Annotated in this window: 50 protein-coding genes, 3 rRNA genes and 1 riboswitch (2 of these 54 running past the window's edge); of the genes, 11 read left to right on the top strand and 42 right to left on the bottom strand. The window is 70.8% G+C overall.

The genetic code is table 11. The features are described from left to right. The 6 genes in view from ACZ5UI_RS05990 to hisF are tightly spaced (at most 23 nt apart) and all read right to left on the bottom strand, a layout consistent with a single transcriptional unit that may run on beyond the window. A protein-coding gene (locus ACZ5UI_RS05990) for a purine nucleoside phosphorylase YfiH/LACC1 family protein (protein WP_464195231.1) crosses the window boundary here: on the bottom strand, positions 1-568 show its 5' portion. Its footprint begins 152 nt before the window's first position; 568 of the gene's 720 nt are visible here — the first part of the coding sequence; the start codon lies at positions 566-568; its stop codon lies beyond the left edge, outside the window. Further along, positions 568-1,563, bottom strand: coding sequence for a hypothetical protein (locus ACZ5UI_RS05985; protein WP_464195229.1), 996 nt, complete (start codon positions 1,561-1,563; stop codon positions 568-570). The genes ACZ5UI_RS05990 and ACZ5UI_RS05985 overlap by 1 nt, the downstream gene beginning before the upstream one ends. A gap of 12 nt (positions 1,564-1,575) precedes the next feature. Continuing rightward, positions 1,576-2,730 (bottom strand): tRNA nucleotidyltransferase/poly(A) polymerase family protein, encoded by a 1,155-nt coding sequence (locus ACZ5UI_RS05980; protein WP_464195227.1) that lies wholly within the window; start codon positions 2,728-2,730, stop codon positions 1,576-1,578. A 23-nt stretch (positions 2,731-2,753) separates the two neighbouring features. Beyond that, positions 2,754-3,158 carry a hypothetical protein gene (locus ACZ5UI_RS05975; protein ID WP_464195225.1) on the bottom strand — a complete coding sequence of 135 codons (405 nt, stop codon included), beginning with the start codon at positions 3,156-3,158 and terminating at the stop codon, positions 2,754-2,756. After that, positions 3,155-3,595, bottom strand: a complete 441-nt coding sequence (locus tag ACZ5UI_RS05970; protein ID WP_464195223.1) for a hypothetical protein — start codon at positions 3,593-3,595, stop codon at positions 3,155-3,157. Before ACZ5UI_RS05970 ends, ACZ5UI_RS05975 begins: the two co-directional genes overlap by 4 nt. A 10-nt stretch (positions 3,596-3,605) precedes the next feature. Next, positions 3,606-4,379, bottom strand: coding sequence for an imidazole glycerol phosphate synthase subunit HisF (hisF, locus tag ACZ5UI_RS05965; protein WP_464195221.1), 774 nt, complete (start codon positions 4,377-4,379; stop codon positions 3,606-3,608). A 54-nt stretch (positions 4,380-4,433) separates the two neighbouring features. Between hisF and ACZ5UI_RS05960 the strand changes: the two genes are divergently transcribed. Further along, entirely contained in the window at positions 4,434-5,849 is a 1,416-nt protein-coding gene (locus ACZ5UI_RS05960; protein WP_464195219.1) for a hypothetical protein, read from the top strand. On the opposite strand, the gene ACZ5UI_RS05955 is transcribed toward ACZ5UI_RS05960, so the two are convergent. The 8 genes from ACZ5UI_RS05955 to murA all read right to left on the bottom strand — a co-directional run bounded on the left by ACZ5UI_RS05955 (position 5,846) and on the right by murA (position 13,050). Beyond that, positions 5,846-6,787, bottom strand: coding sequence for an N-acetylglucosamine kinase (locus tag ACZ5UI_RS05955; protein ID WP_464195217.1), 942 nt, complete (start codon positions 6,785-6,787; stop codon positions 5,846-5,848). The two genes, ACZ5UI_RS05960 and ACZ5UI_RS05955, sit on opposite strands and share 4 nt — an antisense overlap. Before the next feature lie 20 nt (positions 6,788-6,807). Beyond that, positions 6,808-7,566, bottom strand: coding sequence for a 1-(5-phosphoribosyl)-5-[(5-phosphoribosylamino)methylideneamino]imidazole-4-carboxamide isomerase (hisA, locus tag ACZ5UI_RS05950; RefSeq protein ID WP_464195215.1), 759 nt, complete (start codon positions 7,564-7,566; stop codon positions 6,808-6,810). After that, the gene (gene hisH, locus ACZ5UI_RS05945; RefSeq protein WP_464195213.1) at positions 7,566-8,222 is read right to left on the bottom strand and encodes an imidazole glycerol phosphate synthase subunit HisH; all 657 of its coding nucleotides are present in this window, start codon (positions 8,220-8,222) and stop codon (positions 7,566-7,568) included. Before hisH ends, hisA begins: the two co-directional genes overlap by 1 nt. Then, entirely contained in the window at positions 8,219-8,809 is a 591-nt protein-coding gene (gene hisB / locus ACZ5UI_RS05940) for an imidazoleglycerol-phosphate dehydratase HisB (protein ID WP_464195211.1), read from the bottom strand. Before hisB ends, hisH begins: the two co-directional genes overlap by 4 nt. Next, positions 8,806-10,083, bottom strand: coding sequence for a histidinol dehydrogenase (gene hisD / locus ACZ5UI_RS05935; RefSeq protein WP_464195209.1), 1,278 nt, complete (start codon positions 10,081-10,083; stop codon positions 8,806-8,808). The genes hisB and hisD overlap by 4 nt, the downstream gene beginning before the upstream one ends. Next, positions 10,073-10,708: an ATP phosphoribosyltransferase gene (hisG, locus tag ACZ5UI_RS05930; protein ID WP_464195207.1), complete on the bottom strand. Its 636-nt coding sequence runs from the start codon at positions 10,706-10,708 to the stop codon at positions 10,073-10,075. The genes hisD and hisG overlap by 11 nt, the downstream gene beginning before the upstream one ends. Beyond that, complete coding sequence (locus tag ACZ5UI_RS05925) at positions 10,705-11,634, bottom strand: ATP phosphoribosyltransferase regulatory subunit (RefSeq protein WP_464195205.1); 930 nt, start codon at positions 11,632-11,634, stop codon at positions 10,705-10,707. The genes hisG and ACZ5UI_RS05925 overlap by 4 nt, the downstream gene beginning before the upstream one ends. 108 nt (positions 11,635-11,742) lie before the next feature. After that, positions 11,743-13,050 carry a UDP-N-acetylglucosamine 1-carboxyvinyltransferase gene (gene murA, locus ACZ5UI_RS05920; protein ID WP_464195203.1) on the bottom strand — a complete coding sequence of 436 codons (1,308 nt, stop codon included), beginning with the start codon at positions 13,048-13,050 and terminating at the stop codon, positions 11,743-11,745. A gap of 157 nt (positions 13,051-13,207) precedes the next feature. Between murA and ACZ5UI_RS05915 the strand changes: the two genes are divergently transcribed. From ACZ5UI_RS05915 to ACZ5UI_RS05905, 3 genes are read left to right on the top strand one after another with little or no spacing between them, the layout of a single operon-like run. Continuing rightward, a complete protein-coding gene (locus ACZ5UI_RS05915; protein WP_464195201.1) occupies positions 13,208-14,143 on the top strand; it encodes an HAD family acid phosphatase in 936 nt (311 codons plus the stop codon). A 13-nt stretch (positions 14,144-14,156) separates the two neighbouring features. Next, positions 14,157-14,735, top strand: a complete 579-nt coding sequence (locus ACZ5UI_RS05910) for an HDIG domain-containing metalloprotein (protein ID WP_464195199.1) — start codon at positions 14,157-14,159, stop codon at positions 14,733-14,735. A gap of 10 nt (positions 14,736-14,745) precedes the next feature. Then, the gene (locus ACZ5UI_RS05905; RefSeq protein ID WP_464195197.1) at positions 14,746-15,924 is read left to right on the top strand and encodes an MFS transporter; all 1,179 of its coding nucleotides are present in this window, start codon (positions 14,746-14,748) and stop codon (positions 15,922-15,924) included. Here the strand turns inward: ACZ5UI_RS05905 and ACZ5UI_RS05900 are convergent. Then, positions 15,921-16,253 carry a hypothetical protein gene (locus tag ACZ5UI_RS05900; RefSeq protein WP_464195195.1) on the bottom strand — a complete coding sequence of 111 codons (333 nt, stop codon included), beginning with the start codon at positions 16,251-16,253 and terminating at the stop codon, positions 15,921-15,923. The two genes, ACZ5UI_RS05905 and ACZ5UI_RS05900, sit on opposite strands and share 4 nt — an antisense overlap. Before the next feature lie 44 nt (positions 16,254-16,297). On the opposite strand from ACZ5UI_RS05900, the gene ACZ5UI_RS05895 reads away from it, so the two are divergent. Then, entirely contained in the window at positions 16,298-17,395 is a 1,098-nt protein-coding gene (locus ACZ5UI_RS05895) for an isocitrate/isopropylmalate family dehydrogenase (protein ID WP_464195193.1), read from the top strand. On the opposite strand, the gene ACZ5UI_RS05890 is transcribed toward ACZ5UI_RS05895, so the two are convergent. After that, positions 17,349-18,341, bottom strand: a complete 993-nt coding sequence (locus ACZ5UI_RS05890; protein ID WP_464195191.1) for a DUF389 domain-containing protein — start codon at positions 18,339-18,341, stop codon at positions 17,349-17,351. The two genes, ACZ5UI_RS05895 and ACZ5UI_RS05890, sit on opposite strands and share 47 nt — an antisense overlap. 601 nt (positions 18,342-18,942) lie before the next feature. Between ACZ5UI_RS05890 and ACZ5UI_RS05885 the strand changes: the two genes are divergently transcribed. Then, complete coding sequence (locus ACZ5UI_RS05885; RefSeq protein ID WP_464195189.1) at positions 18,943-19,644, top strand: class I SAM-dependent methyltransferase; 702 nt, start codon at positions 18,943-18,945, stop codon at positions 19,642-19,644. Positions 19,645-19,702: 58 nt separating this feature from the next. Here ACZ5UI_RS05885 and rrf read toward each other — a convergent pair. The 5 genes from rrf to tyrS form a co-directional block, all read right to left on the bottom strand. Next, positions 19,703-19,819, bottom strand: a 5S ribosomal RNA gene (rrf, locus tag ACZ5UI_RS05880). Between the two features lie 82 nt (positions 19,820-19,901). Then, positions 19,902-22,894 (bottom strand): 23S ribosomal RNA (locus ACZ5UI_RS05875). Positions 22,895-23,211: 317 nt separating this feature from the next. Beyond that, positions 23,212-24,744 (bottom strand): 16S ribosomal RNA (locus tag ACZ5UI_RS05870). Together the 16S, 23S and 5S rRNA genes form the textbook arrangement of a ribosomal RNA operon. Before the next feature lie 433 nt (positions 24,745-25,177). Continuing rightward, positions 25,178-25,606: a secondary thiamine-phosphate synthase enzyme YjbQ gene (locus ACZ5UI_RS05865; RefSeq protein ID WP_464195187.1), complete on the bottom strand. Its 429-nt coding sequence runs from the start codon at positions 25,604-25,606 to the stop codon at positions 25,178-25,180. Further along, positions 25,607-26,758 carry a tyrosine--tRNA ligase gene (tyrS, locus tag ACZ5UI_RS05860; protein WP_464195185.1) on the bottom strand — a complete coding sequence of 384 codons (1,152 nt, stop codon included), beginning with the start codon at positions 26,756-26,758 and terminating at the stop codon, positions 25,607-25,609. 103 nt (positions 26,759-26,861) lie between these two features. Between tyrS and ACZ5UI_RS05855 the strand changes: the two genes are divergently transcribed. Next, positions 26,862-29,183, top strand: coding sequence for a transglycosylase domain-containing protein (locus tag ACZ5UI_RS05855; RefSeq protein WP_464195183.1), 2,322 nt, complete (start codon positions 26,862-26,864; stop codon positions 29,181-29,183). On the opposite strand, the gene ACZ5UI_RS05850 is transcribed toward ACZ5UI_RS05855, so the two are convergent. The 9 genes from ACZ5UI_RS05850 to ACZ5UI_RS05810 all read right to left on the bottom strand — a co-directional run bounded on the left by ACZ5UI_RS05850 (position 29,180) and on the right by ACZ5UI_RS05810 (position 38,343). Continuing rightward, entirely contained in the window at positions 29,180-29,776 is a 597-nt protein-coding gene (locus ACZ5UI_RS05850; protein WP_464195181.1) for a DNA-3-methyladenine glycosylase, read from the bottom strand. The genes ACZ5UI_RS05855 and ACZ5UI_RS05850 overlap by 4 nt on opposite strands. After that, positions 29,773-31,125, bottom strand: coding sequence for an argininosuccinate lyase (gene argH, locus ACZ5UI_RS05845; RefSeq protein WP_464195179.1), 1,353 nt, complete (start codon positions 31,123-31,125; stop codon positions 29,773-29,775). The genes ACZ5UI_RS05850 and argH overlap by 4 nt, the downstream gene beginning before the upstream one ends. Continuing rightward, positions 31,122-32,225: a DegT/DnrJ/EryC1/StrS family aminotransferase gene (locus ACZ5UI_RS05840; RefSeq protein WP_464195177.1), complete on the bottom strand. Its 1,104-nt coding sequence runs from the start codon at positions 32,223-32,225 to the stop codon at positions 31,122-31,124. The genes argH and ACZ5UI_RS05840 overlap by 4 nt, the downstream gene beginning before the upstream one ends. Continuing rightward, the gene (gene cimA / locus ACZ5UI_RS05835; RefSeq protein ID WP_464197764.1) at positions 32,222-33,748 is read right to left on the bottom strand and encodes a citramalate synthase; all 1,527 of its coding nucleotides are present in this window, start codon (positions 33,746-33,748) and stop codon (positions 32,222-32,224) included. The genes ACZ5UI_RS05840 and cimA overlap by 4 nt, the downstream gene beginning before the upstream one ends. Before the next feature lie 113 nt (positions 33,749-33,861). Beyond that, on the bottom strand, positions 33,862-34,797 hold the full coding sequence (locus ACZ5UI_RS05830) for a branched-chain amino acid transaminase (RefSeq protein WP_464195175.1): 936 nt from the start codon (positions 34,795-34,797) through the stop codon (positions 33,862-33,864). After that, positions 34,794-35,822, bottom strand: a complete 1,029-nt coding sequence (gene leuB, locus ACZ5UI_RS05825) for a 3-isopropylmalate dehydrogenase (protein WP_464195173.1) — start codon at positions 35,820-35,822, stop codon at positions 34,794-34,796. The genes ACZ5UI_RS05830 and leuB overlap by 4 nt, the downstream gene beginning before the upstream one ends. Before the next feature lie 9 nt (positions 35,823-35,831). After that, entirely contained in the window at positions 35,832-36,395 is a 564-nt protein-coding gene (gene leuD / locus ACZ5UI_RS05820; RefSeq protein WP_464195171.1) for a 3-isopropylmalate dehydratase small subunit, read from the bottom strand. Between the two features lie 11 nt (positions 36,396-36,406). Further along, a complete protein-coding gene (leuC, locus tag ACZ5UI_RS05815) occupies positions 36,407-37,756 on the bottom strand; it encodes a 3-isopropylmalate dehydratase large subunit (protein WP_464195169.1) in 1,350 nt (449 codons plus the stop codon). A 5-nt stretch (positions 37,757-37,761) separates the two neighbouring features. Continuing rightward, entirely contained in the window at positions 37,762-38,343 is a 582-nt protein-coding gene (locus tag ACZ5UI_RS05810) for a helix-turn-helix domain-containing protein (protein WP_464195167.1), read from the bottom strand. A gap of 41 nt (positions 38,344-38,384) precedes the next feature. Here ACZ5UI_RS05810 and ACZ5UI_RS05805 point away from each other — a divergent pair, with 41 nt between their 5' ends. Further along, positions 38,385-39,305 (top strand): patatin-like phospholipase family protein, encoded by a 921-nt coding sequence (locus ACZ5UI_RS05805; RefSeq protein ID WP_464195165.1) that lies wholly within the window; start codon positions 38,385-38,387, stop codon positions 39,303-39,305. 31 nt (positions 39,306-39,336) lie between these two features. Further along, positions 39,337-40,455 (top strand): acyltransferase family protein, encoded by a 1,119-nt coding sequence (locus ACZ5UI_RS05800; protein ID WP_464195163.1) that lies wholly within the window; start codon positions 39,337-39,339, stop codon positions 40,453-40,455. Here the strand turns inward: ACZ5UI_RS05800 and ACZ5UI_RS05795 are convergent. Both ACZ5UI_RS05795 and ACZ5UI_RS05790 read right to left on the bottom strand, forming a co-directional pair. Continuing rightward, the gene (locus ACZ5UI_RS05795; RefSeq protein ID WP_464195161.1) at positions 40,452-42,014 is read right to left on the bottom strand and encodes a 2-isopropylmalate synthase; all 1,563 of its coding nucleotides are present in this window, start codon (positions 42,012-42,014) and stop codon (positions 40,452-40,454) included. The genes ACZ5UI_RS05800 and ACZ5UI_RS05795 overlap by 4 nt on opposite strands. 147 nt (positions 42,015-42,161) lie before the next feature. Then, the gene (locus tag ACZ5UI_RS05790; RefSeq protein ID WP_464195159.1) at positions 42,162-43,694 is read right to left on the bottom strand and encodes an APC family permease; all 1,533 of its coding nucleotides are present in this window, start codon (positions 43,692-43,694) and stop codon (positions 42,162-42,164) included. A 31-nt stretch (positions 43,695-43,725) separates the two neighbouring features. Between ACZ5UI_RS05790 and ACZ5UI_RS05785 the strand changes: the two genes are divergently transcribed. Together ACZ5UI_RS05785 and ACZ5UI_RS05780 are read left to right on the top strand one after the other, a co-directional pair. Beyond that, entirely contained in the window at positions 43,726-44,580 is an 855-nt protein-coding gene (locus tag ACZ5UI_RS05785; protein WP_464195157.1) for a chromosome partitioning protein ParB, read from the top strand. Between the two features lie 62 nt (positions 44,581-44,642). Continuing rightward, complete coding sequence (locus ACZ5UI_RS05780) at positions 44,643-45,248, top strand: class I SAM-dependent methyltransferase (protein WP_464195155.1); 606 nt, start codon at positions 44,643-44,645, stop codon at positions 45,246-45,248. 101 nt (positions 45,249-45,349) lie between these two features. Here ACZ5UI_RS05780 and ACZ5UI_RS05775 read toward each other — a convergent pair whose 3' ends face one another. From ACZ5UI_RS05775 to serC, 10 genes are all read right to left on the bottom strand, one after another. Continuing rightward, positions 45,350-46,402 carry a methyl-accepting chemotaxis protein gene (locus tag ACZ5UI_RS05775; protein ID WP_464195153.1) on the bottom strand — a complete coding sequence of 351 codons (1,053 nt, stop codon included), beginning with the start codon at positions 46,400-46,402 and terminating at the stop codon, positions 45,350-45,352. A gap of 39 nt (positions 46,403-46,441) precedes the next feature. Then, positions 46,442-47,644, bottom strand: a complete 1,203-nt coding sequence (locus ACZ5UI_RS05770) for an ABC transporter ATP-binding protein (RefSeq protein ID WP_464195151.1) — start codon at positions 47,642-47,644, stop codon at positions 46,442-46,444. Positions 47,645-47,653: 9 nt separating this feature from the next. After that, the gene (locus ACZ5UI_RS05765; RefSeq protein ID WP_464195149.1) at positions 47,654-48,493 is read right to left on the bottom strand and encodes a carbohydrate ABC transporter permease; all 840 of its coding nucleotides are present in this window, start codon (positions 48,491-48,493) and stop codon (positions 47,654-47,656) included. Then, positions 48,493-49,392 (bottom strand): carbohydrate ABC transporter permease, encoded by a 900-nt coding sequence (locus ACZ5UI_RS05760; RefSeq protein ID WP_464195147.1) that lies wholly within the window; start codon positions 49,390-49,392, stop codon positions 48,493-48,495. The genes ACZ5UI_RS05765 and ACZ5UI_RS05760 overlap by 1 nt, the downstream gene beginning before the upstream one ends. Next, the gene (locus ACZ5UI_RS05755) at positions 49,392-50,636 is read right to left on the bottom strand and encodes an ABC transporter substrate-binding protein (RefSeq protein WP_464195145.1); all 1,245 of its coding nucleotides are present in this window, start codon (positions 50,634-50,636) and stop codon (positions 49,392-49,394) included. The genes ACZ5UI_RS05760 and ACZ5UI_RS05755 overlap by 1 nt, the downstream gene beginning before the upstream one ends. A 74-nt stretch (positions 50,637-50,710) precedes the next feature. Next, positions 50,711-51,652: an acyl-CoA desaturase gene (locus ACZ5UI_RS05750; protein WP_464195143.1), complete on the bottom strand. Its 942-nt coding sequence runs from the start codon at positions 51,650-51,652 to the stop codon at positions 50,711-50,713. Further along, positions 51,649-51,852, bottom strand: a complete 204-nt coding sequence (locus tag ACZ5UI_RS05745; RefSeq protein ID WP_464195141.1) for a cold-shock protein — start codon at positions 51,850-51,852, stop codon at positions 51,649-51,651. The genes ACZ5UI_RS05750 and ACZ5UI_RS05745 overlap by 4 nt, the downstream gene beginning before the upstream one ends. Before the next feature lie 145 nt (positions 51,853-51,997). Next, positions 51,998-53,434 carry an alpha-amylase family glycosyl hydrolase gene (locus ACZ5UI_RS05740; RefSeq protein ID WP_464195139.1) on the bottom strand — a complete coding sequence of 479 codons (1,437 nt, stop codon included), beginning with the start codon at positions 53,432-53,434 and terminating at the stop codon, positions 51,998-52,000. A gap of 5 nt (positions 53,435-53,439) precedes the next feature. Next, positions 53,440-54,993, bottom strand: coding sequence for a phosphoglycerate dehydrogenase (gene serA, locus ACZ5UI_RS05735; RefSeq protein ID WP_464195137.1), 1,554 nt, complete (start codon positions 54,991-54,993; stop codon positions 53,440-53,442). Then, positions 54,990-56,111: a phosphoserine transaminase gene (serC, locus tag ACZ5UI_RS05730; RefSeq protein WP_464195135.1), complete on the bottom strand. Its 1,122-nt coding sequence runs from the start codon at positions 56,109-56,111 to the stop codon at positions 54,990-54,992. Before serC ends, serA begins: the two co-directional genes overlap by 4 nt. Before the next feature lie 29 nt (positions 56,112-56,140). Continuing rightward, positions 56,141-56,143: riboswitch (ZMP/ZTP riboswitch) on the bottom strand; it runs 81 nt beyond the window's last position.

Raw genomic sequence — 56,143 nt, 5'->3', positions numbered from 1 at the left:
TGAGGTCCAGGTTGCGGCCGTGGCGGGCGTCGGGATACGCGCTGAACGCCTCGCGCACCTCGTCGCCGACCTCGAAGCAGCAGGCACCGATCCCCGGGCCGATCACCGCGACCCGATCCCCACCCACCCCGTCGCCGAGCGCCGCGGCGCCGCGCGAGAGGATCCCGCCGGCCAGGCCGCGCCAGCCCGCGTGCAGCATGGCCACGCCCCGCTCGGAGGCGATCGCCACCGGCAGGCAGTCGGCCACCATCACGGTCACGGCCTGATCGGCGCGCGCGGTCACCTGCCCGTCGGCGTCGGGCAGCGCGACCGCGTCGGTGGCGATCGTCGTGCCGTGCACCTGGTGGGAGATGCGCAGCGGGCGCCCACCGGCCGCGGTGGCCACCCAGGCCCGGTTCTGCGCGACGGCCGCCGGGTCGTCGTCCTCCAGGTCGACGCGCGTGCGGCCCAGGTTCAGCGAGGCGAACGGGCCCCGGGAGACGCCGCCCCGGCGCGTGGTGAACAGGGCGCGCGCGCCATGCCCGAGCGCGGCGGCCAGATGGTCGCCGTCCCACGAGAACAGCGACATCAGACCAGCAGGTCCAGGCCGGGAATCGGCGTGCGTTGGGCGTACTCGAAGTGCGCGGTGTGCTCGCCGATCAGCGTCTGGCGGTGCACCCAGCCATGCCGGGGGCTGCGCACGCGATCGAGGACGGTCAGATGGATCGTGGCCACCTCGCTGTTGTAGCAGTAGGCCAGCTCGCCATCGGGGTCGGTGTAGGTCACGCCGGCCAGGTGATCGCGGTCGACGGCGACCCGTCCCTGCACCCGGCGAGCGCCGCCGATCACCTCGAAGTCCCAGCCGGTCAGCCCGAACTGCGACGCGTTGGCGAACACGCGCACCGGGTTGGTCGAGGCGAAGTCCTCGCCCAGGAACCGCCCGACGAACGGGGTCGACGGGCCGACCTCCCGGCCGAAGCGCGGGACGTAGACCGAGACGCCGTCCAGGAACGTGTCCGGCGCCGTCGCGCCCTCGGCATCGACGAAGTCACCGGCGTGCACCCAGGCCCAGCGCGCCGCGTGCTGGGCGCCGTACAGGTGCGCCTGGCCGCCGCGGGCGCTGTCGATGCGCAGCTCCCGGCCGCCGGGCAGCTGGACCGTTCCGTGCACGAGCACGTCGCCGTGGGGCAAGGTGAGGATCGTCTTGGCGATCTTCGCCCTGGCCAGCACGGGATGCACGTGGTCGTACGGGCGCCCCGGGGCCCAGTGCAGATCCCAGGCCACGTCGTCGAAGCGGCCGGCCATGCCGTCGTCGGCCAGGTGCGCGTCGCCGACGGTCAGCCGGAACGGCTCGTCCACCGCGGTCAACCGGTCGATCGGATAGGTCGCCTTGCGGGCCAGCACCGAGTCGGCGTGCGGGTCCATGGCCAGGAACCACAGCGAGCACGTCGCCGGCCCGTCCACCGGCGCGACCATCGTCTGGCGGATCCACACGCCGACGCCGGATGCGGGGTCGGTGAACGTGAGGTACCAGACCTCGTAATGCCCGGGCGACCCGTCCCACTGCATCGCGTTGCGCTGCACGGCGTGGCGAGCCTACCCCTCCAGCGCGGCTCGTAGCTCCGCTTCGCGTCCGGGGGCGATCGTTCCGTCCAGCCGGGCGGTCAGCGCGCGGTCCAGCGCGTCCCGGATCGCGGGACCCTCCGGGACGCCGGCCGCGATCAGATCGCGACCGTCGATGACCAGCGCGACGTGGCGCAGCTCGTCCAGGAAGCGGCGCGCCTCGTCCTGGGCTCCCAGCGCCCCGGCCAGGGCGACCATCTCCGGCGGACGGTTGCGGGCGGCCGCGACCAGCGCCGACGGACGGTCGGCGGCGCGCAGCTCGCCCGCCAGCGTGTCGGCGCCCGCGGTCTCGGCCGCGCGGCGGCGCGCCGGGCGCGACCCGTCGAACCACTGGATGTTGCGCTGGGCCGCGCGCGCGTCGCCGATCGCGCCCGACGCCACGGCGACCAGGTCCACCCGCGCGTCGGCAAGGAGCGCGATCGCGGCGCGGGCCAGGCCGGGGTCCACCCGCGGGGTCGCGCCGGCGGTCAGCGCGTGCGCGGCCGCCAGCGTCTGCAGCGGATCGGGCTCGGCCAGCGCCAGGCGCAGCTCGCTGGCGATCCGGTCGCGCGTGACCTCCAGCAGCGCGCCGCCGCCGACCGCCTCGGCGGCCAGCCGGGCGGTGGCCGGATCCGGCGTGAGCCCGAGGCGACCGGCGTAGCGGACCATGCGCAGGATGCGGGTGGGGTCATCGAGGAACGACCGCTCGTGCAGCACGCGCAGCGTGCGCGCGGCGATGTCGTCGCGGGCGCCGGGGACCTCGACCTCGCGCCCGTCGTCCAGCGCGACGGCCAGGGCGTTGACCGTGAAGTCGCGCCGGCGCAGGTCGTCCTCGATGCGCGCGCCGAGCGTCACGTCGGGCAGCGCACCCGGTCGCGCGTAGGTCTCGGTGCGGGCGCCGGCCAGGTTGACCTTCGCGCCGCTCTCGGTCAGCCGCACCTCCGCGGTGCCGAAGCGCTCGTGCGCGGAGACCAGCTCGCCCAGCGCGCGGGCCACGGCGAGGGCGTCGCCCTCGACGACGACGTCGAGGTCGCGCACCTGCGCGCCCAGCAGCGCGTCGCGCACCGCCCCGCCGACCAGCCACAGGCCGCCGCCGTGCGCGCGCAGCTCGGCCAGGCCCGGAACGTCGCTGAGGCGGTCGAGCAGCATCGACCGCGCATCCTGACGGACGGTCAGGCTTGCAGCAGCGTGCTGACCGCGGCGATCAGCCTCTGCAACCGCACGGGCACGTCGTCCGCGCCGTCCTCGACGCGCACCGTGTGCCCGCCGGAGCGCAGCACGTAGAGGAAGCCGTCGTCGACGCCCCCGAGGGGCGCGTACTCGGCGTCGAGCGTGTCGAAGCGCGCCTCCCGCAGCGCGGTCCGCGCCGCGCGGGTGCGCTGGGCGGCCAGTCGCACGGGCGCCTTCTGGCGGTGGACGACCACCGCGACGCCGTGCTCGCCGATCGTGATCCGGTCCTGCACGCCGGCGAAGCCGCCGGTGCGCTCCACGACCAGCCGTGGCGTCGCGGCCACCGCGGGCGCCGCACCGGCCAGCAGGCCCAGCGCGACGACGAGTCCGACCAGGCGACCCCTCACTCGTTCATCTCCGCCGCGGCGGCGGCCTGCAGCTGGGCCAGCGGCTCGGGGACGTCTTCGGCCAGGTCCTGCAGGACGATCGTCTCGCCGCCCGCGGTGAACACGTAGTCGATGCCGTCGGCCACCACCGTCCCCTCCGGCGGCCCGTAGCGCTCGTCCAGCCCCCGGAAGTCCAGCTCGCGCAGCGCGCTGCGGACGGCGGTGGTCTGCGCCTTGGTCAGCGCGACCTCCTGGCCCTGGTTGTGGCTCACCGTCCCGGTGCCGTCGGCCCGGACCAGCAGTCGATCGTGGATGCCCCCGACGCCGCCGCTGCGCTCGACCACGAGCGGCAGCGCGGTGGACTGGCTGACCGTGGTCGGCGTCGTGTCGGTCTTGTCCTCGTCCCCGCAGGAGGTCAGCACGAGGGCGACGAGCAGGGCCGGCAGGAGCGCGCGCATGGCGGAAGTCCTACCCGTTTGTGGCCGGAGGGCGAACCGCGAGGCCCGCGTCGGCCAGGTAGCGCTTGGTCTCGGCGATCGAGAAGCGCCCGAAGTGGAAGATCGAGGCGGCCAGCGCCGCGTCGGCCCCGGCGTGCAGCGCGTCGGCCAGGTGCGACAGCTCACCGGCACCACCGGAGGCGATCACCGGGACCCCGACCGCGTCGCTGACCGCCCGGGTCAGCTCCAGGTCGTAGCCGACGTTCGTTCCGTCGCGGTCCATCGAGGTGAGCAGGATCTCGCCGGCGCCGCGCTCGACCGCCTCCCGCGCCCAGCCGACCGCCTCGATGCCCGTGGGCGTGCGCCCGCCGGCCAGGTGGACCTCCCAGCCGTCGCCGTCCGCGCGCCGCTTGGCGTCGATGGCCAGCACCACGCACTGGTTGCCGAAGACCGTGGCCATCTCGGTCAGCAGCTCGGGCCGCTGGACCGCGGCCGAGTTGACCGACACCTTGTCCGCACCCGCGTCGAGCACGGCCTGGGCGTCGGTGGCCGAGCGGATCCCACCGCCGATCGTGAAGGGCACGAACACCTCGTCGGCCGTGCGCCGGGCCAGCTCCACCACCGTCTCGCGCTTGTGATGCGTCGCGGTGATGTCGAGGAAGACGAGCTCGTCGGCGCCTTCACGGTCGTACAGCGCCGCCAGCTCGACCGGGTCGCCCGCGTCGCGCAGATCGAGGAACTGCGTGCCCTTGACCACGCGCCCCGCATCGACGTCGAGGCAGGGGATGACGCGCTTCAGGTGCATGGGCGTTTGAGGCTAGCCCGGAAGATCCGGGCGCCGATCCGCGTCTATCCCCCAATGCTGCGGTCCGCCCTCATCGCCCTCGCGGGCGCGCTCATCCTCGGGCCGAGCGCACACGCCGCGGTGCGGATGATCCCCGTGGAGCAGTCGGCGACCGACGCGACGCCCGTCGTCACGGCGTCGGGCGCCGTGCTGTGGCTCGATCAGGGCGCCGACGGCGTCGAGCGGCTGATGCGGGCCGCCCCGGGCGCGACCACCGCCACGACGGTGGCCGAGCTGCCGCCGACCGACAAGCCGCTGGGCGGGCCGTTCATCCGCGTCCTCTACACGCTGGCCGCGTCCGACGAGCGCGTGGCCATCGGGCGGGTCGGCGACATCTGCCCGGGCAGCTGCACGAGCGGCGCGCGCCGCCGGGTGATCGCCGAGCTGTTCACCGGCACGCCGGCCGGTGGGCTGGTGCGCGTGCAGGGCTGTGGCTTTGCCGACGGTGAGGCCGCCTGCGACACCGAGGCGCCCTGCGCGGCGACGATCGGCCGCACCCGGGTCGACGGCCCGACGCTGGCCTACCAGCTGGACACGACCGCGCCCTGCTCGGCCTCGCCGCCCATCACGATCGACCGCCTGGGCGCCGCCCCGGCGACCACGACCCTCACCGGGCCCCTCGGCGGTCTGGCGGGCACCTACCTGGTCACCGGTCGCGAGCCGCTCCCGGCCGGCGCCGGCGCGCCCGCCACCGCGTACGACTGGATGGCGGCCGGAGGGCCGGCCGTGCTGGCCCGGGCGCCCCAGCCCGCGCTCTCGGCCGCCGTCACCGCCGACGGGATCCTGGCCTACGTCGACGGGGGTCAGCTCTTCGCGGTCGGCCCGGGCCGGACGTCGAGCATCGTCGGCCCGGCCAGCGCCGACGAGCGGATCACCGCCGTGGCCGGCGACCGCATCCTGCGGACGCTGGGCCATCGCCGCGCCCGCGTCGTCGCGCTGACCGGCACCGCCGCGCCGACCGAGGTGCCGCTCATGGACGACGTCAGCTCCGACCCGATCAACGCGCCCTTCTCCTTCAACGGCACCCAGGTCGCCTACGTGGGCACGCACTGCCAGGTGCAGGCCGTCGTCGTCCAGCCGATCGCCGAGCCGATCCCCGGGTCCTGCCCGCGGCCCACGGCCCGGTCGATCACGCTGCGCGGCCAGGAGGCGGTCATCCCGCTGCTCTGCCCCGCCGGCCGGCTGGACTGCGTCGGCACCTTCCGCCTGAAGCTCGTCGCCAACGGCCGCCGGGTGGACCGCGACAGCGGCTTCTACATCGCCGGCGAGGGCGACGCCAACACGTGGTCGGTCACGCTGAAGCGCGGCCCGCTGCGCCGGCTGCGCGCGGCCCGCGCCGCCCACGTCGAGCTCACGCTGACGCCGTTCACCGAGCAGGGCGCGACGCCGAGCGTCGCGCCGCGCACGCTGCGCATTCCCGTCCGCGGCTAACCGCGCCAGGCCAGCCCGACGACCGTGCCGATGCTCTCCTCGCGGGCCAGCACCACGGCGCCGTCGATCGACGTGCCCGCCGCCTGGACGATCCGCGCCGCCGGCCAGCGGCGCGTGAGCTCGCGGGCGAACGGGTCGCGCAGCAGCGGGCCGGCCTTCCACACGTTGCCCAGCGGAGCGACGTCGGCCGGAATCCCCGGCGAGAACAGCCGCCGCAGCGCCGCCACCGCGCTCAGCGCCAGCGCCTCCCCCGCGTCGGTCCAGATGTTGCGCGAGGTCACGTCTCCCGCGTGGGCCGCCTCGGCGACGTCGGGCGCGAACGAGGCGACGATCCGCGAGGTCGGGACGTCGGAGCGCAGGATCGCCGCGGGCAGCCCGCTGATCGGTCCCCAGCGCGCCTCGGCGGCCGCGCGCAGTGCCATCGAGCCGCTGCGCCCGTCGTAGGCCCGCAGCGCGGCCCGCAGCCCGGCCTGGCCGATCGCGAAGCCGCTGCCGTCGTCGCCCAGCAGCGAGCCCCAGCCATCGACGTGCGCCCAGCCGTCGGCGCCGTCGTGGCCGAGCACCACCACGCCCGTGCCCGAGGCCACCACGACGCCCGCACGCAGACCGCCCAGCGCGCCCAGCAGGGAGGTGATCCCGTCCGTGGCGATCGCCACCGGCGCCCGGGTGTCCAGCCGCGCGCGCAGGCGCGTGGCGATCCGCTCCATCTCGGCCTCGCTGATCAGCTCGAAGCCCGACAACCCGATCCCGATGCCCTCGATCTCGCCACCCCGCGCCGCGAGTCCGAACTCGGCCACCGAGGCCAGCAGCGCGGTGGCCACGTCGTCGGGTCCGAGGTCGTGCTCCATGCGGGGAACGCCCGCGACCTGCTCGCCCACCGTGCCGTCCGACAGCGCGGCACGGATCCCCGTCTGGCCGGCGTCGATCCCGACGAACACGCCGCCGCGCTCCTCGCTGCCTACTTCTTGGACGCCTTGGCGGGCTTGGGCTTGGCCTCGTCGAGGACCTTCAGCGCCTCGGGCACCGTGAAGCGCTTCTCGTACAGGGCCTTGCCGGCGATCACGCCGCTGAGGTTGACCTGGCGCAGCTTGACCAGGCCCTCCAGGTCGGCCAGCGAGCCGACGCCGCCGGAGATGATGAAGCGGCCGCGGACGATCGAGGCGATCCAGGCGACCTCGTCGAGGTCCAGGCCCTGGAGCATCCCGTCCTTGTCGACGTTCGTGTAGACGAACTGGCGCACGCCGCGGTCCTGCAGGCGCTGGATCGCCGCGTCGGCGGGCATCTGGGTGGTCTCCTGCCAGCCGGCCGCGGAGACCTTGCCGCCGCGCACGTCGACGCTGACGACCACGCGCTCGCCCCAGTTGGCCAGCGCCTCGTCGAGGAAGTCGACGTCGCGGAAGGCCGCGGTGCCGAGGATCACGCGCTGGGCGCCGGCGCGCAGGGCGTCGCGCACCGCGCCGATGTCGCGCAGGCCGCCGCCGTACTGCACGGGGACGTCCAGCTCGCGGGTGATGCGCTCGAGGTGGTGGAGGTTCTGCGGGCGGCCTTCGCGGGCGCCGTCGAGGTCGACGACGTGCAGGTAGCGCGCGCCCTGATCGACCCAGGAGCGGGCCGCGTCGAGCGGGTCGTCGTCGTAGACCGTCTTGGCGTCGAAGTCACCCTTGGTCAGCCGCACGGCCTTGCCGTCGGCGATGTCGATCGCGGGATAGAGGCGCATCAGGCGGCGACCCGTTCACACAGCCGCGCGAAGTTCCGCAGCAGGCCGAGGCCGTGGGTCGAGGACTTCTCGGGGTGGAACTGCGCCCCGAACACGTTGTCGCGCGCGACCACCGAGGCGAACGACTCGCCGTAGTCGCTGACGCCGAGCACGTCCTCCGGATCCGCCGGGTGCGGCGCGTAGGAGTGCACGTGGTAGAAGATCGACGGGTCGGGCAGGCCGTCCAGCAGCGGCGACTGCGCGACCCAGCGAACCTCGCTCCAGCCGATGTGCGGGAGGTTGAGGTCACCGGCGTCCAGGCGGCGCACGGCGCCGCGCAGCAGCCCCAGACCGGTGGCGCCGTCGTGCTCGTCGGAGGACTCGAACAGCAGCTGCATCCCCATGCACGAGCCGAAGAACGGCATGCCGCCGCGGGCGCACTCCAGCAGCACGTCCTCGAGATCCAGCTCGCGCAGCGTGCGCATCGCCGCCGGGAACGCGCCCACGCCGGGCAGCAGCAGGCCGTCGGCGGCGCGCAGCTGCGCGGGATCGCGCGACATCGACACGGTCGCGCCGACGTGCTCGAGCGCCTTCTCGACCGAGCGGCGGTTGCCCATCCCGTAGTCGACGATGGCGATCCGTGCCGGTGTTGGGGGCGGGCGGTGGGAACGGTTCACAGCACGCCTTTGGTCGACGGGATCCCCGTCTCGGTCGGATCGATCGCCACCGCGGCGCGCAGCGCGCGGGCGAAGCTCTTGAACAGCGCCTCGATCACGTGGTGGACCCCGCCGTCGGCCTCGACGGTCAGGTGCACGGTGATCCGCGCCTGGTTGACGATGGCCCGGAAGAACTCCTCGGCCAGCTCGTGCTCGAACCCGCCGGTCACCCCGCCGGGCAGGGCGCCGGTGAAGCGCAGGTACGGGCGGCCGGAGACGTCGATCGCGCACGACGCGCGCGCCTCGTCCATGGGCACGACCGCGTGCCCGTAGCGGTAGATCCCGGCGCGGTCGCCCAGCGCCTGATCCAACGCCTGCCCGAACACGATGCCGACGTCCTCGACGGTGTGGTGCGCGCCCGTCTCCAGGTCGCCCTTGGCGGTCACGTCCAGATCCAGCCGGCCGTGGCGGGCCAGCAGGTCCAGCATGTGGTCGAAGAACCCGACCCCGGTGACGCGCTCCCCCGCCCCGGATCCGTCCAGGGACAGGCGCAGCCGGATGTCGGTCTCGCCGGTGGTCCGCTCGATCTCGGCGCTACGGGTCGTCATGACGGCGCTCCATTCTGGCGGGCTTCCATCGATTCGGCATGGACGGTGAAGCCTTCGGCGCGCGCGACCGGGGCCCCGGCCCGGGCCAGCGGGCCCGCGGCGCGATCCACGTGCACCTGCGTCATGCGCCGGCGGAAGTGGCGCGGCGACAGCCCGGAGGCGAAGCGCGCGGCGCCGCCGGTGGGCAGCACGTGGTTGGAGCCGGCGACGTAGTCGGTGAAGGCGGTGCCGCTCGCGGTGCCCACCAGCAGGGTGCCCGCGTTGCGCACCAGCGGCGCGCGCGCCTCCGCGCGCTCGCCGACGAGCTGCAGGTGCTCGGGGGCGAACGCGTTGGCCAGCGCGATCGCCGCGTCGGTGTCCTGCACCAAGACGAGCGCCAGCGGCGCGAAGTCGACCTGGGGCCGATCGGCGGCCAGCGCGACGGCGCGCGCGGCGATCTCCTCCAGCGTGTCGGGATCGCGGCACACGAGCACGGCCAGCGAGCCGGGCCCGTGCTCGGCCTGGGCCAGCAGGTCGAAGGCGACGATCGTCGCGTCGGCGCCGGGATCGGCCACGACGAGCACGTCGGACGGGCCGGCGAAGCCGTCGATGCCCACGAAGGCGGTGCACTGCACCTTGGCCTCCTGCACCCACAGGTTGCCGGGGCCGACGACCACGTCGACGCGCGGGATCGACGCGGTGCCGAAGGCCAGCGCCCCGATCGCCTGGGCGCCGCCCATGCGGTAGACCTCGTCGACGCCGCACAGCGCGCAGGCGCCGAGCACGACCGGGTCGATCTCGCCGTTGCGCCCGGGCGGTGACACGACGACGACCTCCTCGACGCCGGCCACGCGCGCGGTCGTCGCGCCCATCAACACGGTCGACGGGTAGGGCGCGCGACCGCCGGGCACGTAGACCGCCGCCCGCTGGACGGGCAGCTCGCGCACCAGCACGCGCTGGCCCTGGGGCAGCAGGATCTCCGCGTCGTCGCCCAGGCTGGCCCCCGCCACCGCGGCGATGTTGGCCATGCCGACCTCCAGGCCGGCGCGCACGTCGGAGCGCAGCGCGGCCGCGGCGGCGTCCAGCTCGGCCGGGCCGACGCGCAGGGGCTTGGGGTCCGCCCCGCCCGTGTCGTGCTGACGCGTGAGGTCCAGCACCGCCGCGTCGCCCTCGGCCCGCACGCGCGACAGGATCGCGCGCACGCCGTCGGCCACGCTGTCGGGCGCCGGCACGAGCGCGCGCACCTGCGCGGCGACCTCGGCGGGGACGCCGATCGCGAAGCGCTCAACGCGCACGCAGGGCCTCCAGGACCGCGTCGATCTCCCGCGCGCGCAGCTTGTGGGCCACCGGGTTGGCGATCAGCCGCGCGGTCGACTCGGCGATCTCCTCGCGGATGACCAGGCCGTTCTCGCGCAGCGTCGTGCCGGTCGCGGTCAGATCGACGATCGCGTCGACCAGCCCGGTCAGCGGGGCCAGCTCGACGGAGCCCTTGACCTCGACGATCTCGGCCTGGCGGCCGGTGTCCTCGAAGTAGCGGCTGGCGATGCGCGAGTACTTCGTGGCCACGCGCATGATCCCCAGACGGCGCAGCGCCTCGGCACCGGGGTCGTCGCCCGCTTGGGAGGCGAGCACCATCTGGCAACGGCCGAAGCCGAGGTCGAGCAGCTCGTAGACGTCGCGCCCGGCCTGCTCCATCAGCACGTCCTTGCCGACGATGCCGATGTCGGCCGCGCCGGCCTCGACGTAGGTGGGCACGTCGGACGGGCGCATGGTCACGATGCCGACCGACTCGAACAGGAGCTTGCGGTCGTTGGAGCGCACCTCGGAGGTGTCGACGCCGAGCATGTCCAGCAGGTCCAGCGTCCCGCCCATCAGCGCGCCGCGCGGGACGGCGATCGTCAGCCCGAGCGTCTGGTTCATGCGCGCAGCGCCAGTGCCTCGTGGAGGCTGTCGATGGTCAGGGCGAAGCCGACGGCGGGCAGCGGGCGCCCGAAGCGGCCGAGCAGCTCGTCGTAGCGGCCCCCGCCGCCCAGCGGCGCGCCGATGCCCGGCGCGTACACCTCGAAGATCGCCCCGGTGTAGTAGCCGAGCTTGCGGGACAGGCCGAGATCGAGGATCACGCGGTCGCGCACGCCCGGCGAGAGCAGGTCGATGACCGCGGCGAGCTTGCCGCCGGCGTCACCGGGCAGCCCGTGCAGCACCTCGGGGCCGCCGCGCAGCAGCGGCACGCGGGCGATCCGCTCGTCGAGCCCCAGCCGGCGCACCTCGCGCTCCAGGCCGACGAAGTCGCGCGTGACCAGCTCGTGCAGGACCGCGTCGCGGTCCTCGGCCCCGACGCCGGCGTCCTCGAGCAGCCGCGGGACGATCGAGGCCGAGCCCAGCCCGAAGCGGAAGTCACGCAGGCCGGTGGCCTCCAGCGCGCGGGAGAGGACCTCGAGCACCTCGGCGGTGCCCGCGGGCGTCGGCGCGCCGATCAGCTCGACGCCGGCCTGGCGGAACTCGCGCATCTGACCGCGGTGCGGGCGCACCTGGCGGTAGGCGTTGGCCACGTAACAGAAGCGCAGCGGGAGCTCGGCCTCCGGGTAGCGCGTCGAGGCGACGCGGGCGATCGGCACCGTCATGTCGGTGCGCAGCGCCAGCACGTTGCCGTGGTCGTCGGCCACGCGGTAGGCGGGCAGCATCCCCTCGCCGCGCGCGAGCACGGACTCGAACTCGAGCGCCGGCGTGGCCACCTCACCGTAGCCGGCGTCGCCGAACACGTCGCGCACGGCGTTCTCGATGGCGCGCAGCTCGCGCATCTCGTCGGGCAGGACGTCGCGCGTCCCGCTGGGGATCGGGTGGATCATGCGGCCCCGCAGGCTATTGGGGTGAGCGTCGAGGGGCCCGCCTTCGGTGACGCGGTCACGTTCGCGCGCGACGGAGCCGCGCGAGGCACCCTCGGCATCCCTGGTGCGCTACGAAACGGGGAGCGGCTCGGTGGCCACGCGCTCGATGCGCGCGCCCAGCTCACGCAGGCGCTCGTCGATGCGCTCGTAGCCGCGATCGATCTGGCGGATGTTGCCGATCTCGCTGGTGCCCTCGGCGCACAGCGCGGCGATCAGCATGGCCATGCCCGCGCGGATGTCCGGCGACTCCAGCCGGCTGCCGCGCAGCTGGCTGCGCCCGTAGACGATCGCCCGGTGCGGGTCGCACAGGATGATGTTCGCGCCCATGTTCACCAGCTTGTCGGTGAAGATCATGCGGTTCTCGAACATCCACTCGTGGATCAGCACCTGCCCCTGGGACTGCGTGGCCAGGGCGATGGCGATCGAGGTGAGGTCGGCCGGGAACGCGGGCCACGGGCCGTCCTGGACGCGGGCGGTGAACTCGCCCATGTCGCGCTTGGCCACCAGCGTCTGACCGCCGGGGATGAAGACGTCGTCGCCGTCCCACTCGCTGTGCAGCCCGATGCGCCCGAAGACGAGCTGGATCATGCGCAGGTCGTCGCGCACGCAGTCCTTGATGCGCAGCTCGCCGCCGGTCACGCCGGCCAGCGCCATGAAGGACCCGATCTCGATGTGGTCGGGCGCGATGTCGTGCGTGCACCCGTGCAGGTCGGTGGTGCCGTGGACCGTGAGCACGTTGGAGCCGATGCCGTGGATGGTCGCCCCCATCTTCACGAGCATGCGCGCGAGATCCTGGACGTGCGGCTCGCAGGCGGCGTTGCCGATCACGGTGCTGCCGGGCACGCGGACCGCGGCCAGCAGCGCGTTCTCGGTGGCCATCACGGACGGCTCGTCCATGAACACGTCGCCGTGGCGCAGGCGACCACCCGTGGCCCGGACGACGACGTCGCGGCCGAACGCGACCTCGGCACCGAGCGCGCGGAACGCGTCGAGATGCGGGTCCAGGCGACGGCGGCCGATCACGTCGCCGCCGGGCGGCGGCATGCGCGCCTCGCCGAAGCGGGCCAGCAAGGGGCCGGCCAGCAGGAAGGACGCGCGAATCGCCTCGGCCTTGGCCCGGTCGATCTCGGCCTCGGCGGTGACCAGGTCGGCCTGCAGCGCGACCTCGTGCTCGCCCTGCCAGGTGACCCGCACGCCCAGGCCGCGCAGGATGTCGAGCATCTCCTCCACGTCGCGGATGCGCGGGACGTTGCGCACGACGACCTCGTCGGTCGTGAGGACCGACGCGGCGAGGATGGGGAGGGCGCCGTTCTTGTTGCCGGCCGGGACAACCGTCCCGGACAGCGGGGCGCCGCCGTCGATGACGAACTTCTGCATGAGAGGTTTGGGCGGTTGCGCCTGCGGCGGAATCGATGCAGTGCGCTCGGCAAGGGTAACAACCATGTCGCGGTGAGCTTCGGCGTCGCGGGCGCCGCCCCTCCCGTTCACCGAACGTTGACGCTGGAAATGCGCGTGAGCGGGCACCACACAGTCCATGACCGCGGCACGCACGCTGGCGATCGCCCTCCTCGCCTGCATCACCCTCACCACCGCTCCCGCCTTCGCCGACGAGATGACGGCGCAGGAGAAACGCGACTACGTCTCCAGCGGGGCCTATCTGGCCGACGTGACGGTGGCCGCCGCACCGGCCCGCGCCTGGCTGGACGCGCGCAGCGACCAGATCGCCCAGCTCACCGCGGCCTGCGCGAGCAGCGGCCAACCGGTGGGCGTGGCGGCCAAGCACAAGGCCAAGAAGCACAAGGCCAAGAAGCACCACAAGCCCAAGCACAAGCACAAGAAGCGCAAGCCGAAGAAGCCGGCCCGCAAGAAGCCGGCCGCGAAGAAGCCCGCGCCCACGAGCAGCGCGCCCTCGGCCTCGGCACCCGCCGCCCCGGTGGCCTCCCCCGCTCCGGCGCCCGCGCCGGTCCCGGCGCCCAGCGGCCCGGACGCCGCCACCTGCGCCGCCGTCCCGGCCAAGCCGGCGCTCGTGCTGGACATCGACGAGACCGCGATGTCGAACTACATCGGCGTGCCGATCGGCGACCCGGGCTCGGGCAGCGCGGGCCAGGCGATTCCCGCCGCCGCGGGCGTGGACACGGCGATGCCCCCGATCCTCGCGCTCTACCAGGACGCGATCGCCCGCGGGATCACGGTGTTCTTCGTGACCGCCCGTCCGCCGCAGATCCAGGTGACCACCGAGAGCAACCTGCGCCGCGTCGGGTACACGATGTGGGGCGGCCTCTCGTTCAAGCCCGAGAGCCAGTTCCTCGCCAGCGCGTCCAACGTCCCCTACAAGTCGGGCGAGCGCGCGAAGATCGAGGCGGCCGGCTACCGGATCATCGCCAACGTCGGCGACCAGCAGAGCGACCTGGACGGCGGCCACGCCGAGCGCGCGTTCAAGCTGCCCAACCCGTTCTACACCTCCAGCTAATACGCTCCGGGACATGCCGGACATGTCCCGTGAGCAGGCCTGGGAGCTGCTGACCGAGTGGGTTCAGGCGCCGTCGCTGCGCCGCCACTGCCGCTGCGTCGAGCTGTGCATGCGCGCCTACGCCGAGCAGCAGGGCGCCGATGCCGAGCAGTGGGGCCTGGCCGGCCTGCTGCACGACGCCGACTGGGAGCGCCACCCGGACTTCGAGGCCGACGACGGGCACCCGCGCACGATCATGGCCGAGCTCGAGCGCCGCGGCGAGGACCCCGCCGTCGTGCGCGCGATCGCCTCGCACGCCGACTACCTCGGCGTCTCGCGCGACAGCGAGCTGGAGAAGGCGCTGTTCTCCTTCGACGAGCTGTCGGGCTTCGTCGTCGCCTGTGCCGCGGTGCGGCCCGAGGGCCTGCACGGCCTGACGCCCAAGTCCGTCAAGAAGAAGCTCAAGCAGCCGAGCTTCGCCGCCGCCGTCAACCGCGATGACGTGCGGCACGGGGCTGAGGAGCTGGGCGTCGACTTCGACGAGCACGTGCGCTTCGTCGTCGCCGCGCTCGAGCCGCACGCCGTCGAGCTCGAGCTCGACGGCACCGCCTAACGCCCCGCTCGTGTACGGACAGGTCCTGCGTGCACCACACGTGCGCGCGCTGGTGGTGTTCTCGGTCATCGCGCGGGTCCCCATCGGGATCACCGCGATCGCGCTCGTGCTGTTCGTGCAACGCCAGACCGACTCGTTCGCCTGGGCCGGACTGGTCACGGCGACGTTCGCGTTCAGCAGCGCCGGGCTGGGCATCGCCATGAGCCGGCTGATCGACCGCCACGGTCAGACGTTCGTGCTGCTCGGCGGGATGGTCGTCTACTGCCTGGCCATCGGCGCGCTGGTCGCGATCGGGCTCAACGGCGCCCCGGTCGTGGCGCTGGTGATCTGCGCGGCGGCGGCCGGCGCCCAGCCACCGGTGTCGACCTCGCTGCGGCCGCTGTGGCCCGGCCTGCTGGCCGCCCAGCCCCGCCTGGTGCCCACGGCGTACGCGCTGGATGCCCTGCTGGTCGAGATCGTCTTCGTCGCCGGTCCGCTGCTCACCGGCGTGCTCGTGGCGCTGTTCAGCCCGCAGATCGCCCTGCTGGCCGCGCTGGGGTTCATCACCGTGGGCACGATCGGGTTCGTCAGCACCGAGCCGTCCCGGCGCTGGCGCGGCGACCCGCGCGAGACCGCCGGGCTGATCGGCGCGTTGCGCTCGCGCGGCCTGCGCACGCTGACCGCCGGCGGGCTTGGGGTCGGCGCCTGCTTCGGCGCGCTGGAGGTGGCCTTCGCGGCCTACGGGTCCAGCCGCGACATGACCGCGCTGGCCGGCGGGCTGATCGCGCTCCAGGCGCTCGGCTCGACGCTCGGCGGCCTGTGGTACGGGGCCAACGCGGCGCGCATCGGCCCGATCCAGATCGCCTACGTGTGGCTGATCTGCGCCATCCCGCCGCTGGTCGCGCTGATCGCGGCCGCGCCGACGCTCGGCGTGGTGATCGTCATGGCCGTCCTCAGCGGAGCGGCGATCGCGCCGCTGACCACCGCGCAGAACCTGCTGGCCGGAAGCCTGGCCCCGCGTGGGCGGGTGACCGAGTCGTTCACCTGGCTGGTGACCGCGCTGGTCGCGGGAATCGCCATCGGCAACGCCGCCGCCGGAGCGCTGGTGGACATCGCCACGTGGCGCGTGGCCGTGCTGGCCGCCGCCGGGGCGGCGGGCGCCTCGGCGATCGCCACCGTCGCGCGCCGGCGGACGCTCGTCCCCGCCTAGGCGCCTGCGCGGAAGCGGCCGCCGCGCTTGGCCCAGTCGGTCAGGTGATCGACGTCGCAGAAGCCGTCGCCGATGCGGTGCGCGCCGCGGTGGCGGACCAGCAGGACGGCGTCGCCCTCGAGGTCGGCGCCGCAGTGCGCGCACACGCCGAGCCCCAGATCGGACTCGCCGTCGTCGTCCTCGCCACCGGTGTCGAAGGAGCCGCCCGCCATCGCCCACGGCACCACGTGCTCCAGGCGACAGAACACCGCGTGCCCGCCCGCGCGATGCAGGCGAAAGCCGTCGTCCTCGCCGACCAGCACGCCACACCAGGTGCAGGGCTCGCTCACGCAGCCGAAGATACCTGGCGGCACACTTCTAGACTGCCCTTGCGATGCTGACGATCACCGTCCTCGAAGGCGACGAGACCGGCCAGGAGCTGCTGGAGCAGGCGCTGCGCCTGCTCGATCCCGCGCTCCTCGGCGTCGAGCTGCAGCTCGAGCGCTTCGACCTCTCCCTCGCGCGCCGGCGCGAGACCGACAACGGCGTGGTGCACGAGGCGGCCGAGGCGATGCGCGCCTCGGGCTTCGGCATCAAGGCCGCGACCGTCACGCCGGAGGGCAAGGACGACGTCGGGTCCCCCAACCGGATCCTGCGTGAGGGCATCGACGGCAAGGTCATCATCCGCACCGGGCGCCGCATCCCGGGCGTGATGCCGTTCGGCTCGATCTACCACCCGATCTCGATCGTGCGCATGGCCGTCGGCGACGCCTACGGCGCCAAGCAGTGGCGCGAGGGCGTGGAAGGCGCAGACGACGAGGTCGCGCTGCGCACCGAGCGCATCACGCGGTCGGTCTGCTCGGCGGTGTCCGAGTACGCGTTCCGCACGGCAGCGCAGATGGGCGGCAAGGTCTACGGCGGCCCCAAGTGGACGGTCTCCCCCGTCTACGAGGGCATGCTCAAGGAGGAGATGGACGCCGCCGCGGCGCGCCATCCCGACGTCACCTATGACCCCGTGCTGATCGACGCGACCTACGCGGGCCTGATCACCGGCGCGGGCGAGCAGCCGCTGGTGATTCCCGCCCTGAACCGCGACGGCGACTGCCTGTCGGACCTGGTGATGCCGATGTTCGGGTCGATCGCGGGCTCGGAGTCGGTGCTGCTCTCCTTCGACGCCGACCTGCAGACGCACGTGGCGATGGCCGAGGCCCCGCACGGGACCGCCCCGGCCCTGCTGGGCAAGGACGTGGCCAACCCGATGGCGATGATCCTGGCCTGCGGCGCGGTGCTCGGCTACGCGGGCCGCGTCGGGCATGCGGGGGCCGAGACGGCGTCGCGGGCGATCTACGAGGCGATGCTCGAGGCGGTCGGCGCGGGCGTGCGCACGCCGGACCTGGGCGGGCACTCGACCACGTCGGAGATGACCCAGGAGGTCGTCGACCGCGTCAAGACGAAGCTCGAGGTGTGGTCGTCGTTGGGCTCGAGCCGCTAGCGGCCTCGCGGGCCGCGAGATGCGCGCGCCGCTTGCGCGCGTAGCCGATCCGCTGGATCACCAGCGTGAGCGAGCCGGCCAGGATGATCGTGGCGATGTTGGCCACCAGCTGCAGGGTGCTCCCGCCCATCGAGTGCCAGTCCGAGGCCGCGGCCGACAGGCCGATGTCCGAGGCGGCGGGGATCGTGGTCACCGAGATCAGCACGCCGATCAGCGCGCCGGACTTCGCGGTGGTCAGCGACAGCGTGCCGGCCGCGCCGGCGCAGAACGCGACGATGAAGGTGTAGGCGTCAGGGCTGGCGATCAGGTCGGCCAGCCCGCCGGCGTCGGGCCGGAAGTCGCTGGAGGCGGTGCCGGTCGCGAACAGCAGCTCCGACAGCAGCCAGGCCATCAGCGCCGCGGCCGCGAAGCCGACGACGATGGCCAGCAGCGAACGCGCGGCCAGATGGCGCCGGCCGGTGACCAGGCCCACGCAGACGCCGGCCAGCGGACCGAAGTCGGGGCTGACCACCATCGCGCCCACGATCAGGATCGGGTTGTTGGTCAGCAGGCCCGACACGCCGATGCACGCGGCCAGCAGCATGAACACGAGGTACGTCCACGACAGCGCGGCCTCCTCGGACGTGCGCGTCTGCACCTCCTCCCACACGACCGCGTCGGCCTCGTCGCCCTCGGCGTTGGCGATCGCCCGCCGGGCGTGCGGGCCGAGCGCGGTGTCGATGCGGGTGAGCGTGACCGACCCGTCCTCGACGACGCCCATGTGCCGCAGGTCGGAGACGATCACCGAGGCGTCCTCGCGCGCGACGTCGGCCATCACCACGTCCCCATCCGGTTGGCGGGACGCGTCGGGCATGCGCACGATGTTGCACGTCGCGTCGTCGTCGCTGAGCAGGTTGACGACCGCATCCGTGCGGTCTGGCGGGGTGACGACGCGCAGATGGATCACGGTCGCTGGACCGTACTCGGCTGGCTGGCGCGGCGGCGATTCGCCGTGTTTGCGGCCGCTTTCCGCCGGCGGGTGCAAGATCCCTTGCAGAACACCTGTTCCGTCCGATCGCCCACCTAGTCTCACGAACACATGTTCCCCTCAACGAACACCCCGCACGTCGCGGAGCCGGTGTGGCCGGAGGCCCGTCGCTGGGAGGCTTCGGATCGGCCCGCCGTCCCCCCGGCTCCCGCTCGTGCGGACTCGCCGGCTGCCGCGCCTGGATGGCGTGGGGCGGTCGGCCGAGCGTTCGGCCTCGCCCGTGCCTTCCTGACGCTCGACGACCCGGCCCTGGAGGCCGACGTGGTCGATCGTCCGCACGCGCCCGTCGACGCGCCGGCGCACCCGCACCGTCAGCCGCTGCGATCGGATCTCCGTTCGCGCCGGCCCGGTGCGGCCGCGCCGCGACCCCAGCACTGCCTCACCCCGGTCGCGCGCCGGCCCAGCCGCATCGTCGGCTGGACCCTGCGCTGAGCAGGCCGCGCGCCCGCCGCTCGCGCCGTCACGGCGAGCGGCGAGCAGGCGGCCTGTCTGCGGATCGGTGGTAGAACTTCCCCTGACCATGGCAACGCGCCACGTCTGGGGCACCGACGCAGAGGACTGGATCCGTTGGGCGCGGACGCCCGACGTCGACCACCTGTTCTGGCGCTTCAGCCTGCCGTCCCTGCTGCGCCTCGTCCCGCCTCCTGGGCGCCAAAGCGTCGAGGTCGGCTGTGGCGAGGGCCGCGTGTGCCGCGAGCTGCGCGCGCTGGGGCATCGCGTGGTCGGCGTGGAGGCCGACCCTCTACTGGCCCACGCCGCCCGACTGGCTGATCCGATGATCGACGTCGTCGAGGCGCCCATGACGGCGCTGCCGATGCCGGATGGCCACGCCGACCTCGTCGTCTCGTCGATGTCGCTGATGAACGTCGAGGACCTGCCGGCGGCGGTCCGGGAGATCGGGCGGATCCTCGAGCCCGGCGGCGCCTTGGTCTTCTCGATGGTGCACCCGATGAGCAGCGCGCCTGACACCACCGCACAGGGCTCCTACTTCACCGAGCGCGAGTTCACGACACACCTGGCCCGCGGCGGGCTATCGATCACCTTCCACGACGTCCATCGCTCGCTGGATGCGATCAGCCGAGCGCTGGAGCACGGTGGGTTGACCACCGAGCTCCTGCGCGAGCCGGTCCCGACCGACGACCACGTCGCGGCGTACCCCGACCTGGCCCGCTGGCGACGAGAGCCCTGCTTCCTGCTCGGGCGCGCTCGGCGCGTGGGCTGAAGGACCGACCGCCCCACAACGACGAAGAGCCGCCCATGGGGCGGCTCTTCTGAAACTAAACCGGCGGCGTCCTACTCTCCCGGTCCCTTGCGGGACAAGTACCATCGGCGCTGAGGGGCTTAACTGCTCTGTTCGGAAAGGGAAGAGGTGTTTCCCCCTCGCCATAGCCACCGGAAACTCACGAGAGCCTCCGGCGGTCCTTCAAAACTGCACAGATCACCACATCTGGGTACCACGATACGACCAGTAAATAAATATCCGTCAAGCCCTCGTCCCATTAGTACCGGTCTCCTTCGCGCCTTACGGCACTTCCAGATCCGGCCTATCAACCTGGTGGTCTACCAGGGGACTTACCCTCTCTAAGAGGTGGGAGAATTCATCTTCAGGCCGGCTTCCCGCTTAGATGCTTTCAGCGGTTATCCGATCCGCACGTAGCTAACCTGCGATGCCCTTGGCAGGACAACAGATACACCAGAGGTGCGTTCATCCCGGTCCTCTCGTACTAGGGACGAATCCTGTCAATTCTCCAACGCCCACGGCAGATAGGGACCGAACTGTCTCACGACGTTCTGAACCCAGCTCGCGTACCGCTTTAATGGGCGAACAGCCCAACCCTTGGGACCTACTTCAGCCCCAGGATGCGACGAGCCGACATCGAGGTGCCAAACCGGGCCGTCGATGTGGACTCTTGGGCCCGATAAGCCTGTTATCCCCGGAGTACCTTTTATCCGTTGAGCGACGGCACTTCCACTTGCTACCGCCGGATCACTAAGACCTGCTTTCGCACCTGCTCGACCTGTCAGTCTCGCAGTCAAGCTCCCTTGCTGCCTTTGCACTCTACGCACGATTTCCAACCGTGCTGAGGGAACCTTTGTGCGCCTCCGTTACATTTTGGGAGGCGACCGCCCCAGTCAAACTACCCGCCTGGCACTGTTCACCGCCCCGATAAGGGCGCGGTGTTAGAAGTCCAATACACCAAGGGTGGTATCTCAAAGTTGGCTCCACACCAACCGCAGTCAGTGCTTCAAAGCCTCCCACCTATTCTGAGCGAAATGCATCGAACCCCAATACCAAGTTGTAGTAAAGGTTCACGGGGTCTTTCCGTCTAGCCGCGGGTACTCGGCATCTTCACCGAGACTGCAATTTCACCGAGCCCCTCGTTGAGACAGCGTTCAAGTCGTTACTCCATTCGTGCAGGTCGGAACTTACCCGACAAGGAATTTCGCTACCTTAGGACCGTTATAGTTACGGCCGCCGTTTACCGGGGCTTAGCTTCGGTGCTTCGGCATGCGCCTAACACCTCCACGTAACCTTCCGGCACCGGGCAGGAGTCAGCCCCTATACGTCGTCTTACGACTTAGCAGAGACCTGTGTTTTTGGTAAACAGTCGCTTGAACCTATTCACTGCGGCCCCCTCGGGCTCAGCACGCGAAGTGCGTCACCTTACCGGGGCGCCCCTTATCCCGAAGTTACGGGGCAATTTTGCCGAGTTCCTTAACGAGGGTTATCTCGATCACCTTAGTATTCTCTACTTGCCCACCTGTGTCGGTTTTGGTACGGGCGCGCTGTGTTCTCCCTTAGAGGCTTTTCTAGGGGGCATGGCGTTGGGAACTCGCCGGCTTATAGCCAGCTGACATCACGTCTCAGGTTATGCGGTCCCGGATTTGCCTAGGACCACCCCTACACGCTTGTTGCGGAACAACCATTGTCCGCTAACCCTAGCCTTCCCCGTCCCCTCATCGGTCAGACGAACACGACGCGGTACAGGAATATCAACCTGTTGGCCATCGACTACGCCTTTCGGCCTCGCCTTAGGACCCGACTAACCCTGAGCAGACGAACTTTACTCAGGAACCCTTGGGCAATCGGTGGAGGAGATTCTCACTCCTCTTTCGTTACTCATGCCGGCATTCTCACTTCCGAATCCTCCACGGCTGGCTTACGCCGCCGCTTCACTGGAGACGGAACGCTCTCCTACCGCGCGATCCGAAGATCGCACCCGCAGCTTCGGTGACTAGCTTGAGCCCCGTTACATTATCCGCGCCCGGACACTTGACCAGTGAGCTGTTACGCACTCTTTCAAGGATGGCTGCCTCTAAGCCAACCTCCTGGTTGTCTGTGCACCCGGACATCGTTTCCCACTTAGCTAGTACTTAGGGACCTTAGCTGGCGGTCTGGGCTGTTTCCCTTTTGACGCTGAAGTTTATCCCCCAGCAACTGACTCCCAGGGTAAACGTAATGGTCTTCGGAGTTTGCCTGAAGTTGGTAACCTGGTAGGGCCCCGCGTCCAAACAGTAGCTCTACGGCCAATACGCAATTTACCTGAGGCTATACCTAAATATATTTCGGAGAGAACCAGATATCACTGAGCTTGATTAGCCTTTCACTCCGACCCACAGGTCATCCGCCCAGTTTTCAACCTAGGTCGGTTCGGTCCTCCACGAGGTCTTACCCCCGCTTCAACCTGCCCATGGGTAGCTCGCTCAGTTTCGGGTCTACCGCCTACGACTCAAATCGCCCTATTAGGACTCGCTTTCGCTACGGCTCCGCTCATCGCTTAACCTTGCCGCAGACGAGTAACTCGCCGGCTCGTTATGCAAAAAGCACGCGGTCACAGAACAAGTCTGCTCCCACCGCTTGTAGGCACGCGGTTTCAGGTACTATTTCACTCCCCTTCCGGGGTACTTTTCACCTTTCCCTCACGGTACTTGTCCGCTATCGGTCACCAAGGAGTACTTAGCCTTGGAGGGTGGTCCCCCCAGGTTCAGACCGCGTTTCACGGGTGCGGTCCTACTCAGGAACGTCTGACAGGAGGCTGTGTAGTTTCGTCTACGGGACGGTTGCCCTCTATGGTTCGCGGTTCCACGCGATTCGACTACCACACAACTTTGTAACTCCTGCTGGGCCAGCCATAGCCCAGAACAAACGCCCTACAACCCCTCTTACGCAACGCATGGCCGCTTACACGTATGAGGTTTGGGCTGGATCCCTTTTCGCTCGCCACTACTCAGGGAGTCTCTGTTGATTTCCTTTCCTCGGGGTACTGAGATGTTTCACTTCCCCCGCTTGTCTCTATCTGGCCTATGTGTTCAGCCAGAAGTAACACCCTTTAGAGGTGCTGGGTTTACCCATTCGGGAATCCCCGGGTCAAAGGCCGTTCAACGCCTAACCGGGGCTTATCGCAGTCGTCCACGCCCTTCATCGACTCTTGGTGCCTAGGCATCCACCGTGTGCCCTTACTATCTTGACGGTGATCGTCATATGGACCGGACCCCAATTGCAAGGGGCGATCGGTCCTGGTGATACCCACTTGCGCCCACGCGTTGGAGTGTGGACGCAAGGAACCATCGCGGGCTTATCGATCCGCGATGGTGATGTGGCTACTGTGCAGTTTTCAAGGACCGCCAAGAGGGCGCGGGTGGGTCTCACCTCGCGGTCTCTCAAAACTCAACAGCATGCGTCTGCGCTAAAGCCCGACGGTATGTCGGTGCTCGCACAGTCAAGCTCGGTCGACGTTTCTAGCAGCACAGACCTAGTCTGTGCCGGCTCCAGAATGGAGCTCCCTAGAAAGGAGGTGATCCAGCCGCACCTTCCGGTACGGCTACCTTGTTACGACTTCACCCCAGTCACGAGCCCCACCTTCGACGGCTCCCCCCCTTGCGGGTTAGGCCACCGGCTTCGGGTGTTGCTCACTCCCGTGGTGTGACGGGCGGTGTGTACAAGGCCCGGGAACGTATTCACCGCGGCAATGCTGATCCGCGATTACTAGCAACTCCGCCTTCAAGCAGGCGAGTTTCAGCCTGCTATCCGAACCGAGACGCGCTTTAAGGGATTCGCTCCACCTCGCGGTATCGCAACCCTCTGTACGCGCCAATGTAGCACGTGTGTAGCCCCGGACATAAGGGGCATGATGACTTGACGTCATCCCCACCTTCCTCCGGTTTGTCACCGGCAGTCTCGTATGAGTCCCCAACTAAATGCTGGCAACATACGACGGGGGTTGCGCTCGTTGCGGGACTTAACCCAACATCTCACGACACGAGCTGACGACAGCCATGCACCACCTGTGATCCTGCCCCGAAGGGAAGACCTGTTTCCAGGCCGGTCAGGAACATGTCAAGCCCGGGTAAGGTTCTTGGCGTTGCGTCCAATTAAACCACATGCTCCGCTGCTTGTGCGGGCCCCCGTCAATTCCTTTGAGTTTTAGCCTTGCGGCCGTACTCCCCAGGCGGGGCACTTAATGCGTTAGCTTCGGCACAGGGGGAGTCGACACCCCCTACACCTAGTGCCCATCGTTTACGGCGTGGACTACCAGGGTATCTAATCCTGTTTGCTCCCCACGCTTTCGCGTCTCAGCGTCAGTCACGTCCCAGCGAGCTGCCTTCGCCATTGGTGTTCCTCCTGATATCTGCGCATTTCACCGCTACACCAGGAATTCCACTCGCCTCTTCCGGACTCGAGCTCGACAGTATCCATCCGCATCCCAGGGTTGAGCCCTGGACTTTCAGAACGGACTTATCGAGCCGCCTACACGCGCTTTACGCCCAATGATTCCGGACAACGCTTGCCCCCTACGTATTACCGCGGCTGCTGGCACGTAGTTAGCCGGGGCTTCTTGTGAAGGTACCGTCACTCCATACGGCTATTCACCGCAGAAGCTTCGTCCCAACTGAAAGAGGTTTACAACCCGAAGGCCTTCTTCCCCCACGCGGCGTTGCTGCGTCACGCTTTCGCGCATTGCGCAAGATTCCCCACTGCTGCCTCCCGTAGGAGTCTGGGCCGTGTCTCAGTCCCAGTGTGGCTGATCGTCCTCTCAGACCAGCTACGCATCGTCGCCTTGGTAAGCCGTTACCTCACCAACAAGCTAATGCGCCGCGGGCCCATCTCGATGCGGAAGCCGAAGCTACCTTTCCACCAAAGTGCACATCCGGTATTAGCCCGAGTTTCCTCGGGTTGTCCCGGTCATCGAGGTAGGTGACCCACGTGTTACTCACCCGTTCGCGGCTCTGCCCCAGAGCAAGCTCTGGTTCGTCGCTCCACTTGCATGTGTTAAGCACGCCGCCAGCGTTCGTCCTGAGCCAGGATCAAACTCTCCGTGAAGAACTACATACGGCTGGCTCCCTGGCGGAAGCCGGCCATCACAGAGGTTGCCATGACTACTTCACGACGAGTCCATACACAGGACCACGTCGATCATGACGGGTTCAAATAAGTTCATCCGGCCGCTGGCGACCGAATGAATCGAGCTTGTACTTCTCAGATCTCGAAAGATCTGGAAGCGCATGCTGTTGAGTTTTCAAAGACCGCCGTGCCTCTCGCGGAGGGGGATGCCCTCCGGCGTGACACGCCCCAAAGCCAGAAGCTTTGGGTCGGACCGGGCAGTATAGCGCAGTGCTCGAGGGCTCGGAAGAGAGCTTGCAGCACCGCGAAGGAACTGCGGTGGAGACACTGTAGCAGAGTCTCGTTCGTCTCACTTCCAAGTCCGTCGCAGCGACCTGCTGCACTGACCCGGCGCGAGACAGTAGCAGGACGGCTACGACAGGACGGTCACGGAGACCGAGCGCTGGCGCGGACGGTCGTCGAAGTCCAGGAGCACGACCTGCTGCCAGGTGCCCAGGCCCAGGCGCCCGTCGATGATCGGGATGGTCTCCGACGGGCCGATCAGCGCCGCGCGCAGATGCGCGTGCGCGTTGGTGTCCCCGTTGCGCACGTTGTGGGCGTAGTCGCCCGCGCCGGGCGCCGCCCGCGGCAGCAGCCGCTCGATCGACGCCTGCATGTCCTGCACCCCGCCGCTCTCGTACTCCATCGTCGTGACGGCCAGCGTCGAGCCGACCCCGAAGACGACGACCGCGCCGAGCTGCACCTGCGCGGCCTGGACGACCGACAGCACACCCTCGGTCAGGTCGACGATCTCCCCGTCCCCGCGGGTGGCCACGCGCAGCAGACCGGCGTGCGCGGCCATCTAGGCCGGCCCGAGCCGGGCGAACCGTCGCTTGCCCGCGCGCAGCACGGCGCCGTCCAACCCGGTGCGCGGGAGGTCCAGCTCGCCGACGACCGCATCGTCGAGGCGCACGCCGCCGGACTGGATCAGCCGCCGCGCCTCCGAACGCGACATCCCGAACGCATCGCCCAGCAGCTGCGGCAGGTGCACGGTCTCGCCGTAGTCGGCCAAGCCGATCGATGGCATCTCGTCGGGCACGCCCCGCTGGACGAACACCCGGTCGAAGGCCGCCTCGGCCGCGATCGCCGCCTCGTCGCCGTGGTAGCGGGCGACGATCGCCCGGGCCAGCGCCCGCTTGGCGTCGCGGGGGCCCAGTTCGGCATCCGGGTCGCGGCCGAGCAGCAGCCGGTACCAGGAGCCCATCGCCTCGTCGGGCAGCGACAGCGTCTTGCCGTACTGCTCCTCAGGCGGCTCGGTCAGGCCGACGAAGTTGTTCAGCGACTTGGACATCTTCTCGCTGCCGTCGGTCCCGACCAGCAGCGGCAGCGTCACGATCGCCTGCTCGGCCATCCCGTAGGCGCGCTGCACGTCGCGGCCGAGCAGCAGGTTGAACTTCTGGTCGGTGCCGCCCAGCTCGACGTCGGCCCGGATCGCCACCGAGTCGTAGCCCTGCAGCAGCGGATACAGCAGCTCGAGCACGGAGATCGGCTCGCGCGCGGACCAGCGCTTGGCGAAGTCGTCGCGTTCCAGCACCTGCGCGACCGTGGCCACGCGCGCGAGGCGGAACAGGTCCTCGGTCGGCATGTCCAGCCACTCGGAGTTGAAGCGGACCTCCAGCAGCTCGGGGTCGTCGCGCAGGATCTTGAAGGCCTGCTCCTGGTAGGTCCGGGCGTTGGCGTCGATCGCCTCGCCGGAGACCACCGGCCGCGTCTTGGACCGCCCGCTGGGATCGCCGACGCGCGCCGTGTAGTCGCCGATGATCAGCACCACCCGGTGGCCGGCGTCCTGGAACTCGCGCAGCTTGCCGAGCACGACGCTGTGCCCCAGATGCAGGTCGGCGCTGGTCGGATCGACCCCGAGCTTGACCCGCAGCGGCCGGCCGAGGGCGAGCTTGCGCTCCAACTCGCCCGCGGGGAGGGCATCGACGACGTTGCGCAGCAGGTCTGGGGCCATCCGGCGCGATGGTAGTCTGACGACCCGCTGTACCGCCCTGCCGCCGGCGGTGCCCAACACCCTTCCACGGCCGTCCGACTACCCTCGCCGTGGGACACGACGCATGAGCGACCCGATCCCCTTTCCGAAGCGACGCAAGCCGCGACTGAAGAAGCTGCGGCTTCTGCTGATCCTCGTGCCGTTGATGGCGCTGGCGATCGTCTCGACGGTCTTCGGGATGATGATGGCGGTCGCCTCCGACCTGCCCGACCTCGAGAACCGCGCCGAGTACAAGCAGTCCAAGAACTCGGTGATCGTCGACGACCAGGGCCGCCGGCTGGGGATCCTGACCTCCAACGAAGGCCGCGTGCTCGTCTCCTTCGAGCAGATCAACCCCTCGATGGTCAACGCGATCATCTCCATCGAGGACGAGCGCTTCTACACGAACCCCGGCGTCGACATCAAGGGCATCGCGCGCGCCTTCGTGGCCGACGTGATCCAGGGCAAGCCCCGCCAGGGCGGCTCGACGATCACCCAGCAGTTCGTCAAGCGGGCGCTCGAGCGCGAGAACAAGCGCACCGTGTTCGAGAAGCTCCGCGAGGCCGCGCTGGCCTACCACCTGACGCGCAAGTGGTCCAAGGAGAAGATCCTCACCGAGTACCTCAACTCGATCTACTTCGGCAACGGCGCCTACGGGATCGAGGCGGCCGCGCGCACGTACTTCAGCGCCGACCATCCCGGCTGCGGCGAGACCCCCGAGCGCCCGTGCGCGAAGGAGCTGCATCCGTGGGAGTCGGCCCTCCTGGCCGGCATCGTGCAGAACCCGACCGGCTACGACCCGGTCGCCCACCCGCAGGCCGCCCGCGAGCGCCGCGACGTGGTGATGGCCAAGATGCGCGACCAGGGCAAGATCACGCCGAGCGAGTACGCGCAGTTCCTCAAGGAGGCGATCCCCGCCGAGAACTCCGTGCACCCGCCCGCGCAGAAGGCGCCGACGCCCGGGACGCCGTACTTCACGACCTGGGTGCGCCAGCAGGTGGTCGACCGCTACGGCCCGGTCAAGGCCTTCCAGGGCGGCCTGACGATCAAGACCACGCTGGACCTCGACATGCAGAAGGCCGCCGAGGCCGCGGTGTCGCAGCGCTTCAGCTACGCCGACGGCCCGACCGCGTCGGTCGTGGTGATCGACAACCGCACCGGCGGCGTCCGGGCGATGGTCGGCGGTCGCGACTACAACACGACGCCCTTCAACCTGGCCACCCAGGGCCAGCGCCAGCCGGGCTCCAGCTTCAAGCCGTTCATCCTGGCCCGCGCGCTGGACGACGGCATCTCGCCCAACTCGACGTGGCCGTCGATGAAGCGCGAGTTCCCCGTGCCGGGCACGAAGGGCAAGGAGGTCTTCGTAGTCAACAACTACGAGGGCTCCTACGCCGGCGTGCGCTCGCTGGCCACGGCGACGACCTACTCCGACAACGCGGTGTTCGCCGCGGTCGGCATCAAGGTCGGCACCAAGCGCGTGGCCAAGCTGGCCAAGAAGATGGGCATCCGCACGCCGGTCTCCCACAACCTGGCCATGACGCTCGGCGGCCTGCGCCAGGGCGTGACCGCGCTGGACATGGCCCACGCCTACCAGACGTTCGCGCGCGGCGGGAAGCTGATCACCGGCACGCTGGGCGCCAGCGACCATGGCCCGGTCGGCATCAGCGAGGTCCGTCGCGGTGACAAGACGGTCGACGAGAACAAGATCGAGGCCAAGCGGATCCTGCCCGACAACGTCTCCGACGAGGTCACGGCGATCCTGCACACGGTCGTGACCAGCGGCACGGGCACGCACGCCCAGCTGAGCAACACCGACGACATCGTGGCGGGCAAGACCGGCACGACGGAGAACTACGGCGACGCCTGGTTCGTGGGCTACACCCCGCGCTACACCACCGCCGTGTGGGTCGGCTACCCGGACCGGCTCAAGCCGATGGAGACCGAGTACAACGGCGGCGAGGTGTCGGGCGGCACCTACCCGGCCGACATCTGGCACGACATCATGACCCAGATCTACGCGATCGACGCCGAGCGCGAGAACGCGCGGCGCCTGCGCGAGGTCGAGAAGCTGCAGGCCGAGGGCAAGGAGATCCCGCCCGAGCTGCAGGAGACCGTCCCGACCACGACCGACCCGTCGTCCGTGCCCGTCACGCCGAGCACGACGACGACCACGCCCGTGTCGCCCGACGTCAACACCGGCCCGGGCACCACGGACGGCACGGGCCAGGACGAGCAGCAGGCCACGGGCGGCGGCGCGGGCGACCAGACCGGCACCGGCGGTGGCGGCGGCACGACCGGCGACACGCCGACGCCGACCCCGGCCACGCCGGTCACCCCGGATCCCGCGGCCGGCGCGACGGGCGGTGCGGCGCCCGAAGCGGGCGGCGCCGCCGCGCCCCCGGGCTAGCCGGACGCCGGCCTCAGTCCCGGCGGCCACGGGCGCGACACGCTGGGCGCGCCCACCGCGCAGAAGCGCCACGGCAGCTCGACCGCCTTGGTGATGCCGATCCGCGGGCCGGTGACCCAGCGCACGTCGCGCCAGGCCGCCGGGCGCGGCTCGATGCGCAGCGGGCCGTCGCTCAGCGACGTGTCGTTGAGCTCCAGGCCGACGCCCAACGCCTGGGACAGCTTGCCGGGCCCGTTGCACAGCTCGACCTCGCGGGCCACGCGGCGGCGGGCGAGCATCTCGCCGATCCCATCCAGCGGCTCCAGCGCCCGGATCAGCACCGCCTCCCCCACGCCGTCGGGTCCGCACACCGCGTTGACCAGCGCGTGGATGCCGTAGGAGCGGTACACGTAGGCGATCCCGGCCGGACCGAAGATCGGGCGGTTGCGCTCGGTCAGGCCGATGTACGAGTGCGAGGCGGGCTCGGACTCGTGGTAGGCCTCGGTCTCGACGATCACGCCGGAGACGTCGCCGTGGCGCAGCACGCAGCCCAGCAGGTCCGGTGCCACCTCGAGCACCGGCCGCGCGTAGAAGGCGCGCGGCAGCGGGGTCACGCCGGCGGCGCGGCCAGCGCTGCTCGCGCGGCGTCCAGCTGATCGCGCACGCGCGCGCTCGCCGTGCCGCCCTCGGAGTCCTTGGACTCCAGCCACGACGACTGCTCCAGCAGCGCCCGCGCCTCGGGGTCCAGGTGCTCGGACTGCACCTCGCGCAGCGGGATCCCCGCATCGACCGCCTCGCGCACCAGCCCGCCGACGATGCCGTGGGCCTCGCGGAAGGGCATGCCGCGCTTGACGTACAGGTCGGCGATGTCGGTGGCGGCGATCAGATCGTCGCTGGCCGCGGCGGCCATCCGCTCGGCGTCGAACACCGCGCCGTCGATCATCCCGCGTGAGGCCTCCAGCGAGAGCGACAGCGTGTCGACGACGTCGAACAGCGCCTCCTTGTCCTCCTGCATGTCCTTGTTGTAGGTCAGCGGCAGCGCGTGCAGCGCGCCGTAGAAGCCGGTCAGCGCGCCGACCGCGCGGGGCGCCTTGGCCCGCAGCAGCTCGGCCGCGTCGGGGTTCTTCTTCTGCGGCATGATCGACGAGCCGCTGGACCACGCGTCGGGCAGGCGCACGAAGCCGAACTCGGCGCTGGACCACAGCACCAGCTCGGCGCCCAGCCGCGACAGGTGGGTCAGGCAGGTCGCCGCCGCGCCCATGTAGTCGATCACGAAGTCGCGGTTGGAGACGGCGTCGATCGAGTTGGGCGCGACGCCCGCGAACCCGAGCTCGCGCGCGACCATCTGGCGGTCGGTGGGGAAGTTCACGCCGGCCAGCGCGCCCGCCCCGAGCGGCAGGTTGGCCACCGAGCGCGTGGCCACGAAGTGGAACCGATCGCGGTCGCGCAGCAGCATCCACACGTAGGCCAGCAGGTGGTGGGCCAGGTAGACCGGCTGGGCGCGCTGCAGGTGCGTGTAGCCGGGCAGCGGCACGTCCAGGTGCTGGGCGGCCCGGTCGACGAACGCCTGCGCGAGCGCGTCGATGGCGGCGATCGCCCGGGTCGCCTCGTCGCGCACGAACAGCGCCATGTCGGTGGCCACCTGGTCGTTGCGCGAGCGCGCGGTGTGCAGCTTGCCGCCCACCGGCCCGATCAGCTCGGTCAGGCGCCGCTCGATGGCCAGGTGGATGTCCTCGTCGTGCTCGCTGAAGGCGAAGGTGCCGCCCGACAGCTCGGCCTCGACGAGCTCCAGGCCGCGCAGGATCTCGTCGCGCTCGGCCTCGGTGAGGATCTGCGACGCGGCCAGCATGCGCACGTGGGCGCGCGAGCCGCGCAGGTCCTGCGGCCACAGCCGCTGGTCGAAGTCGATCGAGAAGTGGATCGCCCGGAAGGCGGGATGTTGGGGCTCGGCGAAACGGCTCACGCGGGTGATTCAAGCACCGCGCGCAGCGCGATCCCGACCTGCTCGACCTGCGACTGCGCGATCTCGGGGAAGAACGGCAGCGCGATCGAGCGCGCGGCGACGTCCTCGCAGACCGGGAACTCGCCCTCGCGATGGCCGTAGGTCTCGCGGTAGTAGCTCATCAGGTGGATCGCCGGCAGGTAGGGCTTGGACTGCACCCCGTGGTCGCGCAGCGCGCGGATGACCGAGTCGCGGTCGCGCCCGCGGGGCACCTGCACGACGAACACGAACCAGCCGCGGCGGTCGCCGCCGGCGTCCTCGCAGGGCAGGTCCAGCCCCTCGATCCCGGCCAGCGCCTCGCGGTACCAGGCCGCCGCGCCCGCCCGCCGCTCCAGCATCCAGTCCAGGCGGTCCAGCTGGGCGATCCCCACGGCGCAGGCGATGTCCGACAGCCGGTAGTTGAAGCCCAGCCGGTCGTGGTCGAGCCAGTCCATGTTCGGCGCGCGGCCCTGGTTGCGCTCGGCGTCGACGCGCTCCTTGACCGCCGCGTCGCCGGTGGTCAGCAGCCCGCCCTCGCCGGTGGTCAGCTGCTTGTTGGCGTAGAAGCCGAACACCGCCGGATGGCCGCGCCCGCCCACCGCGGTGCCGTCGGCGTGCACGCCGCCCAGCGCCTCGCAGGCGTCCTCGACGATCGGCAGGCCCATCGCCTCGAAGGCGGGCAGGTCGGCCGGGTAGCCGAAGATGTGGACCGGCAGCAAGGCCGTCGTGCGCTCGGTGACCGCCGCGGCGGCGGCCGCCGGGTCGAGGTTCAGCGTGCGCGGGTCGATGTCGGCGAACACCGGCCGGGCGCGCTCGTAGGCCATCACGTTGGCCGAGGCCACGAACGAGAAGGGCGACGTGACCACCTCGTCGCCGTCGCTGACGCCCACGGCGCGCAGGGCCAGGTGCAGGCCGGTGGTGCCCGACGACACGGCGCTGGCGTGCGCGACGCCCAGCCGCTGCGCGAAGCGCCGCTCGAACTCCGGCACGCGCGGCCCCAGCGACAGCTGGCCCGAGCGCAGCACCTCGAGGACCGCCGCCTCCTCCTCCGGCCCGAGGACCGGCTTGGCCAGCGGGATCACTTCGGGGCGGGCACCGGGGTCGGCTGCATCGCGCGCTCCAGCGAGTCGACCAGCGCCTGCCAGGAGGCCGCGATGATGTTCTCGTTGAGGCCGATCGAGCCCCACACGTCGCCGGCGCCGTCGGAGGTGTCCAGCAGCACGCGGGTGACGGCGTTGGAGCCCTTCGTCTCGTCCAGGATGCGGACCTTGAAGTTGACCAGCTCCAGATCGGCCAGGTGCGGGTGGATCTCGGTCAGCGCGTCGCGCAGCGCGCGGTCCAGCGCGTTGACCGGGCCGTTGCCCTCGGCCGTGCGCACGTAGCGCTCGCCGTTGACGAAGATCTTGATCGTCGCCTCGGTGTCGACCTTGCCGTCGGCGCGCTGCTCGACGATGCAGCGCCACGACTCCAGGCGGAACAGCGGCTCGTAGGCGCCCGCCTCCTTGCGCAGCAGCAGCTCGAAGCTGCCGTCGGCGGTCTCGAAGGAGTAGCCCTGGTGCTCGAGCTCCTTGACGCGCTCGATCACGTGGGCGGCGTCGACCTCCAGGCCCAGGTCGCGCGCCTTCTCGCTGACCGTCGCGCGGCCGGCCAGCTCGGAGACCAGCAGGTCGCGGTGGTTGCCCACCAGCGCCGGGTCGATCTGCTCGAAGGTCGAGGCGTCGGTGCGCACGCCCGCGGCGTGCAGGCCCGCCTTGTGGGCGAACGCGTGCTTGCCCACGTAGGGCTGGAAGGGGTCGGGCGCGCGGTTGAGCAGCTCGTCGACGAAGTGGCCGGTCTCGGTCAGCCGGGCCAGCTGCTCGTCGGTGACCACGCGGTGGCCGAGCTTGAGCTGCAGGTTGGCGATGATCGACAGCAGGTTGGCGTTGCCGGTGCGCTCGCCGATCCCGTTGACCGTGCCCTGCACCTGCGTGGCGCCCGCGGCCACGCCGGCCAGCGAGTTCGCCACGGCGCAGTCGGTGTCGTTGTGGCAGTGGATGCCCAGCGCGACGCCGGGCAGCGCGGCCGCCACGGCGCCGGTGGCCGTGGCGATCCGGTGGGGCAGCGAGCCGCCGTTGGTGTCGCACAGCACGACGCGCTCGGCCCCGGCCTCGGCGGCCGCGCGCACGCAGGCGATCGCGTAGTCCGGGTCGGCGGCCCAGCCGTCGAAGAAGTGCTCGGCGTCGAGGATCGCCCGCTTGCCCTGGCCGACCAGGAAGGCGATCGACTCGGCGATCATCGCCAGGTTCTCCTCGCGCGAGACGCGTACGACCTTCTCGACGTGCACGACCGAGCTCTTGCCCACCAGCGTGCACACCGGGGCGAACGACTCGGCCACGACGCGCAGGCCCTCGTCGTTGTCGGCGCTGACCTCGCGCCGGCGGGTCATGCCGAAGGCGACGATCTCCGCGTGCGCCAGGCGCTCGTGCGAGAGCAGCGCGAAGAGCTCCTGCTCCTTGGGGTTGGAGGCCGGGAACCCGGCCTCGATCAGGTCGACGCCGAGCGCGTCGAGCTGGTGCACGACGCGCACCTTCTCGTCGGCGGTGAGGCTGAGGCCCCCGCCACCCATCCCGTCGCGGAGGGTGGCGTCATAGAGCTGGATCTGGGTCATGGCAAGGAGTCCTGGATTCGGTGATCGGCTGGGCGTTGAGGCGTGGGCACCCAGCGATCACCGCCGGGCGCCTACGGAATTCGCGCCGGGACCTCGATCGGGTCCAGCCACTCCCGATAGCGCTCGGTGCGCCCGTGCAGGGCGTCCTCGAACGCGGCCTGCACCGCGCGCGTGATCTCGCCGGGCGTGCCCTCGCCGACCGGGTGGTCGTCGACCTCGCGCACCGGCACGAGCTCGGCCGCCGTGCCCGTCAGGTAGATCTCGTCGGCCAGGTACAGCTCGGCCCGCGCGATGTCGCGCTCGACGACCTCGAACCCCAGGTCGCGGGCGATCTGGATCGCCGACTTGCGGTTGATCCCGTCCAGGATCGAGGCGGTCTGCGGCGGCGTGAAGATGACGCCGTCGCGCACGACGAAGATGTTCTCGCCCGAGCCCTCGTTCACGTGCCCGTGATCGTCGAGGAGGATCGCCTCCTCGTAGCCGGCCTTGTGCACCTCGATCTTGGCCAGGATCGAGTTGAGGTACTGGCCCGAGGCCTTGGCCTGCGGGATCAGCGAGTCGGGGCTGATCCGCCGCCAGCTGGAGACCTTCGCGCGCACGCCGTTGCGCTTGCCCTCGTCACCGAGGTAGGCGCCCCACTCCCACACCGCGATGGCCACGTCGACGGGCGCGTCGAGCGGGAACAGGCCCATCGTCCCGTAGCCGCGGAAGACGAGCGGGCGGATGTAGCAGGAGCGCAGGCCGTTGCGGGCGATCAGCTCCTTGGTCGCCGACCGCAGCTCCTCCAGCGAGTAGGGGATGTCCATGTAGTAGAGGTCCGAGGACTTCTTCAGACGCTCCAGGTGCTCGGTGTGGCGGAAGACGGCCGGGCCGATCTCGGTGTCGTAGCAACGTACGCCTTCGAAGACGCCCGTGCCGTAGTGGAGCCCGTGCGTGAGGACGTGAACCGTCGCGTCCTCCCACTTGACGAACTCCCCGTTGAACCAGATCAGCTCGGTCTGCTTCACAGCTGCTCCAAGACGGCCTTTGTGGCCTGGTCGGTGTTCGCGCTGCCACCGAGGTCGGAGGTGCGCAGACCGCCCTCGAGGGCACGGTCCACCGCCGATTCTAGGGCCTGCGCCTCATCGGACAAACCGAGTCCGTGGCGCAGCAGCATCGCCGCCGACAGGATCGTGGCCAGCGGATTGGCGATTCCCCGCCCCGCGATGTCGGGCGCCGAGCCGTGCACGGGCTCGAACAGGCCGGGCTTGCCCTCCTCCCCCAGCGACGCCGACGGGAGCATTCCGATCGAGCCGGTGAGCGTCGCGGCCTCGTCGCTGAGGATGTCGCCGAACATGTTGTCGGTGACGATCACGTCGAACTCCGAGGGGGCGCTGATCAGCTGCATCGCGGCGTTGTCGACCAGCAGATGGTCGAGCGCCACGTCGGGGAACTCGCGGCTGTGGACGTCGAGCACCACTTCGCGCCAGAAGCGCGAGACCTCGAGCACGTTCATCTTGTCGACGTTGGTGACCTTGCGGCGCGCGGCCCGGAAGGCCACGCGGGCGATGCGCTCGACCTCGGGGCGCGTGTAGGCGTTCTCGTCGGACGCCGCGTCCGCGGTGCGCACCTTCTTGCCGAAGTACATGCCGCCCGTGAGCTCGCGCACGACGAGCAGGTCGGTGCCCTCGATCACCTCGCGCCGGAGCGGCGAGGCGTCCAGCAGCGCGGTCAGCGGCTTGACCGGGCGCAGGTTGGCGAACAGCTCCAGCGCCTTGCGGATCCCCAGCAGGCCCTGCTCGGGACGGGCCTTGCCGGCGTCGGTGGAGTCCCACTTGGGACCGCCGACCGCGCCGAGCAGGACGGCGTCGGCCCGGTGGCAGGCCTCGGTGGTGGCGTCGGGAAGCGCGGTGCCGGTGGCGTCGATGGCGGCGCCGCCGATCAGCTGCTCCTCATAGGTGAAGTCGCCGATGGCGTCCAGGACCGTCGTGGTCGCGGCCACGACCTCGGGCCCGATGCCGTCACCGGGCAGGAGAACGATGTGGTTGGACATTCGACCTTTCTAGGCCAGGGAGAGGGTGTTGGGACCGGAGCGCTCGCGGTCGGCCTCGTAGGCCGAGATCGCGTCGTCCTGCTGCAGCGTCAGGCCGATGTCGTCCAGGCCGTTGACCAGGCGATGGTGGATCCCGTCGTCCAGGTCGAAGGGGATCTCCTCGCCGTCGAAGCGCACGACCTTGTTGGGCAGGTCGATCTCGCACTCGCCGTGGCCCATGATCGCCGTGACGATGTCCTCGGGCAGCACGACCGGCAGCAGCCCGATCTTCGTGCAGTTGGAGTAGAAGATGTCGGCGAAGCTCGGCGCGATGATCGCCCGGAAGCCGTAGTCCTCCAGGCCCCACGGCGCGTGCTCGCGCGAGGAGCCGCAGCCGAAGTTCTCGCCGGTGACCAGGATCGGGTTCTTCGGGAGGTCCCAGCCCTCCTCCTTGGCCCAGTCGTAGAACAGGAACTCGCCGAATCCCGTGCGCTCGACGCGCTTGAGGAACTGCTTGGGCATGATCTGGTCGGTGTCGACGTCGTCGCGGTCCAGGACGGACACGCGACCGCGGATCGTGGTGATGCTCTCCATGGCTTGGGCTCCTAGCTCCACTCGCGGATGTCGACGAAATGGCCCTCGATGGCGGCCGCGGCGGCCATCTCCGGCGAGACGAGGTGCGTGCGCGCGCCGCGCCCCTGGCGCCCCTCGAAGTTGCGGTTGCTGGTCGAGGCGACGCGCTCGCCCGGCGCGGCGATGTCCGGGTTCATGCCCAGGCACATCGAGCAGCCGGCCACGCGCCAGTCGAAGCCGGCGGCCTTGAACACCTCGTCCAGGCCCTCCTCCTCGGCCTGCTTCTTGACCTGCTGGCTGCCCGGCACGACCATCGCGTTGACGTGGCCGGCCACCTTGCGGCCCTCCACGACCTTCGCGGCGGCGCGCAGGTCGCCGATGCGGCTGTTCGTGCACGAGCCGATGAACACGCGGTCGAGCTTGATGTCGGTGATCGGGGTCCCGGCCTCCAGGCCCATGTAGACCAGCGCACGCTCGTCGCCGTCGTCCTGGGGATCCGGGACGGCGGCCGTGACCGGCACCACCATGTCGGGCGTGCTGCCCCAGGTCACCTGCGGGGAGAGCGCGGCGGCGTCGACCACGATGACCTTGTCGAACTCGGCGCCCGCGTCGGTCTTCAGGTCGTACCAGGACGGGTCCGGCTCGATGCCGGCGTGCTCGCGGACCCACGTGAACGTCGTCTCGTCGGGGGCGATCATGCCCGCGCGGCCGCCGCCCTCGATGGTCATGTTGCAGATCGTCATGCGGCCCTCCATCGAGAGCGCCTCGATCGCGGGACCGGCGAACTCGACCGCGTGACCGGTGGCGCCGTCGACGCCCATCTGGCCGATCGTCCCCAGGATCAGGTCCTTGGCGGTGACGCCGAAGCCGGGCAGGCCGTCGTAGCGGATGAGCATCGACTTGGGCTTGCGCTGCACCAGGCACTGCGTGGCCAGCACGTGCTCGACCTCGGAGGTCCCGATGCCGAAGGCCAGCGCGCCGAACGCGCCGTGGGTGGCGGTGTGCGAGTCGCCGCAGACGATCGTCATGCCCGGCTGCGTCACGCCCAGCTCCGGCCCGATCACGTGGACGATGCCCTGCAGCTCGGATCCGAGGCTGTGGATCGGGATGCCGAACTCGGCGCAGTTGGTCTCCAGCTTGAGCACCTGCGTGCGGCTCAGCTCGTCCTTGATCAGCTTGGCCACCGGCGTGCCGTCGGTCGGCGTGTTGTGATCGGCCGTGGCCAGCGTGCGGTCGGGCCGGCGCACCGTCCGGCCGGCCAGGCGCAGCGACTCGAAGGCCTGCGGGCTGGTCACCTCGTGGACGAGGTGCAGGTCGATGAACAGCAGGCCGGGAGCGACCTCGTGGGCCTCCCACAGCTTGTCGAACAGGGTCTTGGGCATCAGTGCTAGCTCCTCCGCAGTCCGGCCGACACGACGGCGAGGAAGCTCGCCTCGTCGGGGCCGGGGTTCTCAAAGTGATGGGACAGGTCGGCGTCGAAGGTCACGGTGTCTCCGGCGCGCAGGATGTGGCGCTCGCCGTCGATCACCAGCTCGACCGCGCCGGCGAGGACGTGGGCGATCTCGCGGCTGCCCGGCTCGTGCATCGGCGGGTCGCCCTCGCCGCCGGTGGCCCCGCCCGGCGCCAGCTCGTGACGGCTGAGCTCGGCCCGCTGACCGGGCAGGGGCGGCGTCAGGACGCCGACGGTGTGGCCGCGGCGACCGCCGCCGTCGCGCACCTCGTCGGAGCGCACGATCAGGACGCTGCCGCTCTCGTCCAGGCGCAGCAGCTGGCTCAGCGTCAGGTCCAACCCGCCGGCGATGCGGCCGGCGATGGCCAGCGTCGGGCTGGTCTCCCCCCGCTCGACCTGGCTGAGCATCGGGGCGCTGACGCCGCTGCGCTCGGCCAGCTCCCGCAGGCTCAGATCCATCCCCTCGCGCAGCGCGCGCACGCGGGGACCGATGTTCAGGGAGGCCTCGACCGTCGCCATACAATCGTATGTTATCGCATACGCACCTATCTTGGGAGCGTATGGGTTCGTTCCTGGCGCCTGACGCGCTCGTGCTGGCCGCCGGCGGAATCGTCGGCGAGGCCTGGATGGCCGGCGTGCTGGCCGGCATCGAGGACGCCACCGGCGTCGACTTCCGCCGTACCGAGCAGCTGGTCGGCACCTCGGCCGGCGCGATCGTCGCCGGCGTGCTGGCCGCTGGGCTGCCGCCGCGCCGACCGCCCGCCGACGCGCCCGAGCCGGCGCGGCCCGCACCCGAGGACGGGCCGCCGGCCGGCCTGCTGGCGGGCGGCGTGCGCGCGCTGGGCGCCGCGGCGTGGGCGGCCAGCGCGCCGCTGGCCGCGCCGCTGCTGACCCGAGGCGAGACGATCGGCGCCGCGGGCCGCGCGCTCGTCCTCGCCCGCCTGCCCGGCGGCGACGAGTCGCTGGATCAGCTGCGCGATGCGCCCGAGCTGGCCGGTGCCCGCTTCGACGGCCGCCTGCGCGTCGTCGCCGTCGATCGCGACAGCGGCCGGCGCGTCGTCTTCGGCGCGCCCGGCGCCCCCACCCCACCGGTCGGCGCCGCGATCGCCGCGTCCTGCGCGGTGCCCGGCATCTTCGCGCCGGTGACGATCGCCGGGCGGACCTACGTCGACGGCGGCGCCTGGTCGCTGACCAACCTCGACGTGACCACGGTCGGGCGCGACACCCACGTGCTGTGCCTGAACGTGCTCGGCGCCCTGCCGCTGCGCGACACGCCCGCGCCGCTGCTCGCGCTGCGGCTGGGTGCGCGCGCCGCCGAGGCGGTCGAGGCCCAGGTCCTGCGCGGGCGCGGCGCCACGCTGCGCACGATCGTGCCCGACGCGGGCAGCAGCGCGGCGATCGCCGGGCGGCTGATGGACGGCGCCCGCACCGCGGACGCGCTGGCCGCCGGCTACCGCCAGGGTCGGGCGCTGGCCGCCTGAGCGGGCCGGGGTCGTAGCCTCCCGCCGTCACATGGGTCAAGGACGCTCATCAGTCGGCCGTCGGGTCACGCAGCTGGACGGGCTGCGCGCCGCCGCCGTGCTCGCCGTCATCGCCTACCACCTGCACGGCACGTGGGGCATCGGCGGCCTGTTCGGCGTCGACGTCTTCTTCGTGCTGTCGGGCTTCCTGATCACCGGCGTCCTGGTCGGCGAGCGGCGGGCCCGCGGCACGATCGGGCTGGGCGGCTTCTACCTGCGCCGGCTCCTGCGCCTGTACCCGGCGCTCGTCTTCCTGTGCCTGGCGCTGACGCCGTGGGCCACCCGGCTGGTGCCCGACGCGACCTACGGCGCGTGGTTCGAGGCGGTGGGGATCACGCTGACCTACACGTTGTCGGTCGTGCTGATCTTCGACGACTCCTGGGCGGCGCAGATGGGCGCGCTGGGCCCGGTCTGGTCGCTGTCGGTGGAGGAGCTGTTCTACCTGCTGTGGGCGCCGGTGCTGGCCCTCGTGCTCGCCCGCGTGCACGACCTGCGCCGCCTGGCCATCGCCGTCGCCGTGGTCGCCGCCGCGCTGCTGTCGCTGTTCGTCGTCCTGTGGGACCCCGACGGCGTGGGCACCTTCCTGTACTTCCGACCCGACCCGCGCTTCGGCGAGCTGCTGCTGGGCGCCGCCGTCGGCCTGTGGCTGGCCCACCGCGACGGGCGCGCGCTGACCCGCACCGCCGACCGGCTGCTCGGCCTGGCCACGCTGGTGGCGATCGTCGTCCTGTGGTGGGTGCGGCGCACCTACCCCGACATCTACGGCCAGGAGGGCAACCCGCTGGAGGCCATCCCGATCGTCGCCGTGTGCGCCGCGGTGCTGGTCGCGCGGCTGGCCACCGGCGACCGGTCGCTGCTCTCGCGCGCGTTGCGCCTGCCGCCGCTGCCCTGGATCGGGCGCATCTCCTACGGCCTGTACCTGTGGCACCTGCCGGTGATCGTGCTGGTCGACGGCCTGATCCCGCGGCTGGCCATCACCTTCGCCGCGGCGACCATCAGCTTCTACGCCGTCGAGCAGCCGTTCCTGCGCCGGAAGAACCGCATGCGCCGCACGCCCGTGGCCGGCCTCGAGCTGGACCAGCCCGAGGCCGACCGCACGGCGAAGCCCTAGGGCGTGAGCGTCGTCTCGTTGGTGCGCGGGTCGGCGGCCGCGTTGGCCATGCGCACCTTGTTGACCGCGACCGAGAGCGCGCGCACGTAGGCCCGGCCGGCCGCCTCGAGGATGTCGGTGGCCACGCCCTGGCCGGAGGCGCTCTGGCCCTCCAGCTCGAGGACGACGGAGACCTCGCCGAGCGCGTCCTGGCCGCCGGTGACGGCGTCGACGCGGAACTCGCGCAGGCGGGCGTCGATGCCGGTGGCCGAGTTGATCGCGTGGAAGATCGCGTCGATCGGGCCGTCGCCGGTGAAGCCGCCCTCGACGCTCTCGCCGTCGGGCGTGGTGACCGACACCTTCGCGTGCGGCGGGCGGCGCGAGGAGGCCTCGACGTCGAACCACTCCAGCGCGTACCCGGTGATCTCGCTGCGCAGCTCGTCGGTGACCAGGGCCTCCAGGTCCATCGCGGTGACCTGCTTCTTCTTGTCCGCGATCTCCTTGAAGCGCTTGAACGCGGTGTTCAGCGCGGCCCCGTCGACGGTGAAGCCCAGGTCCTCCAGCGCCTGGCGCAGCGCGTGGCGGCCGGAGTGCTTGCCCAGGACGATGTCGTTGCCGGCCAGGCCGACGGTCGTCGCGTCCATGATCTCGAACGTCGTGCGCTCCTTCAGCACGCCGTCCTGGTGGATGCCCGACTCGTGCGCGAAGGCGTTGCGCCCGACGACCGCCTTGTTGGGCTGCACGACGTAGCCGGTCATGCGGCTGACCATGCGGCTGGTGCGCGCGATCTCGGTCGTGTTGATGGCGGTCTCCAGGCCGACGAAGTCGCGCCGCGTGTGCAGCAGCATCACGAACTCCTCCAGCGAGGCGTTGCCCGCGCGCTCGCCGATGCCGTTGATGGCGCACTCGACCTGACGCGCGCCGGCGCGCACGCCGGCGTAGGAGTTGGCCACGGCCAGCCCCAGGTCGTCGTGGCAGTGGACGGAGAGCACGACGTCGCGCAGCTTGGGCACGCGGTCGTACAGCCCGGTCAGGAACGCGGCGTACTCCTCGGGCATCGCGTAGCCGACCGTGTCGGGCACGTTGATCGTCGTGGCGCCCTCCTCGATCGCGATGGCGATCACCTCGGCGGTGAAGTCCACGTCGGAGCGGGTCGCGTCCATCGGCGAGAACTCGACGTCGTCGACCAGCGAGCGCGCATGGGCGACGGCGGCTCGGGCTTGCGCCAGCACGTCCTCGCGCGTGTTCTGCATCTGGTACTTGATGTGGATGTCCGACGTCGAGATGAACGTGTGGATCCGAGGTCGTTGGCTGTCGCGTACCGCCCCGAAGGCCGCCTCGATGTCGGGCGCCTGCGCACGAGCGAGGCCGGTGATGACCGGGCCGTCGACCTGACGGGCGATCGTCTGGACGGCCTCGAAGTCGCCGGGGCTGGCGATCGGGAAGCCCGCCTCGATGATGTCGACGCCCAGCCGCGCCAGCTGCTGGGCGATCTCCAGCTTCTCGGTGGCGTTCAGCGAGATCCCGGGCGACTGCTCGCCGTCTCGCAGGGTGGTGTCGAAGATCTGTACGCGGTCCATGGTCAGGTGCTCCTTCAAGTGGTCGGTCGTTCTCTGCTTCCGGTTGAGTTCGCGCCAGTCAGCGGGCGCCACGCATCGCTCCCCCTAGCGGGGGAGGAGAAGAAGCAGGGAAAGGGCCGAGAAGGACCGCATTCCCCATGGACGCTATCAGGTGTCGGTCAGATCGGAACCCGCGATGGCCTCGCTGGCCACGCGCTTGCCGGAGGCGATGTCGGGATCGACCAGCTCCAGGCGGCGCTGGAAGAACGGATCGATGTGCCCGCTGAACCGCCACCACAGCATCAGCCCGAAGCCCAGCACGAGGAACCCGAGCCCGATGACCAGCGGCGGCCCGATCCCCAGCCAGGCGTCGCCCGACTCGGAGTTGTCGGGGTTGGCCAGGTCGATGCAGGACTTCACGAAGACGGCCGCCAGGATCACGCCGCCCAGCAGCGGCGCGATGCCGATCAGCACGAAGTTCTTCACCGAGTGGGTCAGCTCGCGCCGGTAGTAGATCGTGCAGGCGAACCCGGTCAGGCCGTAGTAGAAGGCGATCATCAGGCCCAGCGCCTGCAGCGAGTCGGCCAGGATGTTCTCCGAGACGATCGTCAGCAGGACGTACCAGACGATCGACAGGATGCCCATCCAGATCGTCGAGGTGCTGGGCGTCAGGTACTTCGGCTGGATCTTGCCGAACACGCTGGGCATCGCCTTGGCGTGGGCCATCGACAGCGACGTGCGGGCGGTGGGCAGGATCGTCGTCTGCGTGGACGCCGCGGCCGAGGTGAGGACCGCGATGATGATGATCTTGTCCCACGGCGAGCCGAACACCTCGGTGCCCAGCGCGCTGAGCACGTCGTCGGCGTTGTCGATCAGCTCCTTGGGCCCGGCGAAGGCCTGCGCCGCGACCGAGACGAACACGTAGATGAGCAGCAGGATGACCGTGGCCAGGACGGCCGCCTTGCCCGGCCCCTCCGTCGGGTCCTTGCTCTCCTCGTTGACCGCCACGGTGGAGTCCCAGCCCCAGTAGATGAAGATGCCCAGCAGCACGCCGGAGACGAGCGCGCTGAACGAGCTGATCTCGAACGGGTTGATCCAGCTCAGCGACGGATGCAACGACGTCTCCAGCCCGTCGCCCGAGTAGACCTTGACCAGCGCCACGACGACGAAGGCGGCCAGCGTCAGCACCTCGGCGCCCAGCAACCCCACCTGGGTGCGGGCCGAGAGCTCGATGCCGATGTAGCAGATCGCCGTCATGACGGCGATCCACACGACGCCCACGATGGTCACCGCGAGCACGGAGTCGGCGGCCGCCTGCCAGCCCACGAGCAGGAAGCTGTACAGACCGGCGATCTGGGCCAGGTTGGCCATGACCAGGATGTCGGCCACGATGATCGCCCAGCCGCCCATCCAGCCCAGGTACGGGCCCAGCGCGCGGGTGGCCCAGGAGAACGTCGTGCCGCAGTCGGGGTCGGCGCGGTTCATGTAGTAGTACGCCGCGGCGATCAGCAGCATCGGGATGAACGAGACGATCAGCACGGCGGGCGCCTGCAGGCCGATGCCGGCCACGGCGACGATGAAGCCGAGCGTGGCGGCCAGCGAGTAGCCCGGGGCGGTCGACGCGACGCCGATGACCATGCTGGAGACGAACCCCAGCGCGCCGGTCTTCAGGCCCTTGCTCTCCTGCGGACTGGTCGCCATGGCGCGCGACCTTACGGGGTAGGACCCCCCTGTGCCACCACCTCGGCCCACCGGTCTGTCCGGGGTCGACGCCCAGGACGACTTCCTGCGAGCGCGTCGGCGCCAGATGGTCGCGCGCGTGGGCCGGGTGCTGTCGCGCGAGCGGGGCGACGTCGACCTGATCCTGCCCTTCGACGAGGTCGTCGCGGCGCTCGGGCGCATCGATCAGCGCGAGCTCGGCCTGCAGGTGGTGGCGCTGGACACGATCGTCGGCACGACCGATCGCGTGTCGGGCTTCGATCGCGAGTTCCGCCCGACCAGCGGGCGCGTGCGCGGCCGGTGGGAGCGGATCGCCGCAGCGATGCACCGGGGCGAGGCGATGCCGCCCATCTCGCTCTACCGCGTCGGCGAGGCGCACTTCGTCCGCGATGGGCACCACCGCGTGTCGGTGGCCCGCGCGCTGGGCTGGCCGGTGATGGACGCGCGCGTGACCGAGGTGCGCACGAAGGTCGGCGCCGACCGCGACCTGCGCCTGGCCGATCTGCCCATGAAGAGCCACGAGCGGCTGTTCCGCGAGCGCGTGCCCCTGCCACCGGAGCGGGCCGCGCGCATCGTGCTCGGCGACCCCTCGGACTACGGCTCGCTGGCCGAGGGCGTCGAGGCGTGGGGCTTTCGCCACATGCAGGACCTGGGCGACCTGCTGGACCGCCAGCAGGTCGGCGAGCTGTGGTTCGACAACGAGTTCGCGCCCGTCGTCGAGCTGCTGCGCGACGCGGGCCTGCTGGAGGGCGGCGGGACCGAGGCCGACGCCTACCACCGGCTGGTCTGCCGCCGCTACGAGCTGACCCGCTCCCACGACTGGAGCGAGCAGGTGCTCGACGCGTTGCGCGCCGACCGCCGACGCTAGCCGCGTTGCCAATTCAGCACAGGTCCTTGCCACTTTCGCCCGACGTGCGCCAGCCTGTGGTGATGAGCACCACCGCCGAGCAGTACTGGGAGGACTTCTACGCCGAGGGCCAGAGCCGCTGGAGCGGCCGGCCCAACGTCTCGCTCGTGACCGAGATCGAGGGCCTGACGCCCGGCCGCGCGCTGGACCTCGGCTGCGGCCAGGGCGGCGACGCGATCTGGCTGGCCCAGCAGGGCTGGACGGTGACGGGGGTCGACGTGTCGGCCACTGCGCTGGCCGTCGCGGCCGGGCACGCGCGCGCCGCCGGGGTCGCCGACCGCATCACCTGGGATCGCCGCGACGTGGCGCAGTCGCTCCCGCCGGGCCCGTTCGACCTGGTCGCGGTCAGCTATCTGCACTCCCCCGTGCAGCTGCCGCGCGCGCAGGTGCTGGCCGCGGCGGCCGACGTCGTCACCCCCGGCGGGACGCTGCTGGTCATCGCCCACGCACGGTCGCCCGAGCACCACCACGCGGATCTGCCCACGCTGGAGGAGCTGGTCGCCGACCTGGCGCCGGCCACCGCCGGCTGGGCGCCGGTCACGAGCGAGCTACGCGGGTTCGATCACGCGTTCGCGGGCGAGGCGCCCAAGCGGCGCGTCGACATCGTCGTGCGGCTAACGAGGCTCTAGAGCGCCGCCGCAATGCGGGCAGCAGCTGCGATCGGCGACGCGATCGGCGGCCCACAGGCGGAGGCAGCGTCGGCAGAACATGCGCATGGTGTCTTGGTTCCTTATGCGGCGAGGGCTTCCTGCTGCTCGGCGGGCGGCTCTTGGATGAGCGCGCCGAACCAGCCCAGGCCCTCGTAGGTCTCATATCCGGGCGTGACGGAGAATCCGACGACGGTCCCGGCGTTGGCGGTGTAGTAGCCCGCGGTGCGGCTCTCGGCGCGCAGCGGGTAGGTCTCGGTGAGCACGCCCTGGCGGTCGGAGGCGGCGATCACGCGACCGGAGGCGTCGAGCAGCAGGCTGCGCGTGCGGCCCGCCTCCTCCTCGCTCAGCCCCAGCCCCTCGACGATCGCCTGGGCCTGCGGCTCCCAGTCGAAGAAGATGCCCAGCGCCCCGAGGACCTCGCCGCGCTCGGCGCCACCGGCGCGCACCGCGGTCGAGTAGGTGGCCACCGGGGCGTCGTCCAGCCGGGCCTCGCGCCGGACGTCGTCGACCGCGTAGTCGGCCCCGGACGCGGTCCCCAGCGCCTGGCGGAACCAGGCCTCGCCGGAGACGTCGTGGCCCAGCACCTGGCGGTAGCGGTCGGGCCGTCCGTGGGCGATCACGCGCCCGCTGCGGTCGGCGATCCACAGGTCGAGGTAGACCGTGTAGCTGGACAGGATCACGCCGAGTCGACGGGAGGCGTGCTCGGCGCGCGCCGCGTCGCCCGGCTCGGCGCAGGCCTCGACCACGGCCGAGTCGGTCGCCCACCAGCGCACGTCGCAGCTGCGCTCGTACAGGTTGCGATCGATCAGCTCGATGGCGAACAGCGCCAGGTCGGCCAGCCGCTGACCGCGCACCTGCTCGATCAGCCGCGTGCGCTGACGGTCGAGCTCGGCCACGCGGGCGGCCAGCTCGGTGCGCATCTCGGTGCCCACGGCGCGGATGCCGTCGGCCACGTTGCCCACCTCTTGGGCGACGATCGCGAAGCCGCGGCCGTGCTCACCGGCGCGGGCGGCCTCGATCTGGGCGTTGAGGGCGAGGATCTTCGTGGTCGCCGCCACGCTCTCGATGCGCGACAGCTTCTCGGTGGCGACGTCACCGACCTCGCGGGCGATTCGGACAATTCGCTCGGGCATGGCTGAGCATGTGGTCGGCCGCCGAGCCGCGAAGTTGAGCTACTGCTCGTGCGTGAGGCTGCGCCCGCTGTGCGGATCGAACAGGTGCAGCTTCGTCGTGTCCATCCACAGCCGCGCCCGCTCGCCGCGCGCGACCGTCGAGTCGGGGTTCAGCCGGGTGACCACCTGCTGGTCGTCGGAGCCGGCGATCTCGGTCGCGCCGGCGTCCTCGGCCAGCTCGTGGATCTGGTCCGACGACGCGCCCTCGCCCTCGTAGGCGAAGTACGCGTAGATCTCCGAGCCCATCGACTCGACCAGGTCGATCGTGGCGTCGAACTCGAAGCCGTGCGGATGGTGGTCGCGGTCGACCAGCTCGGCGTCCTCGAAGTCCTCGGGCCGGATGCCGGCGATCACCTCACGGGTGGAGCCCGAACCGGATCCGTCGGCGGCCGCCTCCAGCCGCTTGCGCAGCTCGTCGGAGAGCTCGACCTCGCCGATCGGCAGCCGCACCCGGCCGCCGTCGATCGTCGCCGCGAAGAAGTTCATCGACGGCGAGCCGATGAAGCCGGCCACGAACAGGTTCACCGGGTTCTCGTAGAGCTCCTTCGGCGTCCCCACCTGCTGCAGCTCGCCCAGGCGCATGACGGCGACGCGGTCGCCCAGCGTCATGGCCTCCGTCTGGTCGTGGGTCACGTAGACGGTCGTGGTGCCCGTGCGCGCCTGGATGCGCGAGACCTCGGTGCGCATCTGCACGCGCAGCTTGGCGTCGAGGTTGGACAGCGGCTCGTCCATCAGGAAGACCGACGGGTCGCGGACGATCGCCCGCCCCATGGCCACCCGCTGGCGCTGGCCGCCCGACAGGTTGGCCGGCTTGCGGTCCAGATGCTGCTCGAGATCGAGGATCTTGGCCGCGTCCTGCACCTTGCGGTCGATCTCGGCCTTGTCGACGTGGGCCAGCTTCAGCGCGAAGCCCATGTTGTCGCGCACGGTCATGTGCGGGTACAGGGCGTAGTTCTGGAAGACCATCGCGATGTCGCGGTCCTTGGGCGCCTTGTCGTTGACCACCTGGTCGCCGATCCGCAGCTCGCCCTCGCTGATGTCCTCCAGGCCGGCGATCATGCGCAGCGCGGTCGACTTCCCGCAGCCCGACGGGCCGACGAGGATCAGGAACTCGCCGTCGGCGATGTCCAGATCCAGGGACTTGACGGCCTCGGTGCCGTCGGGGTAGCGCTTGGTGACGCTGTCGAGAACGATCTCTGCCATGGGGTCTCCTTAACCCTTCACCGCGCCAGCGGTCAGGCCCGCGACGATCCGCCGCTGGAAGATGAGGACGAGGATGATGATCGGGATGGTCACGATCACCGCGGCGGCGGCGATCGAGCCGTAGGGCGCGTTGAACTGCGAGGCGCCCGGGAACTGCGCCAGCGCGGCCGGCACGGTCTGGGCGGCGCTGGTCGACGTCAGCGCCGACGCGAACAGGAAGTCGTTCCAGCAGAAGATGAACACGAGGATCGACGTCGTGGCCACGCCCGGCGCGGCCAGCGGCACGATCACCTTGCGGAAGGCCTGGAAGGGCGTGGCGCCGTCGATCTGGGCCGCCTGCTCCAGCTCCCACGGGATCTCGCGGAAGAAGGTCGTCAGCGTGTAGATGGCCAAGGGCAGCGCGAAGCTCAGGTACGGGATGATCAGGCCCGGCCACGTGTCGTACAGCCCCAGGTTGCGCCACATGTTGTAGAGCGGGCCGACGACCGAGATCGGCGGGAACATGGCGATCATCAGCGCCGAGCCGAGGATCAGGAACTTGCCCGGGAAGTTCAGGCGGGCTATCGCGTAGGCGGCCATCGAGGCGATCACCACGGCGATCACGGTGGCGATCGCGGCGATGCCGAACGAGTTGCGCAGGGCCGGCAGGAACGGGCTGTCGGCGTCGAAGATCGCCGAGTAGTTGTCCAGCGACCACGTGGCGGGCAGGACGCGCCCGTCGGTGACCTGGCCCGGATCCTTCAGCGACAGCGAGACGATCCACAGGACGGGCAGCAGCGCGAACAGCAGCACGACGCCGTCGGCGACGCCCCATCCGAAGATCTTCAGGCCGCGGCGATCGGTCTCCATCACGCCTCACCCGGCCGGTTGGTGCCCAGGCCCTTGATGAAGATGCCGGCGATGATCAGCACGCAGATGAAGATCAGCACCGACACGGCGGAGCCCAGCCCGAGGTTCAGGCGCGTGAGCAGCTGGTTGTAGCCCAGGATCGACACGGTCTCGATCTTCGGGTTGGTGCCGTTCTGCCCGATGATGTAGGCCGAGTCGAAGATCCGGAACGCGTCCATCGTGCGGAACAGCAGCGCGACCAGGATCGCCGGCTTCATCAGCGGCACGGTGATCTTCCAGAAGCGCTGCCAGGCGCTGGCGCCGTCGACCTTGGCCGCCTCGTGCAGCTCGTCGGGCACGAGCGCGAGCCCGGCCAGCAGCAGCAGGGCCATGAACGGCGTGGTCTTCCACACCTCGGCGAAGATCACGACGAGGAAGCTGGTGATCGGGTGCGCGCTGTCGACCGGGTCGAACTCCCAGCCGAAGATGTGCGGGATGAAGCCGCCGTTGGGCTGCGACCAGGCCAGCAGCCAGGCGTAGGCGGCGACGACGGTGACGATGCCGTACGGGATCAGCGTGACCGTGCGCACCAGGCCGCGGCCGAAGATCGCCCGGTGCATGACCAGCGCGATCAGCATGCCGAGCACGAGCTCGATCGAGACCGAGGCGACGAGGATGATCATCGTCCGCCCGAAGTCGCTCCACCACAGGCTCGAGCCCAGCACCGTCACGTAGTTGGCCAGGCCGATGAACTTGCGCTCGTCGGGGAAGCGCAGGTCGGCCCGCAGCAGCGACAGGTAGATCGAGTAGACGATCGGATACGCCGTCACGGCGACCATCACGATCACCGCGGGCGCACACAGCATCCAACCGAGCTTGCGCTCGGCGCGGGACCGGTCCGAGCGCTGGGTGCGGGCCATCAGAACAGCCCCTTGGATTCGAGCGCGTCGCTCACGCGACCTTTGAGCACCGGGTAGTCCTGGTCGGGATCGACCCCGCCGGCCGGTGAGACGGTGATGTACACGGCGCGGGAGACGTCCGCGTAGAACGGGGTCTTGGGCCGGACCGCGGCCTTCTCGAGCTGGTCGCGGATGAGCTTCCCGAACGGGTACTGCTTCTCGAACTTCGGGTCGTCGTAGAGCTTGGAGAGCGTCGGCGGCAGGCCGCCCTTGAGCGCGAAGTCGCGCTGGTTCTCCTCGTCGCGCATGCACGTGGCGGCCTCGAAGGCCTCCTCGGGGTGCTTGGTGTAGCCGCCGACGCCCCAGTTGAAGCCGCCGATCGGGGCCTTCTCCCCGGCGGTCCCGTCCTTGACGCCGGGGTACGGGGCCCAGCCGATCTTCTTGACGAAGTCGGGCGCGTCGGCCTGGGCGCTGGCGTAGATGAACGGGTAGTTGATCTGGAAGGCGGCGTTGCCCTCCTGGAAGTACAGGCGCGCCGGATCCTCCTTCAGCGTCGACAGCGTGGCCGGCGCGGCCGACGACCGGCCGAAGCGGGCGATGATCCCCAGCGCGTCCTTCGTCGGGCCCTCGGGCAGGCCGACCTTGTCGGGCGCGTCGAGGATGTGGCCGCCCGCCGACTCCAGGACCGAGTTGAACCACACGGTCGCGCCCTCGTACTGCGCGCCCTGGATGGCGATCTTGCCCGCCGTGGGCAGCTTCTCGGCCGTGGAGATCAGGTCGTTCCAGGTCCCGGGGGCGTCGCCCTTGATCAGGTCCTTGCGGTACCACAGCAGCTGGGTGTTGGAGTTGGCCGGGGCGGCGTACAGCTTGCCCTTGTAGGTCGCGGTCTGCAGCGGGCCGTCGAGCGTCCCGTCCTTGACCTTGTCGGCCCACTTCTGCGGCCAGGCCTTGACCCAGCCGGCCTCGGCGAACTCGGCGGTCCACACGACGTCCATCGACATCAGGTCGATCGAGGAGTCCTGGGCCGCGAGGCGCCGCACGAGCGCCTGGCGCTGGGAGTCGGCGTCGTTGCCCAGCGCGTTGAACTTGATCGTGTAGCGGCCCTCGGACTGCTGGGTGCAGCGGTCGGCGGCGGCGCGGAACGTCCCGCCCGGCTCGTTGTAGGACCAGAAGTTCAGCGTGACGCCGCTGCTGTCGCTCCCCCCACAACCTGCGAGGAGCGCGAGTGCGATGACCGCCGCGATGATTGACCCTGCTCGACCCACTGCACGGGGTGCGTACCCGGGCTATGAAAACAGGAAACCGAACCCGAAAGTCCGGTTTCCTGTGCTTCGTCAGGTCAGGTCAGGGCCTTCGCGGCCTGGCGCGCGGCGTTGGGCCGCACGACGTCCCAGGCCAGGCCGACCTTCTCCAGGCCGCGGATGAACCAGGCCGAGGGATCGACCTGCCAGCGGCGCATGCCGTGGAAGGCGGCCGTCGGGAACGCGTGGTGGTTGTTGTGCCACGCCTCGCCGAAGGAGAAGGGCGCCAGCCAGGCCAGGTTGCGCGACTCGTCCTCGGTCTCGTAGGCCCGGCTCCCGAAGAAGTGGCACAGCGAGTTGATCGAGAACGTCACGTGGTGCACGACGAACATGCGCACCAGGCCGCCCCACAGCAGGCCGGTGAGCGCCGCCTCCCAGGTGCCGCCGATCGCGAAGCCCAGCACGAGCGGCAGGACCAGGCCCGCCGTGGCCCACAGCAGGAACGTGCGGTTGACGAACGCGACGACCGGGTCCTTGATCAGGTCCGGCGCGTAGCGCGTCTTCAGCCCGCGGTCGGTGTGCAGGAACAGCCAGCCCACGTGCGCGTGCAGCAGCCCGCGCAGCGCGCCGCTCCAGCCGTGGCCGTGGTCGACGTGCGGGCTGTGCGGGTCGCCCGGCTGGTCGGAGAAGACGTGGTGCTTGCGGTGGTCGGCCACCCACGAGGTGATCGGCCCCTCGATCGCGGCCGATCCGGCCGCGGCCAGCGCGAAGCGGACCGTCTTGCCGGTCTTGAACGACCGGTGCGTGAACAGCCGGTGGAACCCGACGGTGACGCCGAGCCCGGTGATGACGTACATGACGGCGAAGATCGCCACGTCACGCCAGTGGAGCCACCCGCCCCACGCCTGCCAGGCGACGACGAGGAGCGAGACGATGGGAAGGCCGGTGACGATGCCCGTGATGATCCGATCACGGGTCTCGTTCTGTACCGGCTCGACGTCGTCCGCGAGCGCGGACGACGCCGGGCCGGGGTCCGTCAAAGGGGACGGACGTCGACGGCCTTGGGGCCCTTGGGCCCATCCTCAGACTCGTACGAGACGCGCGCGCCCTCGGCGAGGGTGCGGAATCCGTCGGCGCTGATGCCGCTGTAGTGCACGAAGAGATCCTTGCCCGGCTCGTCCGGGCTGATGAAGCCGAATCCCTTGTCGTCGTTGAACCACTTAACGGTTCCGGTAGCCATGGGTTCCTCCACGGTCATGTGCTGCGATCGCGGAGGTTTCCTGCGCGGCGCTTGCACGGCTATGTGGCCAGGTCCTTCCTGGCCCGTTCGCGCGGGAGCGTAGCCAAAACACCGGGTTCGTGGTGAATTCTTCACGGCACGGTCGCTAGCAGGCCAACGCGACAAAACCCTCCCCGGGATGCAGTAGCTCGCCGACGGCCTGGAGGTCATGCGTATGAAGGAGTCGCCGGCGTACCGGCGGGGCCGGCGCGGGACGTGTGCCGGCGTTGAGCGCGACGAGGTGCGCACCGCGCCGCAGGACCACCAGCTCGGGCGCGGAGTCGAGCACCTCGACGGCCCCGCGCAGCGTCCGCCGCAGGGCGATCAGGTCGCGGTACAGCGCCAGCGTCGAGCCGCGCGTCACCGCCTGCGCGGCCGCGACACCGCCCTCGGGCACGACCACCGGGAGCCACGGATCCGCGTCGCTGAAGCCGGCGTTGGGCCGGTCGTCCTCCCAGGCCATCGGGTGGCGGTGGGGATCGCGGCCGGCCCGGTCGTCGGGCGGGGTGCGCCCGGGGCCGTCGGCCATGCCCAGCTCGTCGCCCTGGTAGACGAACGCGGGCCCGGGCAGCGTCAGCAGCAGCAGCGCCGCGGCCCGGGCGTTGTCCGCGCCGACCCGGTCGGGCAGGCGCGGGAAGTCGTGGTTGGACAGCACCCAGGCGCTGCGGGCGGGCGCGCCGGCGATCGCGGCCCGCAGGGCGGCCGGATCCCAGGGCGCGTGCAGCAGCTCGAAGCAGAAGCAGGCGTCGAGGTGCTCCAGGTAGCGGCCCATCCGGTCCGAGGTGACGTAGGCCTCCCCCACCATCCACGCCGCGCCCGCGCCCTCACGCAACACGGCCAGCGCCTGACCCACGTCGGGCCGGTCGCGCGAGTAGCGCTGCTCCAGCGCGGCGACCTGGGGCCGTTCGGGCAACGCCGGCGGGTGGGTGGCCGGCGGGTCGTCGCGCAGCCGGGCGTCCTTCAGCAGCCGGTCGATCGCGTCCAGACGGAAGCCGTCGACGCCGCGCGCGGTCCAGAAGCGCAGGATCTCGGCGAACGCCGACCGCACGTCGGGGTGGCGCCAGTCCAGATCGGGCTGCTGGGGATAGAAGGAGTGCAGGTACCAGCCACGGCCGTGCGGATCGGGCGACCAGGCCGCGCCGCCGAACGTGGCCACCCAGTTGTTCGGCGGCCCGTCCACCGGCGACCACAGGTAGCGCTCGGGATGGTCGCGGAACCACGGGTGCTCGATCGACGTGTGGCAGGGCACGACGTCCAGCAGCAGCCGCAGGCCGCGCGCGTGCGCCCCGGCGACCAGCGCGTCGAAGTCGGCCAGCGTGCCGAAGCGGGAGTCCACCGCGGTGTAGTCGGCGACGTCGTAGCCGCCGTCGGCCATCGGCGACGGGTTGATCGGCGACAGCCACAGCGCGTCGGCGCCGAGGTCGCTGATGTGGTGCAGGCGGGCGAGGATGCCCCGCAGGTCACCCTCGCCGTCGCCGTCGGAGTCCTGGAAGGAGCGCGGGTAGACCTGGTAGACGACGGGGTCGTCGCCCAGGCCACCCACGTGACTCAGACGCTGACCGCGGCGCCGTCGACGAAGCCGTCGGAGGCGACGATCTGGTCGACGATGTCCTGGGGCACCGGCGCGCTGGTCGTGACGACCATCACCGCCGCCTCGTTCTTGGCCGGATCCAGGCCGACCGCCGCCGAGATGATGTTCACGCCGTTGGAGCCGAAGCACGTGCCCACGCGGCCGATCATCCCCGGCTGGTCGGAGTAGCGGAAGAACGCGAGGTTCGGCTGCAGCTCGAGGTTGAACCGCTGCCCCATCGCCTCCAGCAGGTGCGGCCGGTTCTGGCGCCCGAGCACGGTTCCGACCACGCGCGTCCCGTCGACGGTCACGCGCACCAGGTCGGTGAAGTCGCGCGCCGAGGTGCGCTTGGTGTCGGTCACCTCGATGCCGCGCTCGACGGCGATCGACGGCGCGTTGACCACGTTGACGTCGTCCTCGACGTGCCCGCGCAGCGCGCCCAGCAGGACCGCGGTCAGCAGCGGCCGCGTGTCGCGCTCGGCGATGCGGCCGAGGAACTCGACCTCGACCGCTCCCAGCCCACCGGCCAGCCCGACGGCGATCCGGCCCAGCGCCTCGCACAGCGGGAGGAAGGGCCCGAGCGTCTCGAGGTCCTCGGCGGCGACCGCCGGGACGTTGACCGCCGTGGTCACCGAGCCGCCGGTGAGGGCGGCGATGACCTGCTCGGCCGCCTGGTAGCCGGCGCGGTCGGTGGCCTCCGCGGTCGACGCGCCCAGGTGCGGCGTGACGATCACGTTGGGGTAGCCGAACAGCGGGTGCTCGGTGATCGGCTCGCTGCGGAACACGTCCAGCGCGGCGCCGGCCACCTTGCCGGAGTCCAGCGCCGCCTGCAGCGCGACGTCGTCGACCAGCGGGCCGCGGGCGACGTTGAGCACGCGCACGCCGTCCTTCATCTTCGCGAAGGCCTCGGCGTCCAGCCAGTTCTCGGTGTCGGGCGTCTTGGGCAGGTGGATCGTGATGAAGTCGGCCACCGCGTAGACGTCGTCGGACGTCTCGGCCTTCTGGACGCCCATGTCGCGGTAGCGCTCGGCCCCAACGAACGGGTCGTAGGCCACGACGCGCATGCCGAAGCCCTGCGCGCGCTCGGCCACCAGCTGGCCGATGCGACCGAAGCCCAGGATGCCGATCGTCTTGTCCATCAGCTCGACGCCCGAGAACTTCGAGCGCTCCCACTTGCCGCTGATCAGGCTGGCGTGCGCCTGGGGCACGTTGCGGGCCAGCGCCAGCAGCAGCGCCATCGTGTGCTCGGCGGCGGTGACGACGTTGGACTGCGGCGCGTTGGCGACGATGATCCCGCGCTTGGTGGCGGCGGGCACGTCGACGTTGTCGACGCCGACGCCGGCGCGGCCGATCGCCTTGAGGTTCGTGGCCTGCTCGATCACCTCGGCGGTGACCTTCGTGGCGGAGCGGATGACCAGGCCGTCGTAGTCGGCGATCCGGTCGAGGTGCTCGGCGCCCTCGTCGACCTCGAAGTGCTCGCGCAGCAGCGCGACGCCCGAGTCCCCGATCTTCTCGGCCACTAGGACCTTCATCGGACCTGCTCCACGACGAAGTCGATGCACGCGGTCAGCGCGCGCACGTCGTCGGGCTCGACGGCCGGGAACATGCCGATGCGCAGCTGGTTGCGTCCGAGCTTGCGGTACGGCTCGGTGTCGACGATGCCGTTGGCGCGCAGCGCCTTGGCCACCGCGGCGGCGTCGACGGCCTCGTCGAAGTCGATCGTGCCGACCACCAGCGAGCGCTTGGCCGCGTCGGTCACGAACGGCGTCGTGTAGTCGGTCCGCTCGGCCCAGTCGTACAGCGCCGACGACGACTCGGTCGTGCGCTTCACGCACCAGTCCAGGCCGCCGTTGCCGTTCATCCAGTCCAGCTGCTGCTCGAGCAGGATCAGCGTGGCCACCGCGGGGGTGTTGTAGGTCTGGTCCTTGCGCGAGTTGTCCAGCGCCGTGGGCAGCGACAGGAACTCCGGCACCCAGCGCCCCGACGCGGCGATCTCGTCGATGCGCGCGACCGCGGCGGGGCTCAGCACCGCCAGCCACAGGCCGCCGTCGGCGGCGAAGCACTTCTGCGGCGCGAAGTAGTAGACGTCGGCCTGCGTCGGGTCCAGCGGCAGGCCGCCGGCGCCCGAGGTGGCGTCGATGAGGATCAGCTGGCCGTCGCTGCCGACCCGCTGCACCGGGACCATGACCCCCGTGGAGGTCTCGTTGTGGGCCCAGGCGATCACGTCGACGTCGTCGGTGGCGGTGGGCGCCGGCGCGTCGCCCGGCTCGCTGGAGACGACGATCGAGTCGCCCAGGAACGGGGCCGCGTTGGTCGCGCTGGCGAACTTGGCCGAGAACTCGCCGAAGGTCAGGTGCAGCGCGCGCTCGCGCACGAGGCCGAAGGTGGCCGCGTCCCAGAACGCCGTGGTGCCGCCGTTGCCGAGCATGACCTCGTAGCCCTCGGGCAGCGAGAACAGCTCACCCAGCCCGGAGCGGACGCGTCCGACGAGCTCTTTGATGGGCTTCTGGCGGTGCGAGGTGCCCATCAGTCCGGCCGACTGGCCGGAGAGGGCGGCCAGCTGCTCGGGGCGAACCTTGGAGGGTCCGCAACCGAACCGGCCGTCGGCCGGGCGCAGGTCCGCAGGGATGTCGATCTCGGTGGCGTTCATGGTCAGGGTCCAGGGCAGGGGACAGACGACGG

It is taken from the genome of Conexibacter sp. JCM 18997 (assembly GCF_055391915.1).
The sequence above is the reverse complement of the archived record's forward strand: the minus strand, read 5'-3'. Positions and strand labels throughout refer to the sequence as shown.

Excerpts from the sequence above, each read along its gene's own strand:
- leuC (WP_464195169.1), bottom strand. The coding sequence starts at position 37,756 with ATGCCCAAGACCCTGTTCGACAAGCTGTGGGAGGCCCACGAGGTCGCT.
- serA (WP_464195137.1), bottom strand. The coding sequence starts at position 54,993 with ATGAAGGTCCTAGTGGCCGAGAAGATCGGGGACTCGGGCGTCGCGCTG.
- hisA (WP_464195215.1), bottom strand. The coding sequence starts at position 7,566 with ATGCGCCTCTATCCCGCGATCGACATCGCCGACGGCAAGGCCGTGCGG.
- ACZ5UI_RS05960 (WP_464195219.1), top strand. The coding sequence starts at position 4,434 with ATGCTGCGGTCCGCCCTCATCGCCCTCGCGGGCGCGCTCATCCTCGGG.
- ACZ5UI_RS05885 (WP_464195189.1), top strand. The coding sequence starts at position 18,943 with ATGGCAACGCGCCACGTCTGGGGCACCGACGCAGAGGACTGGATCCGT.
- ACZ5UI_RS05910 (WP_464195199.1), top strand. The coding sequence starts at position 14,157 with ATGCCGGACATGTCCCGTGAGCAGGCCTGGGAGCTGCTGACCGAGTGG.
- ACZ5UI_RS05800 (WP_464195163.1), top strand. The coding sequence starts at position 39,337 with ATGGGTCAAGGACGCTCATCAGTCGGCCGTCGGGTCACGCAGCTGGAC.
- hisG (WP_464195207.1), bottom strand. The coding sequence starts at position 10,708 with ATGAACCAGACGCTCGGGCTGACGATCGCCGTCCCGCGCGGCGCGCTG.
- leuD (WP_464195171.1), bottom strand. The coding sequence starts at position 36,395 with ATGGAGAGCATCACCACGATCCGCGGTCGCGTGTCCGTCCTGGACCGC.
- ACZ5UI_RS05925 (WP_464195205.1), bottom strand. The coding sequence starts at position 11,634 with ATGATCCACCCGATCCCCAGCGGGACGCGCGACGTCCTGCCCGACGAG.
- ACZ5UI_RS05760 (WP_464195147.1), bottom strand. The coding sequence starts at position 49,392 with ATGGCCCGCACCCAGCGCTCGGACCGGTCCCGCGCCGAGCGCAAGCTC.
- leuB (WP_464195173.1), bottom strand. The coding sequence starts at position 35,822 with ATGTCCAACCACATCGTTCTCCTGCCCGGTGACGGCATCGGGCCCGAG.
- tyrS (WP_464195185.1), bottom strand. The coding sequence starts at position 26,758 with ATGGCCCCAGACCTGCTGCGCAACGTCGTCGATGCCCTCCCCGCGGGC.
- cimA (WP_464197764.1), bottom strand. The coding sequence starts at position 33,748 with ATGGGTGGCGGGGGCCTCAGCCTCACCGCCGACGAGAAGGTGCGCGTC.
- ACZ5UI_RS05915 (WP_464195201.1), top strand. The coding sequence starts at position 13,208 with ATGACCGCGGCACGCACGCTGGCGATCGCCCTCCTCGCCTGCATCACC.
- ACZ5UI_RS05805 (WP_464195165.1), top strand. The coding sequence starts at position 38,385 with ATGGGTTCGTTCCTGGCGCCTGACGCGCTCGTGCTGGCCGCCGGCGGA.
- hisB (WP_464195211.1), bottom strand. The coding sequence starts at position 8,809 with ATGACGACCCGTAGCGCCGAGATCGAGCGGACCACCGGCGAGACCGAC.
- ACZ5UI_RS05810 (WP_464195167.1), bottom strand. The coding sequence starts at position 38,343 with ATGGCGACGGTCGAGGCCTCCCTGAACATCGGTCCCCGCGTGCGCGCG.
- murA (WP_464195203.1), bottom strand. The coding sequence starts at position 13,050 with ATGCAGAAGTTCGTCATCGACGGCGGCGCCCCGCTGTCCGGGACGGTT.
- ACZ5UI_RS05795 (WP_464195161.1), bottom strand. The coding sequence starts at position 42,014 with ATGGACCGCGTACAGATCTTCGACACCACCCTGCGAGACGGCGAGCAG.
- ACZ5UI_RS05980 (WP_464195227.1), bottom strand. The coding sequence starts at position 2,730 with ATGCTGCTCGACCGCCTCAGCGACGTTCCGGGCCTGGCCGAGCTGCGC.
- serC (WP_464195135.1), bottom strand. The coding sequence starts at position 56,111 with ATGAACGCCACCGAGATCGACATCCCTGCGGACCTGCGCCCGGCCGAC.
- ACZ5UI_RS05770 (WP_464195151.1), bottom strand. The coding sequence starts at position 47,644 with ATGGCAGAGATCGTTCTCGACAGCGTCACCAAGCGCTACCCCGACGGC.
- ACZ5UI_RS05780 (WP_464195155.1), top strand. The coding sequence starts at position 44,643 with ATGAGCACCACCGCCGAGCAGTACTGGGAGGACTTCTACGCCGAGGGC.
- ACZ5UI_RS05865 (WP_464195187.1), bottom strand. The coding sequence starts at position 25,606 with ATGGCCGCGCACGCCGGTCTGCTGCGCGTGGCCACCCGCGGGGACGGG.
- hisF (WP_464195221.1), bottom strand. The coding sequence starts at position 4,379 with ATGCACCTGAAGCGCGTCATCCCCTGCCTCGACGTCGATGCGGGGCGC.
- ACZ5UI_RS05855 (WP_464195183.1), top strand. The coding sequence starts at position 26,862 with ATGAGCGACCCGATCCCCTTTCCGAAGCGACGCAAGCCGCGACTGAAG.
- ACZ5UI_RS05765 (WP_464195149.1), bottom strand. The coding sequence starts at position 48,493 with ATGGAGACCGATCGCCGCGGCCTGAAGATCTTCGGATGGGGCGTCGCC.
- ACZ5UI_RS05970 (WP_464195223.1), bottom strand. The coding sequence starts at position 3,595 with ATGCGCGCGCTCCTGCCGGCCCTGCTCGTCGCCCTCGTGCTGACCTCC.
- ACZ5UI_RS05790 (WP_464195159.1), bottom strand. The coding sequence starts at position 43,694 with ATGGCGACCAGTCCGCAGGAGAGCAAGGGCCTGAAGACCGGCGCGCTG.
- ACZ5UI_RS05745 (WP_464195141.1), bottom strand. The coding sequence starts at position 51,852 with ATGGCTACCGGAACCGTTAAGTGGTTCAACGACGACAAGGGATTCGGC.
- ACZ5UI_RS05895 (WP_464195193.1), top strand. The coding sequence starts at position 16,298 with ATGCTGACGATCACCGTCCTCGAAGGCGACGAGACCGGCCAGGAGCTG.
- ACZ5UI_RS05775 (WP_464195153.1), bottom strand. The coding sequence starts at position 46,402 with ATGCCCGAGCGAATTGTCCGAATCGCCCGCGAGGTCGGTGACGTCGCC.